Source organism: Streptomyces sp. NPDC050535 (assembly GCF_044457665.1).
Classification (GTDB): Bacteria; Actinomycetota; Actinomycetes; order Streptomycetales; family Streptomycetaceae; genus Streptomyces.
In genome coordinates, this window is the sequence record NZ_JBITHE010000006.1 from 1 (window position 1) to 56,847 (window position 56,847).

Here is a 56,847-nt window from a genome sequence, read left to right on the forward strand (position 1 = left end):
GGTTGATAGGCCAGATGTGGAAGCCTAGTAATGGGTGAAGCTGACTGGTACTAATAGGCCGAGGGCTTGTCCTCAGTTGCTCGCGTCCACTGTGTAGTTCCCAGACAACGAACGGTTGTGCTGGCTGAACAGTTTCACTAATCAATTGAATAGTGTGCTTGTTCGCTGCCCGTTCGATACCCCACTTTATTGTGGGGAGTCTGACAGGGTTTCGGTGGTCATAGCATGAGGGAAACGCCCGGTTACATTCCGAACCCGGAAGCTAAGCCTTATAGCGCCGATGGTACTGCAGGGGGGACCCTGTGGGAGAGTAGGACGCCGCCGAACAAATCTTGAGGACCTCTGGTCCCAGCGACTCGCTGGGACCAGAGGTCCTTTTTTGTTTTTCCGAAGCGCGCCGGGTACCTGGCTGCGCGAGAATGACTTGCGGTACCGAAGACAGGAGTCACCATGTCCACCAACTCTCCCGATGAGCGACCGGAGCGCGACCAGCGAAGCCGGGACAGTGGTGACCGCGGCGGCTACCGCGGGGGCCCTCGCCGCGACAACGATCGCCGTGACGGCGATCGCGGAGGCCAGAGCCGGCCCGACGCCAGGAGCGGCGGTGACCGTGGCGGTTTCCGGCGCGACGACAACCGCCGTGATGACACCCGGCGTGACGACAACCGTGGTACCGGTGGCTTCCGTGGCCGCGACGACCGGGGTGCGGGTGACCGCGGTGGTCGTCCGCCGTTCCGGCGTGACGATCGTCCCAGCGGGCCACGTCGCGACGACCGGGACCGGGGAACCGGTCGAGAGGGCGACCGTCCGGCCTTCCGTCGAGATGACCGGCCCACCAGTGGTCCGCGTCGTGACGACAACCGTGCCGGCAGCGGTCCGCGCCGTGATGGCGATCGCGGAGGCCAGGGGCGGCCCGATGCCAGGAGCGGCGGTGACCGTGGCGGCTTCCGGCGTGATGACAACCGCCGTGACGACAACCGAGGTACCGGTGGCTTCCGTCGTGACGACCGGCCCACCAGTGGTCCGCGCCGTGATGATCGGCGTGATGGTGGAGACCGCGGCGGCTTCCGTCGTGACGACCGTGGCGACGCCCGCCGTGACGACCGCCGCGATGACCGTCCGGCGTTCCGACGCGACGACAGCCGTGGGTTCCGCCGCGAGGGGGATCGCCCGCCATTCCGTCGTGACGACCGGCCCAGCGGTGGTCCGCGTCGTGACGACAATCGAGCCGGCGGTGGTCCGCGTCGTGATGACGACCGTGGTGGCAGCGGTTTCCGTCGTGACGACCGCCGTGACAGCGGTGGTGACCGTGGGGGCTTCCGCCGCGATGACCGTGGTGATGCTCGCCGTGACGACCGTCGTGATGACCGTCCGGCGTTCCGGCGCGACGAGAGCCGTGGCGACAACCGTGGTACCGGTGGCTTCCGTCGTGACGACCGGCCCACCAGTGGTCCGCGTCGTGACGACAACCGTGCCGGCAGTGGTCCGCGTCGTGACGATGACCGTGGTGGCAGTGGTTTCCGTCGTGACGACCGCCGTGACAGTGGTGATCGGCGTGACAGTGGTGGTGACCGTGGCGGTTTCCGTCGCGATGACCGTGGTGATGCTCGCCGTGACGACCGTCCGGCGTTCCGACGCGACGACAACCGCCGTGACGACAACCGAGGCGGTGGGTTCCGTGGTCGTGACGATCGGGGAGCCGGCCCGCGGCGTGACGACAGGGGCGGCGGTCGCCCCGGTGGCTTCCAGGGCCGTGACGACAGGCGCGGCGACGACCGCCGTGGTGGTGGCGGTTTCCGGGACGACCGTGACCGGGACCGTGAGCCGATCAAGCGGCTGCCGATCCCCGAGGACGTCACCGGCGACGAGATCGACAAGGACGTACGGCAGGAACTGATGAGTCTCCCCAAGGGGCTTGCCGAGGATGTCGCCAAGAACCTGGTGATGGTCGCCCGGCTCATCGACGAGGACCCCGAGGGGGCGTACGGCTACTCGAAGGTCGCCCTGCGGCTGGCCTCGCGCGTTGCCGCCGTACGGGAGGCGGCCGGCTTCGCCGCGTACGCGAGCCAGAAGTACAGCGAGGCGCTCGCCGAGTTCCGGGCCGCGCGCCGTATGACCGGCGGTGTGGACCTCTGGCCGGTCATGGCGGACTGCGAGCGCGGTCTGGGCCGGCCCGAGAAGGCGCTGGACATGGCCGGTGCGCCCGAGGTCCAGAAGCTGGACAAGCCCGGGCAGGTCGAGATGCGTCTCGTGGCCGCCGGCGCGCGACGGGACATGGGCCAGATCGAGGCCTCCATCGTGACCCTCCAGGGTCCCGAGCTTGCCTCGAACTCCATGCAGCCCTGGACCGCGCGACTGCGCTACGCCTACGCCGACGCGCTGCTCGCGGCCGGTCGGGAGGGTGAGGCGCGCGAGTGGTTCGCGAAGGCCATCGAGTCCGACAAGGACGGCAGCACCGACGCCTCCGACCGGCTCGCCGAACTGGACGGCGTCGCGTTCGTCGACGCGTTCGTCGAGGACGACGATGAGGACGAGACGGCGTCGGTGACGACGGTGACGGTGACGGACGTGCCGGCTCCGATCGAGTCCGAGAGCGACACCGTGGCCGAGTTCGACGATGAGGATGACGACGAGGACGAGGACGAGGCTCTGGAGAACGGGCCGACGCCGGACGACGCCGACGCCGACGGCGATGACGCACCCAAGGGCGCGTCGCAGGGCTGACGCCGCGCAGGACACGTAGAAGCGGACGGGCGGGACTCCGGAAGGGGTTCCGCCCGTCCGCTTCTGTCAGCCCGCGAGTGCCCGGAGTACCAGGCCCGAGGCCGGTTTCGGGCCGAACGACGTCGACTTGCGCGGCATGGTGACACCCTGGCGGGCCAGTTCGCGTACGACCTCCTCGCGGACCGGATGCATCAGGACGGCCGTGCCGCCGTCGCGCTCCGCCTTGTCGACCGTCGCCTCGGTGTCGTGGATGTACGCGACGTGCTCGGGCGAGTCCTCCGGGATGCCCCAGACGTGTTCGAGGAGCGTGGCGTGCAGGACGGTCGCGTCCAGGGTCCGCCAGGCCTGCGGGTGGTCACCCGGGATCGTACGGGCGAGGAGAGCCGGGGACGGACGGTCGACCAGGTGGAAGGCGCCGTCGCCGGCCAGGAGGAAGGCGTTTCCCTGCGCGGCCGACGCGGCCAGGGCTTCCATGGCCTCGGCGAGGGGGACGTCGAGGCGGCGTACGCGGAAGGTGTCCGTGAGGGCGGCCAAGGCGTCGGCGACCGGCAGGCGGTGCAGGAGGCGGTGGATCGCGCGGACGCGGAGCGGATAGCGAGTGGTGTCGACCAGGAGGACCAGGCCGTAGTCCCAGGGGCTGGGGGAGGGATGCTCCGCGCGTAGACGCAGATACGTTGCCCAGCGGTGGTGGCCGTCGGCGATGAGGGCCTGGTGGTGACCGAGATCTGTCCGGATCTCGGTCAGATCGGCCGGGTCGGTGACCGCCCACAGACGGTGGCTGAAGCCGTCCTCCGTGGTGGTGGAGAGGAGCGGCGGGTGCTTGGCCGTGCGTTCGATCACGGCGGCGGTGCCTGCCCGGGAACCGTTGCCGCGGTACGTCAGCAGCAGGGGTTCGAGGTTCGCGGAGGTGGCGCGCATCAGGGCGGCGCGGTCCGCGATGACGTGCGGCATCACGTCCTCGTGGGGGAGGACGACGCCGTCCGACGGCTCCGACAGACGCAGGGCACCGATGATGCCGCGTTGCAGCATGCCGCCGTCGCGCTGTTCGTAGACGTACAGACCCGGCTCGGTGTCGGTGGTGAGGACGCCCTCGGACAGCCAGAGGTGCAGGGTTTCGGCAGCCTGCTGGTTGCGCGCGGTGGGGGTCGGGTCCTGCGGGAGGATCAGCCTGACGATGTTGTGCGGGTCGGCGGATTCCAGGTGGAGCAGACCGTCCGGCCGTACGACGACGTCGTACGGCGGTGAGGTCACGGCGGCCAGGCTGCCGACCCGGTCGGGGTCGTAGCGCAGGCCCCTGAAGGGGTTCAGATCAAGGCCCATGCGTGCGGGTACGTGCGCGGGACCTGCATAGTTCATTCAGGCATCGTAAGTGTGTCAGTGACATGCGCGATGATCGGGGCAAAGGGATCGAATGAGGAGCGATGCGGAATGAGCCAGAGCGTCAGGACGCGGCCCGAGGGCAGTGCGCGGGCCCTGAGCGAGGCGTACGACACGGCTCTGCTCGACCTGGACGGAGTGGTGTACGCGGGCGGTAACGCCATCGCGCACGCCGTTGAGTCCCTGGGCACGGCCGGCTCCGGAGGGATGCACCTCGCCTACGTCACGAACAACGCGCTGCGGACGCCGGACGCGGTGGCCGAGCACCTCACGGAGCTGGGGATACCGACCGGGGCCTCCGACGTCATCACCTCGGCGCAGGCCGCGGCCCGGCTCATCAGCGAGCAGGTGCCCGCCGGCGCGCGCGTGCTGGTCATCGGCGGGGAGGGGCTGCGGGTCGCGCTGCGCGAGCGAGGGCTCGAACCGGTCGAGTCGGCGGACGACGATCCGGCGGCTGTGGTCCAGGGATTCGGCGGTCCGGATCTGCCCTGGGGGCGTTTCGCGGAGGCGTCCTACGCCATCGCGCGCGGGGTGCCGTGGTTCGCGTCCAACACCGATCTGACGATCCCGAGCGCACGCGGGATCGCCCCCGGGAACGGCGCGGCGGTCGAGGTCGTACGCATCGCCACGGGCGCCGAGCCGCAGGTGGCGGGCAAGCCGCTGCCCCCGATGCACCGCGAGACGATTCTGCGGACCGGGGCCGAGCGGCCGCTGGTCGTCGGTGACCGGCTCGACACGGACATCGAGGGCGCGTTCAACGGCGAGGTGGACTCGCTGCTCGTACTGACCGGCGTCACGGACGGCCCGCAACTGCTCGCCGCTCCGCCGCAGCACCGGCCGACGTACGTCGACGCCGATCTGCGCGGTCTGCTCACGGGGCAGCCCGAGGTCACCGAGTCGGCGGACGGGTTCCGCTGCGGCGGCTGGACGGCGACGGCCGGGACCGAGCGGCTGGAGTTGCAGGGGGACGGCGAGGCCCTGGACGGGCTGCGGGCGCTGTGCGCGGCGGCCTGGACGGCGGCCGGCGACGGGACGTGCGAGCTGGACGGGGGCAAGGCGCTGGCGCGGCTGGGGCTCTGAGCGCGGAGGGGATGCGGACACCCCCGGCCGCGGTGACCTGGGATCCAGCTGGAATGCGAGGGTAGGCTAACCTAACCGGGTGTTGGTAGACAGTCCCCCCGAAGCGCGTGCGGAGACCGCCCCCGCGCCCCCAACCCGCCGGGCGATTCGCACCTTTGGGCTCCTGGCTTCCCTGGGCCTGCTGGTGCTCGTCGCGCTGGCGAGTATCGCGATCGGTGCGAAGGCGCTGCCGCTGGATCAGGTCTGGCACGGCCTGTTCCACGACTCGGGGACGTACGCGGATGTCGTGGTCGGTGACCGGCTCTCCCGTACCGTCCTCGGGTTGCTGGTCGGCGCCGCGCTGGGGCTCGCGGGGGCCGTCCTCCAGGCGCTGACCCGTAACCCGCTGGCCGACCCCGGACTGCTCGGGATCAACGCGGGCGCGTCCGCCGCGGTCGTCACCGCCATCACGTACTTCGGTGTCACGAGTCTGAGCGGCTACGTCTGGTTCGCCTTCTTCGGGGCGGCCGCGGTGGGTGCGCTGGTCTGGTTCCTCGGCGGCAGCCGGGGGGCGACCCCGGTGCGGCTCGCGCTCGCGGGCACGGCGATCAGCGCCGCGCTCTACGGCTATCTGCAGGCCGTGATGATCACGGACGACGCGGCGCTGGGCAGGATGCGGTTCTGGACCGTCGGCTCGCTGGCGTCGGCCACCGACACCACCATCAAGCAGGTGCTGCCGTTCCTGGCGGTCGGCACCGTCCTCGCGCTGGCCCTCGCCCGCCCGCTGAACGCCGTGACCATGGGCGACGACACCGCCCGCGCGCTGGGCGCCAACCTGAACCGCACCCGCGCGCTGTCCATGGCCGCCGCGACCGTGCTGTGCGGCGCCGCGACCGCCGCCTGCGGGCCGATCGTGTTCGTCGGCCTGATGGTCCCGCACGTCGTCCGGTCCTTCACCGGGCCCGACCTGCGCTGGATCCTGCCGTACGCGACCGTGCTGTCGCCCGTGCTGCTGCTCGGCGCCGACGTCGTCGGCCGGATGGTCGCGCGGCCCGCGGAGTTGCAGGTCGGCATCGTCACCGCGGTCCTGGGCGGCCCGGTCTTCATCTATCTCGTACGACGGCGGAGGACGGCGCAGCTGTGACGACCACACGCAACCGGGAGAGGGGCCATCCGGCTCTTCGCGTCCGGGGTACCCGGGCCGTTCGGACACCCGGGGGGCTGTCGGTCCGGCTCGACGTCCGGGCGTTCGCCGTCGTCGTGCTCCTGCTGGCCGCCGCGCTCACCGCGAGCGTCGCGCTGATCGGCACCGGCGACTTCCCGATCTCGGCACCGGACGTCCTCAGGACACTGTCCGGCGACGGCACCGCGATCCAGGAGTACATCGTCAACGACCTGCGGCTGCCGCGGGTCGTCGTCGGCCTGCTGGTGGGGGCCTCACTCGGGCTGGCCGGCGCGGTCTTCCAGTCCGTCTCCCGCAATCCGCTGGGCAGTCCGGACGTGCTCGGCCTCGGGCAGGGCGCGACGGCCGGTGCGCTCATCGTGATCGTGCTGTTCTCGGGGAGCGCGAACCAGGTCGCCCTCGGGGCGCTCGTCGGCGGCCTCGTGACCGGACTAGCCATCTATCTGCTCGCGTGGAAGCGGGGCGTGCACGGTTATCGACTGGTTCTGGTCGGCATCGGTGTCTCCGCGATCGTCACGGCGGTCAACGGCTATCTGCTCACCAAGGCCGACATCGTCGACGCTGCCCGCGCGGTGGTCTGGATGACCGGCTCCCTCAACGGCCGTGACTGGACCCAGGTATGGCCGCTGCTCATCATGTGCGCCGTCCTCGTCCCGCTGGTCCTCGCCAACGCGCGCGGGCTGCGCATGACGGAGATGGGCGACGACGTCTCGTACGCGCTCGGAGTGCGGGTCGAGCGGACGCGGCTGCTGCTGATGCTGGCCGCCGTGCTGCTCACCGCGGGCGCCACCGCCGCCGCGGGCCCGGTCGGTTTCGTGGCGCTCACCTCGCCGCAGCTCGCCCGGCGACTGACCCGCTCGCCGGGGCCGAACCTGGTGCCCTCCATGTGCATGGGCGCGACCCTGCTGATCGTCGCGGACTGGGCCTCGCAGCGGGCCTTCGGCGCCGACCAGCTTCCCGTGGGTGTGGTGACCGGAGTCCTCGGCGGTGTCTATCTGCTCTGGCTCCTGGTCACCGAGCGGAAGGCGGGCCGGATATGAGCGCCGCGCGGAAGGCGGGCCGGTCGCGAACGGGCGCCGCAGCGAACGAGAAGACCAAGAGGAGCACCACCACCGTGAACCGCCTGTCCGCCGAGAACGTCACCCTCGCCTACGACCAGCGCGTCATCACGGAGAAGCTGTCGGTGGAGATACCCGACAACTCCTTCACCGTGATCGTCGGCCCGAACGCCTGCGGCAAGTCGACACTGCTGCGTGCCCTCTCGCGGATGCTCAAGCCCGCTCAGGGGCGGGTGCTGCTCGACGGGCAGGTCATCCAGTCGATGCCCGCGAAGAAGGTGGCCAGGACGCTGGGGCTGCTGCCGCAGTCCTCGATCGCGCCCGACGGGATCACCGTCGGCGACCTGGTGGGCCGGGGCCGCTATCCGCACCAGGGGCTGCTGCGTCAGTGGTCCACGGAGGACGAGCGGGTCGTCCAGGAGTCGATGGCCTCGACCGGCGTCGCCGAGCTCGCCGATCGCTATGTCGACGAACTCTCCGGCGGCCAGCGCCAGCGGGTGTGGATCGCGATGGCGCTCGCCCAGCAGACACCGCTGCTGCTCCTCGACGAGCCCACGACGTACCTCGACATCCAGCACCAGATCGACGTCCTGGACCTGTGCGCCGAGCTGCACGAGGAACAGGGCCGCACCCTCGTCGCCGTGCTCCACGACCTCAACCACGCGGCCCGGTACGCCACCCACCTGATCGCCCTGCGCGAGGGCGAGGTCATCGCCGAGGGCCCGCCGAGCGACATCGTCACGGCCGGTCTGGTCGAGGAGGTCTTCGGGCTGCGCTGCCAGGTCATCGACGACCCGGAGACGGGCACCCCGCTGGTGGTGCCCGCGGCGCGCAAGGCACGCGCGCGGGTGGCCGCTACAGAAGCTTCCTGAGGCGGAACAGATCGAGGACACTCGCCTCCAGCTTCACCCGGCCCGAACCCCAGGCCTTCGCGAAGTGCAGCTCGCCGTCGACCATGGCGACCAGATCGTCGCCGGACATGGTGAGCCTGATCTGGGCCTTCTCGCGGGGCGGCCCCTGGAGGGTGTCCAGCACCCTGATCCGGCCGTCCTCGAGACGGCCGACGAAGGTGACGTCCAGGTCGGTGACACGGCAGCTCAGCGAGCGGTTCAGGGCCGCCGCCTCGCGTACGTCCCCGTCGGCGCCCGCCATGTTGTCCGCAAGCTTCTCGAGCGCACTGCGGCACTCCTCGATCGTCGCCATCGTGATCGACGGTACCGCAGCGCTTCGGGGTAGCGTCGGGGCATGAGCGACTCAGTGCCCCGGACCCCGTCCGCGCAGGGCGAGGTCCCGGAGCCGGAGGTTCCGGCCGAGGCCGACCCCGCGTACGACCTCGCCGCCCCGGCCCCGCTGAACGTGCCGCGCACCCCCACCGGCAACGCGGACATCGACGCCCAGCTCGACCGGCTGGCCGACGCCGACCACCTCGCGACGGACGGACACGTCGAGGTGTACGAGGATGTACACCGGGGGCTGCGCGACGCGCTCACCGCGCTCGACGCCCGCCCGGAATCCCCGGCGCCCCCATCGCCGTACAACCGCAGGAGCTGAACCGAACGTGGCAGGAGTGGCACGCCGCCGCCTGGACGCCGAGCTGGTCCGCCGGAAACTCGCCCGCTCGCGCGAGCACGCCGGACAGCTGATCGCCGCGGGGAGGGTCACCGTCGGCAAGACCCTCGCGGTCAAGCCCGCCACTCAGGTGGAGACGGCGGCCGCGATCGTGGTGACCCAGGACGACAGCGACCCCGACTACGTCTCGCGCGGCGGACACAAGCTCGCCGGCGCGCTGGAGGCCTTCGTCCCGCAGGGGCTCGAGGTCGCGGGACGGCGGGCGCTGGACGCCGGAGCGTCCACCGGCGGCTTCACCGATGTACTGCTGCGCGCGGGAGCCGCCCATGTGCTCGCCGTCGATGTCGGCTACGGTCAACTTGCCTGGTCTCTGCAGAGCGATGAACGCGTCACAGTCAAGGACCGTACGAACGTACGCGAGTTGACGTTGGAGGCGATCGATGGGGAGCCCGTGGATCTTGTTGTCGGGGATCTGTCCTTCATCCCGCTCGGCCTGGTGCTGCCCGCCCTCGCGCGGTGCGCGGCGCCCGACGCCGATCTGGTGATGATGGTCAAGCCACAGTTCGAGGTGGGGAAGGAACGGCTGGGGAGCGGCGGTGTCGTGCGCAGCCCGGAGCTGCGGGCGGAGGCCGTGCGCGGGGTGGCCGCGCGTGCCTGGAAGCTGGGACTCGGGGTGCGGGGGGTCACGGCCAGTCCACTGCCGGGGCCTTCGGGCAATGTCGAGTATTTTCTGTGGCTACGTGCCGGGGCACCCGAACTCGACCCGGCCGACGTTGACCGTGCAGTGGCGGAGGGGCCGCGTTGACACAGACCGGAGCTCGTACAGTTTTCCTGCTCGCCCACACCGGGCGGCCCGCTGCGATCCGCAGCGCCGAACTCGTCGTCCAGGGGCTGCTGCGCTCCGGGATCGGCGTACGGGTGCTGGAGGCGGAGGCGGCCGACCTGCCGCTGCCACCGACCGTGGAGCTGGTGAAGGAGGCCACACCGCAGTGCCTCGACGGCTGCGAGCTGCTGATCGTGCTTGGCGGTGACGGGACGCTGCTGCGCGGCGCCGAGTTCGCCCGCGCGTCCGGGGTGCCGATGCTCGGCGTCAACCTCGGCCGGGTCGGGTTCCTCGCGGAGGCCGAGCGCGACGACCTCGACAAGGTCGTCGACCGGGTGGTGACCAAGGCGTACGAGGTCGAGGAGCGGATGACCGTCGACGTCGTCGTGCACCAGAACGGCGACATCGTGCACACCGACTGGGCTCTCAACGAAGCGGCCGTGCAGAAGGTGTCCGCCGAGAAGCTCCTCGAAGTGGTGCTGGAGATCGACGGGCGGCCGGTGACCGGGTTCGGCTGCGACGGGATCGTCTGCGCGACGCCGACCGGTTCCACGGCGTACGCGTTCTCCGCGGGCGGGCCCGTGGTCTGGCCGGAGGTCGAGGCGCTGCTGATGGTGCCGATCAGCGCGCACGCGCTGTTCGCGAAGCCGCTGGTGACCTCGCCGGACTCGGTGCTCGCGGTGGAGGTGCTGCCGCACATTCCGCCGGGGGTGCTGTGGTGCGACGGGCGACGGATGCTGGAGCTGCCGCCGGGGGCGCGGGTGGAGGTCCGGCGGGGGGCGGTGCCGGTGCGGCTGGCCCGGCTGCACCACGCGTCGTTCACCGATCGGCTGGTGGCGAAGTTCGCGCTGCCGGTTTCCGGGTGGCGTGGGGCGCCGCACTAGTCGTACGAGGTCTGCCGCATCGGTCGTAGGAGGTCCGGAGCGGTGGTGCGGCCGGTGTACGGCGTTTGTACGGTGTCCCACTCCCGCGGGTGACAACGGACCCTTTGTGGGTCCTTGTCACCTGCGCCTTCGCACCAGCGGGGTGGGGGCCGTCGCACATCCGGTCCCTGACCTCGTAAGGTCGTGTCCGTGTTGGAGGAGATGCGGATACGGTCGCTCGGAGTCATCGACGACGCGGTGGTCGAGCTGTCGCCCGGCTTCACCGCGGTGACCGGTGAGACCGGTGCGGGCAAGACGATGGTGGTCACCAGCCTCGGGCTGCTGCTGGGCGGACGTGCCGACCCCGCCCTGGTGCGGATCGGCGCCAAGAGCGCGGTCGTGGAGGGGCGGATCACCCTGCCCGTCGGCGGCACGGCGGTGGTACGGGCCGAGGAGGCCGGGGCCGAACTCGACGACGGGGCGCTGCTGATCAGCCGTACCGTTTCCGCCGAGGGGCGCTCGCGGGCCCATCTGGGCGGGCGCTCGGTGCCGGTGGGGGTGCTCGCCGAGCTCGCCGACGAACTCGTCGCCGTGCACGGCCAGACCGACCAGCAGGGGCTGCTCAAGCTGTCCCGGCAGCGGCAGGCGCTCGACCGGTACGCGGGGGACGCGGTCGCCGTGCCGCTCGCCAAGTACGCGGGTGCCTACCGCCGGCTGCGCGCCATCTCGGCCGAGCTGGACGAGATCACCACCCGCGCGCGTGAACGGGCCCAGGAAGCCGACCTGCTGCGCTTCGGACTCGACGAGATCGCCGGCGTCGAGCCGCGCGAGGGCGAGGACGTGGAGCTGGCCGCCGAGGCCGAGCGGCTCGGCCACGCGGAGGCGCTGGCCTCGGCCGCCACGGTCGCGCACGCGGCGCTCGCCGGCAATCCCGAGGATCCCGAGGGCATCGACGCGGCGACGCTCGTCGCGGGAGCGCACCGGGCGCTCGAGGCCGTACGTTCGCACGACTCCTCGCTCGGTGCGCTGTCCGGGCGGATCGGCGAGATCAACATCCTGCTGCGGGATGTGGCTGGGGAGCTGGCCGGGTACGCCGACGATCTCGACGCCGATCCGCTGCGGCTCGCGGCGGTCGAGGAGCGCAGGGCAGCGCTGACCCAACTCACACGGAAGTACGGCGAGGACATCGACGCCGTGCTCGCCTGGGCCCAGCAGGGGGCCGCCAGGCTGCTCGAACTAGACGGCGACGACGAGCGGCTCGACGAACTGACCGCCGAGCGGGACGCCCTGCGCGCCGAACTGGGCGGCCTCGCCCAGGGGTTGACGGAGGCCCGTACGGAGGCGGCCGAGCGGTTCGCCGCCGCGGTGACCGCCGAGCTGGCCTCGCTCGCCATGCCGCACGCACGCGTGTCGTTCGAGATCCGGCAGACCGACGACCCGGAGGGCGTGCGGCTCGACGGCCGAACGGTCGCGTACGGTCCCGCGGGTGTCGACGAGGTCGAGCTGCTGCTCGCCCCGCACCCGGGCGCGCCGCCGCGGCCCATCGCCAAGGGCGCCTCCGGCGGTGAGCTCTCACGCGTGATGCTCGCGGTGGAGGTCGTCTTCGCGGGTACGGACCCGGTGCCGACGTATCTGTTCGACGAGGTCGACGCCGGTGTCGGCGGCAAGGCCGCGGTCGAGATCGGCCGGCGGCTCGCCCGCCTCGCCAAGACCGCGCAGGTCGTCGTCGTCACCCACCTCCCGCAGGTCGCCGCCTTCGCCGACCGGCAGTTGCTGGTCGAGAAGACCAACGACGGGTCCGTGACCCGGTCCGGCGTCAAGGTCCTGGAGGGCGAGGACCGCATCCGCGAGCTCTCCCGGATGCTGGCCGGCCAGGAGGACTCGGAGACGGCCCGGGCACACGCGGAGGAACTGCTGGCCACGGCTCGGGCGGACGGGTAGTTGTTCGGTGGCGGGTGACCCGCCGGCGGCGTGGTGGGGCGTGGCGTGACGGTGGCTGAGCCTGCGTACGCCGGTGCCGTGCTCGCTCCCGCGTCGCCCGCGTCGGTCGTCCGGCGGTTCGGCTGGGCGGAATCGCGTGACGGGGGCGGGGGCCTGTCACTCGTGTGAGTGACTGCGGCTGTCGAGTTGGGCGGGGAGTCGTGTCCGCGTTCGGGTGGTGGTGCCGGAACGGGTGTGCGGCCTGGCATCCTTGGCGTTGGACGCGGAGCGCGATGTGCGGTACACCCCCTCTGTACGTTTCTCCGCACGATCCTTCTGTACGTTCTTCGTGACCGTCCGACGCCGAACCAGGAGCCCCGGCCACGTGACCCACGTGAGCAGCCACTCACCGCATGGCCAGTCGCCGTTGCGCACCGTGCAGGTGCTCGGCGGTGGAAGCGCGCGCAGCGGTGCGCATGTGCGGTCGCTGACCTCGGGGCTCGTCGCCCGGGGCGTGCGGGTCACCGTGTGCGCCCCCAGTGATGCCGATCGCGCCTACGGGTTCACCGGTGTGGGCGCGCGGCATGTCCCCGTGCCGCGCAGCAACGACCCCGCCTCGGTGGCCGCGCTGCGGATGGCCTGCGCGGACGCCGACCTGGTGCACGCGCACGGACTGCACGCCGCGCTGCGGGCCACGTTGGCGCTGAGCGGGTGGCACACCCCGCTCGTCGTCACCTGGCACACGCGTCCGCCCGCCGAGGGTACGCGGGCGCATCTGCTGCGACTGCTGGAGCGGCGGGTCGCCAGGGCCGCCGCCGTCGTTCTCGGCACGTCCTCCGACCTGGTGGACCGGGCCCGCAGCAGGGGCGCTCGCGACGCGCGGCTCTCCGCCGTCGCCTCCCCGGTGCCGCGCGGTGTTGTCGAGCACGGGGACCCCGACCTGCTGCGGCACAAGGCGCGGGCCGAACTCGGCACCACCGGAAGGCCGTTACTGATGGCCGTCGGCTCCCTCGACCCGCACCGCGGGTACGAGACGCTGTTGGACGCCGCGCGGGTGTGGCGCGACCTCGACCCCATGCCGCTGCTCGTGATCGCGGGGGAGGGGCCGCTCAGGGCGGTCCTTCAGCGCCGTATCGAGGACGAGGGATTGCCCGTCCGTCTGATGGGGCGGCGCGACGACATCACGGAGCTCCTCGCCGCGGCCGATCTCGCGCTGCTGCCCAGCAGTTGGGAGTCCAGGTCCGTGCTCGCGCAGGAGGCCCTCCACGCGCGCGTGCCGCTCGTCGCGACCGCCGTCGGCGGAATCCACGAGCTCGTCGGCGACGCGGCCGAACTCGTCCCGTACGGAGACGCGAAGGCGCTCGCCGAAGCCGTCACAGGCCTTCTCGGCGACCCCGCGCGCCGGGAACTCCTCAGGGACAGGGGAGTCCGGCAAGCCGCCACCTGGCCGACCGAGGACGAGACGGTGGCCCAAGTACTGAGTGTCTACGACGAGTTGACCGAGGCGCGACCGCTGCCCTGAGCGAGCCACCTACGACACATGTCTCCGGGCCCGCAGCGCCAGGCTCAACGCCAGTACGGTCTGGGGGTCGTCCAGGTCCGTGCCCAGCAACTCCCCGATCCGGGCGAGGCGGTTGTAGAGCGTCTGACGGTTGAGGTGCAGTTCACGGGCCGTCTCCGCCTTGCGGCCCGCGTGCGCCAAGTACGTCTCCAGGGTGGGGAGAAGCGGCGGTTTGGAGCGGTTGTCGTGCGCGCGGAGGGGGCCGATCGCGCGGTCCACGAAGGCCGCAAGGTCCGGATGGTCGCGCAGCCGCCACAGCAGCAGGTCGATGTCCAGGCGCCGGGCGTCGTACCAGGGGCGGTCGGTCAGCCCCTGCGCGGCCGTCGCCGTCTCCGCCGCGTGCCGCAGACCCGCCGAGGCCGCCGCCCAGCCGCCCGCGACGCCGACCACCACCACCGGGGGCAGCGCGCCGGGCCGTTGCATGCCCGCCCGCTCCACGCCCGCCCGCAGCGCCGCCGCGACCCGGTCCGCGACCGCCGAGCGCTCCGACTCCGACCGCAATCCCAGCAGCAGCGGGACCCTGCCCTCGACCGGACGTACGCCGAGCAGGACGGGCACTCCGACCGAGGCGAGCTCCTCGGCGACCGCGCGGGCCAGGACCGCCCAGCCGCCGCCGGGGGAGAGGCCGTCGGCGAGCCGCATCACGACGGGCAGGAGCGGGCTGCCGCCGGGCTTGAAGCCGAGCACCCGGGCCTGCGCCGGAGCGTCCTCGGCCTCGATACGGCCCTCGGCGAGGTCGGTGAGGAAGTCGCCGCGTCCGCGCGCCGCGAGCTCCTCCTCCTGGCGGGCCTGCATCAGGACGACGGCCAGGATTCCGGCGGTCCGCTCCGCCGCGAGCCGGTGCACCGGGGCGACCGGGGCGCTGACGGGCAGCAGGACCAGCCGTGCCCGTACCGAACCGGTGCCGGGGCCGCCCCCGGGCACGTCCACGAGAGTCGTTCCCGCGGGCGGCTCCTCCTTGTGCTGGCCGCGCATGCCCTCCCACACCTGGAGCGGATCGGCGCCCGAGCCGCCCGACCCTGCGGCGTACAGGAGCTGCCCCTCCGCCGTCTCCAGGAAGACCGGATTGCCGCTGAACTCCGCGAGGATCCCGAGGACCTGGGGGACGCCGCCCCCGCCGAGCAGTGCCTCGGTACAGCGCCTGTGCACCTCCTCGGCCCGCTGGAGGAGGGCGTAGTGGCCGTTGACGATCTCGGTGTGGATCTCCTCCGTGACGGCCACGAAGGGCACCTCGCGGTGCAGCTGGACGAGCGGGAGACCGGCCGACCTGGCCGTCTCCACGAGGGCCGCGGGCAGCCGGGTGAACCGCGGGCCGAGCTCCACCACGAGGGCCGCGATGCCGCGCTCGGCGAGCGTGCGGACGAAGGCGCGCTGGTCTGCGGGGCGGGTGCCGAGGCCGTACCCCGTGGTCAGGAGCAGTTCGCCGCCCTTCAGGAGCGAGGCGATGTTCGGGACCTCGCCCGCGTGCACCCAGCGCACGGTGCGCTGCAGCCGGTCGGCCCCCGCGAGGATCTCCGGCAGCCCGCCGCGCAGGCCGGGCAGCTCAAGCGCCCGCCGCACGGTGATTCCGGCGCCCTGGGTGTCGTAACGGCTGTCCATGGTTCCGGACGCTACCCGCCGGCACGTTTCGGAACATCTCCGGCCCGTTACGGGAGCGGAAGTGACCGGCCGCTCAGCCGGGCACGGGAGCGATGTTGTGGTTGGAGCGCGGCGAAAGCCGCGCCCGCCCTGGAGAGGGGAACCCTGGCAGCCGCCCCTTTCGGCGGGGGACAGGACTGCCTTCCAGCCCAGGCGGGCACGGCGGATCGGGCGCGTTCAGGACGTTCGGGAGCCGTTCAGGAGCGGGCGTCGATCGTGTTCAGCCGCCGTACGCCCCCGAAGCGGTCAGCCTCAGGGCCGTGTCGATCAGCGGAACGTGACTGAACGCCTGCGGGAAGTTGCCGACCTGGCGCTGGAGCCGGGAGTCCCACTCCTCGGCGAGCAGGCCCAGGTCGTTGCGGAGGGCGAGCAGCTTCTCGAAGAGCTTGCGGGCCTCGTCGACCCGCCCGATCATCGCGAGGTCGTCCGCCATCCAGAACGAGCAGGCGAGGAAGGCACCTTCGTCGCCCTCCAGGCCGTCCACGCCCGCGTTCTCGCCGCTGGTCGGGTAGCGCAGGATGAAACCGTCCGAGGTCGACAGCTCGCGCTGGATGGCCTCGATGGTCCCGATCACGCGCTTGTCGTCCGGCGGCAGGAAGCCCATCTGGGGGATGAGGAGCAGCGAGGCGTCCAGCTCCTTGGAGCCGTACGACTGCGTGAACGTGTTGCGCTCCTTGTCGTAACCCTTCTCACACACGTCCCGGTGGATGTCGTCGCGCAGCTCGCGCCACTTCTCCAGCGGACCGTCCGCGTCACCGGACTCGATGAGCTTGATCGTGCGGTCGACGGCGACCCAGGCCATCACCTTGGAGTGCACGAAGTGCCGGCGAGGGCCGCGGACTTCCCAGATGCCCTCGTCGGGCTGGTCCCAGTGGTCCTCCAGGTAGCGGATCAGCTTGAGCTGGAGGAGCGAGGCGTAGTCGTTGCGGGACAGGCCCGTCATGTGGGCGAGGTGCAGGGCCTCGGTGACCTCGCCGTACACGTCGAGCTGGAGTTGCCCCGCGGCGCCGTTGCCGACTCGTACGGGCCCCGAGTTCTCGTACCCGGGAAGCCAGTGGAGCTCTGCCTCGCCCAGCTCCCGTTCCCCGGCGATGCCGTACATGATCTGCAGGTTCTCCGGGTCGCCGGCGACCGCGCGCAGCAGCCACTCGCGCCAGGCGCGGGCTTCTTCGCGATAGCCGGTGCGCAGCAGCGACGACAGCGTGATCGCCGCGTCACGCAGCCAGGTGTAGCGGTAGTCCCAGTTCCGTACGCCGCCGATCTCCTCCGGGAGCGAGGTCGTGGGCGCGGCGACGATGCCGCCCGTGGGTCCGTACGTCAGGGCCTTGAGGGTGATCAGGGAGCGTACGACGGCCTCGCGGTAGGGGCCGTGGTAGGTGCACTGGTCGACCCAGTCGCGCCAGAACTCCGCGGTGGCCTCCAGCGACTCCTCCGGCTCCGGCAGGGCGGGCGGTGCCTTGTGCGAGGGCTCCCACGAGATGGTGAACGCGATCCGGTCGCCCGGTGCCACCGTGAAGTCGGCGTAGGTGGTCAGCGCCTTGCCGTAGGTCTCGCAGGCGGTGTCGAACCACACCGAGTCGGGGCCGGCGACGGCGACCGTCCGCCCCTCGTGCTTGTGCACCCAGGGCACGACACGGCCGTAGCTGAAACGCATCCGCAGCGCGGAGCGCATCGGGACCCGGCCCGTGACGCCCTCCACGATCCGGATCAGCTGCGGCGCGCCGTCACGCGGGGGCATGAAATCGGTCACGCGGACCGTGCCGCGTGGGGTGTCCCACTCGGATTCCAGGATCAGCGAGTCGCCGCGATAGGTGCGGCGCGCCGCCGTCGGCGGTTTGGCGTCGGCCGCGTGCGCCGGCCCCAGCCGCCAGAATCCGTGTTCCTCCGTGCCGAGCAGTCCTGCGAAGACGGCGTGGGAGTCGAAGCGGGGCAGGCACAGCCAGTCGACCGTGCCGTCCCGGCAGACCAGCGCCGCTGTCTGCATGTCTCCGATGAGTGCGTAGTCCTCGATGCGCCCGGCCACGTGCAACTCCAGTCGAACGGCTACCTCGCCCCCTGCGGGGCGGTCGCTCTTGCGGTCAAGGGAACGTTGGTAATGCGTCGCTACGAAACGTCAATAGTCGGTGCGATTGTCGTTGCGAAACGAACTGACGAGCTTTCGTGTTCCGGGATACGGACGGGGTAGGTGCCGTGTTTCAGCCGGGCTCGGCAGCGAGTGTCCGAGCAGGATACGACGCACGTGGAAGATCCGCGTGCCGCTCCCGGTAACCCGGGTGGGCCGATCGAGTGAGACTCCAGTGCGTGGCGTGTGGGGTACGTGTCGACGTGTGTGCGGAGCGTGGCCGGAAGCAGCCTCTCCGCGGCGCTGATACCCTGGTAGCCCGTGGACCGGTGGGAGAAAAACCCCCGAACCGCAGCGACGGCACCTCCGGAGATCTTCGGACACCACGCCGGTACGCACCCCAGACCGCGACCACGGGAGCCCCCTCTTGGCCATGACGCCCGCTGCTTTTCGAAACAGCACAGCCACGACGACCAAGCACATCTTCGTCACCGGGGGTGTCGCTTCCTCCCTCGGCAAGGGACTCACGGCCTCGAGTCTGGGTATGTTGCTCAAGGCGCGGGGCCTGCGGGTCACGATGCAGAAGCTCGACCCGTATCTGAACGTCGACCCGGGCACCATGAACCCGTTCCAGCACGGTGAGGTGTTCGTCACCAACGACGGCGCCGAGACCGACCTGGACATCGGCCACTACGAGCGTTTCCTCGACGTCGATCTGGACGGCTCGGCCAACGTCACCACCGGCCAGGTGTACTCGACGGTCATCGCCAAGGAGCGGCGCGGCGAGTACCTGGGCGACACCGTGCAGGTCATCCCGCACATCACCAACGAGATCAAGCACCGCATCCGCCGGATGGCCACCGACGACGTCGACGTGGTCATCACGGAGGTCGGCGGCACGGTCGGCGACATCGAGTCGCTGCCCTTCCTGGAAACGGTCCGTCAGGTCCGTCACGAGGTCGGCCGCGACAACGTGTTCGTGGTCCACATCTCGCTCCTCCCGTACATCGGCCCCTCCGGGGAGCTGAAGACGAAGCCGACCCAGCATTCGGTTGCCGCGCTGCGCAACATCGGCATCCAGCCGGACGCGATCGTGCTGCGGGCGGACCGCGAGGTGCCCACCGCCATCAAGCGCAAGATCTCCCTGATGTGCGACGTCGACGAGGCGGCCGTGGTCGCCTGCATCGACGCCAAGTCGATCTACGACATCCCGAAGGTGCTGCACACCGAGGGCCTGGACGCGTACGTCGTCCGCAAGCTGGACCTGGCCTTCCGCGACGTGGACTGGACGGCCTGGGACGACCTGCTCGACCGCGTCCACAGCCCGCTGCACGAGATCAACCTGGCGCTGGTCGGCAAGTACATCGACCTGCCCGACGCCTACCTCTCCGTCACCGAGGCGCTGCGCGCCGGCGGTTTCGCGAACAAGGCCCGCGTGAAGGTGAAATGGGTCACCTCGGACGACTGCAAGACCCCGGCGGGCGCGGCCAGGCAGCTCGGCGACGTCGACGCGATCTGCATCCCCGGCGGCTTCGGCGACCGCGGCGTGTCCGGCAAGGTCGGCGCCATCCAGTACGCCCGTGAGAACAGGATCCCGCTGCTCGGCCTCTGCCTGGGCCTCCAGTGCATCGTGATCGAGGCCGCGCGCAACCTGGCCGGCATCGCCGACGCCAACTCCACCGAGTTCGACCCCGGCACCGCCCACCCGGTCATCTCCACCATGGCCGAGCAGCTCGACATCGTGGCGGGCGAGGGCGACATGGGCGGCACCATGCGGCTGGGCATGTACCCGGCCAAGCTCGCCGAGGGCTCCATCGCGCGCGAGGTGTACGACGGCAAGGAGTACGTCGAGGAGCGGCACCGGCACCGCTACGAGGTGAACAACGCCTACCGCGCGGAGCTGGAGAAGAAGGCCGGTCTCCAGTTCTCCGGGACCTCGCCGGACGGCAAGCTCGTCGAGTACGTCGAGTACCCGCGCGACGTCCACCCGTACCTGGTGGCGACCCAGGCCCATCCCGAGCTCCGCTCCCGCCCGACCCGCCCGCACCCGCTCTTCGCGGGCCTGGTCAAGGCCGCGGTGGAACGCAAGACAGGCAAGACAGCCAAGTAACACGAGGGTTGTACGGTGTCCGGGGTGTGTGCCTTTCGAGGTGTGCACCCCGTTTTCCGTCACGGGTACCGGTAACGGTTCCTGTGCGGGGCCAGTTTCTTTTGCACGTGTGGGAGGACAGGGCATGACCATCAAGGACACCGCCGAGGAGTGGGAGATCAGGGCGAGCGAGACCCCGTTCGTCGGCAACAAGACCTCGGTCCGTACGGACGACGTGGTCATGCCCGACGGATCGGTCGCCCGCCGCGACTACCAGGTCCATCCCGGCTCCGTCGCCATCCTCGCCCTCGACGACGAGGACCGCGTCCTGGTGCTGCGCCAGTATCGCCACCCCGTGCGCCACAAGCTCTGGGAGATCCCGGCCGGGCTCCTCGACATCCCCGGCGAGAACCCCCTGACCGCCGCGCAGCGCGAGCTTTACGAAGAGGCGCACATCAAGGCCGAGACCTGGCGGGTCCTCACCGACGTCTACACCACGCCCGGCGGCTGCACCGAGGCCGTCCGCGTCTTCCTCGCCCGCGACCTCTCGGAGGCAGAGGGACAGCGCTTCGAGGTCGAGGACGAGGAGGCCGACATGGAGCTGGCCCGGGTCCCCGTCGACGAGCTCGTACGACGGGTACTCGCCGGAGACCTCCACAACACCTGCCTCGCAGTCGGCGTGCTCTCGCTGGTCGCCGCGCGGAACGGCGACGGTCTCGACGCGCTGCGCCCGGCGGAAGCCCCGTGGCCGGCCCGGCCCTTCGAGGTCTGACCCCCGCCCGGCCTCCGCCCGACACCCGTCCGACGCAATCAGTCCTACGATCGCCTGATCCGATCGGGGGACCTGTCCGCCGCGCTCCGCACGGATCGTCGCAGAGCGTGAACTAGGCTCTGAAAACGCCCCGTCCGGAGTCCCGGCGGGTTTGCGCGCGCAGTGGGACGGGAGTGTGGCCCGTGACGGATCAGGCGGTGGACAACGGCGGCACGAAGGTGTCGGCAGAAGGGCAGCGCCCGGCTGCCGAGTCCGCTCCTACGGAGAGTCAGTTCCTGGGTCGCACAAGAGAGTTGAAGGAACTCCGGGCCGACATCGAGCGAGCGGGCCTGGACACCATCTCGGGCCGGAAGGCGCCCCGCGCGCGCGTCCTGCTCATCGCGGGCAAGCCCGGTTCGGGCCGCACCGCGCTCGCCGAGGAGCTCGCGCGGCAGGTCGCCGAGAGTTACCCCGACGGCGTGCTGCGCGCCCGGCTCACCGAAGCCGACGGCACCCCGGTACCCACCGAGCGCACCGCACGGGAGCTCCTCACCGCTCTGGAGCGCCCCACCCCGCCCGGCGCGGACGCCGACGACCTCGGCGAGGCGCTGCGCGAGGCCCTCGCCGTCCGCCGCGTCCTGCTCGTGCTCGACGACGCGGCCGACGCCGAGCAGGTCGACGCCCTGCTGCCGGACACCCCGGACTGCCTGGTCGTCGCCGTCTCCGGCGGCCCGCTGACCGGCATCGCGGACGTCCGCCCCTGCACCCTGGGCGGCCTGGACACCAAGTCGGCGCTCGAACTCCTCGGCCGTTTCACCGGCCAGGTGCGCATTACCGTCGACCCGCTCTCCGCCGAGAACCTGGTCGAGCTGTGCGCCGGCCAGCCCGCCGCCCTGGTGCTCGCCGGCGGCTGGCTCGCGTCCCGCCCCCAGTCGGCGGTCGCCGACCTCGCCAAGCACCTGCGCACCGAGGGCGACGAAGGCACGGCGCCGGCCCGCATGCTCCGGCTCACGTACGCCTCGCTGCCCAGCGCCGCCGCGCGGATACTGCGACTGCTCTCGCTCGCCCCGGCCGGTCTCGTCGACCCGCACACCGCCTCCGCGCTCGCCGGCTGCTCGGTGAGCGCCGCCCGCACCACCCTGGACGACTTCGCCGCGCTCGGCCTGCTGCGGCCCGTCCCGTCGCCGCTGCCGCAGTACGAGGTGCCCGGCTGCCTGCTGCCGCTGCTGACCGCGCTCACCGAGGCCCACGACCGCCCCGCCGAGCTCCAGCTCGCCCGCGCCCGGATGCTGGAGCGGACCGTACGGCTGCTGGTGTCCTGCCGCGCCATCACCGAGACCGACAGCTCGCCCGCCCGCGAGAAGCTCGCCGGAATGCCCCGGGCCCTGCGCTTCCCGAACCCCCGGGCCGCCGCCGACTGGCTGCGCATCCGGCAGCCCGCGCTGCTCGCCTCGGCCCGGCTCGCGGTCGCCGACGGCGAGCTGGACACGCTGGCCCGCCGCCTGATGGCCGCGCTGGTACGGGCGATGGTCGCGCACATCGGTACGCGGGCCGCCGCACCCGAGCTGTACGGGATCCACCGGCTCGTCCTGGACGTCGCCGAGCGCCGCGAACTGCCCCGGGAGAAGGCCGCGGCCCTGCTGAACCTAGCGGACCTGGACGCGCAGACCGGCCGTACGCCCGAGGCGCTGGTCCGCTACCGGGCCGCGCTGGACGCCGGACGCGAGGCGAACGACCTGTATGCGACCGGCCGCGCGATGGAATCCGTAGGCGGCGCCCACCAGGAGCTCGGGGACTACGACCGGGCCGCCGACTGGTACGGGCGGGCGCTCGCCGAACGGCTCGCGCGCGACGAGCGCGTGGACGCCGCCCGGCTGTACGGCCGTATCGCCACCGCGCACACCTACGCGGGCCGCTACGGCGAGGCGCTGCGCAACTGGCGGGCCGCCGTCACCGGGCACCGCAAGAACGGCGATGTGGCCGCTCAGGCACGGGCGTTGAGCGAGCTGGCCCGTGTCCAGGAGTACGCCGGGCGGCCCGAGGAGTCGCTGCGCACCTGCCAGGAGGCGGCCGAGTGGGCGCGCCGCGCGGACGACGTACGACTCCAGGCCGCGCTTCAGCTCAGGCTGGCCGACACCCTGGACCGGCTCGGCGACCCGGCGGCGGCCCGGCTGCACCGGAGTGCGGCCGAGCGAATGCTGGGTGACGAGCTCCCGGAAAGCGCATCAGCCAGGGAACAAGACGCTAACGCCTGCGAAATCCGTAGTACACCCGAAAAAGATTGATGCATTGGAAGGCTAGACAGAGAGAATCCCTTCATTAGACTGGCTCCGCCGCGTTCTTTCGTGGTGTCTCCCGGTGTGCTCCCTCGCGTCGGGTATGACCTGCAATGCCCTGGCTTGTGTCGCCCCGGCATGCGCAGCCCCAGAACCCTCTGAGCCAAGGACCGTGATCGACGTGAAGGTCGGTATCCCCCGCGAGGTCAAGAACAACGAGTTCCGGGTGGCCATCACCCCCGCCGGTGTGCACGAGCTGGTGCGCCACGGCCACCAGGTCCTCATCGAGCAGCACGCCGGTCTCGGCTCCTCGATCACGGACGACGAGTTCGTCGCCGCCGGTGCGCGGATCCTCGCCACCGCCGACGAGGTCTGGGCCACCGCCGACCTGCTGCTCAAGGTCAAGGAGCCCATCGCGGAGGAGTACCACCGCCTGCGCAAGGACCAGACGCTCTTCACCTACCTGCACCTGGCGGCGTCCAAGGAGTGCACGGACGCGCTCGTCGGGTCCGGCACCACGGCGATCGCCTACGAGACCGTTGAGCTGCCCGGTCGCGCCCTGCCCCTGCTCGCCCCGATGTCGGAGGTCGCGGGCCGGCTGGCTCCGCAGGTCGGCGCGTACCATCTGATGCGCTCGGTCGGCGGCCGCGGTGTGCTCCCCGGTGGCGTCCCCGGCACGCAGCCCGCGCGGGCCGTCGTCATCGGCGGCGGTGTCTCCGGCTGGAACGCCACGCAGATCGCCGTCGGCATGGGATTCCACGTCACGCTGCTCGACCGCGACATCAACAAGCTGCGCGAGGCCGACAAGGTCTTCGGCACCAAGGTCCGGGCGATCATGTCCAACTCCTTCGAGCTGGAGAAGGCCGTGCTGGACGCCGACCTCGTCATCGGTGCCGTTCTCATCCCGGGAGCCAAGGCGCCGAAGCTCGTCACCAACGAACTTGTTTCGCGAATGAAGCCGGGAAGTGTTCTTGTCGACATCGCGATCGACCAGGGTGGGTGCTTCGAGGACTCGCGTCCCACCACACACGCCGAGCCGACCTTCCCGGTCCACGGCTCGGTCTTCTACTGCGTCGCCAACATGCCCGGCGCGGTGCCCAACACGTCGACGTACGCGCTCACCAACGCGACACTTCCGTACATCGTGGAGCTCGCGAACCGCGGCTGGGTCGAGGCGCTGCGCCGTGACGCGGCGCTCGCCAGGGGTCTCAACACGCATGACGGCAAGGTGGTTTACCGCGAGGTCGCCGAGGCTCACGGCCTTGAGCACGTGGAGCTGGAGACCTTGCTCGGTTAAGTCATCAACGGGTAAAAAGGCGATACGTCAACACGGCTCGTCAACACCGCACACCCGGCCGGACCTTGCCCGACGAGGTCCGGCCGGGTGTGTGTCGGGTCACTTTGTGACACTCGTTCAACTCGCCGCGAACGTAACCCTTTAACCGATTCGTACACCGGTGAAACCTGCTGTGCGACGGCCTTACGCCCTTGACAGAGGGGTGTTCGGTTGCCGACACATCGGGTCGGGTCCGGCGGATTGTGTTGCTGCGGAGCGGTGACACGCCATAGAGTCGCCAACCGTCGGCATGGTGCCACGCTGACCTATCGAGAAGTTTCCTGGTCACCAAGGAGGTAAGACGACTTGTGAATGAGTCGACATTTACTCCCGGGGGTGGTCAACCAGGAATGCCGACGCGGGGCCAGGCCCCCACGGGGCTCGAGGCTGTCGGCTCCGTCGCTGTCCGCACCTTCGCAGCCCAGAAGAGTCCCCGTATGACTCAGACAGCACACCCGAGCATGGATGGCCATCACGTGAACGCCATGGCCGGCAACGGAAGTGGCGAGAACCGCACCCACTTCGCCGACTTCGACGAACTGCCCGAGGGGCACTTCTACGACCCCGACGCCGAGTACGAGCCCGATCCCGAGTACGCGGCCACGCTCGCGCCGGACGCGGCCCGTCAGCGCCGTGAGCGCGTCGGCCCGACGGGACGCCCGCTCCCGTACTTCCCGATCCCCGGGCCGCTGACCGACCACGGCCCCGCGACGATCGTGGCGATGTGCAACCAGAAGGGCGGCGTCGGCAAGACCACGTCGACCATCAACCTGGGTGCCGCGCTCGCGGAGTACGGACGCCGGGTCCTGCTCGTCGACTTCGACCCGCAGGGCGCGCTCTCGGTCGGTCTCGGCGTCAACCCGATGGAGCTCGACCTCACCGTCTACAACCTGCTCATGGAGCGGGGAATGACGGCGGACGACGTGCTCCTGAAGACGGCGGTCCCGAACATGGACCTGCTGCCCAGCAACATCGACCTGTCCGCCGCCGAGGTGCAGCTGGTGAGCGAGGTGGCGCGTGAGTCCACGCTCCAGCGCGCCCTGAAGCCGCTGATGGCCGACTACGACTACATCGTGATCGACTGCCAGCCCTCGCTCGGCCTGCTCACCGTGAACGCCCTGACGGCGGCCCACAAGGTGATCGTGCCGCTCGAGTGCGAGTTCTTCGCCCTGCGCGGTGTCGCACTGCTCACCGAGACCATCGAGAAGGTCCAGGAGCGGCTCAACCCCGAGCTGGAGCTCGACGGCATCCTCGCGACGATGTACGACTCGCGCACGGTGCACAGCCGTGAGGTGCTCGCGCGCGTGGTCGAGGCGTTCGACGATCACGTCTACCACACGGTCATCGGGCGCACGGTGCGCTTCCCGGAGACCACCGTCGCCGGTGAGCCGATCACCACGTACGCCTCCAACTCCGTCGGTGCCGCCGCCTATCGCCAGCTCGCCAGGGAGGTGCTCGCCCGGTGTCACGCCGAGTGAGTCTGCCGGGGGCCGACGAACTGTTCCGTACCACCGGGGGAATGGCGCTCCAGTCGTCCTCGCCCTCTCGCCGGACCAACGGCGAGGCCCGGGTACCGGCTCCCGCGGGCGAGAGCGACGCGGTGGCCGCCGGGGACGACGCACCGCAGTCGGTGCCCGTCCGGGGCGGTGACGGCGAGGGCGACGAACACGTCGCGGCCGACTCCGACCCCGACGCGGGATCCCGCAGCCGGGGTGCCACCGCCGAGCGCTCCGGGCGAGGTCAGGCAGTGCAGGAAGGTTCTGCCGCCGGACAGTCCTCGCGCAAGCGCGGACGGGGCCAGGGGCGTCGGCCCAGCGGGCGGGAACGGCACGACGAGAAGATCACGGTGTACGTGTCCGCCGAGGAACTCATCGACCTCGAGCACGCCCGGCTGGTGCTCCGGGGTGAGCACGGGCTGGCCGTCGACCGCGGGCGGATCGTCCGGGAGGCGGTGGCCGTCGTGCTCGCCGATCTCGAATCCCGGGGGGACGCGAGCATTCTCGTACGACGGCTTCGTGGGCGGTAGGAGGTAGCCTGCGAGCGCTATGCCCTCGTATGACGCTTCCGTCCCGCCCTCCGGCCCCGGTGCCGGCCGTCGGCGTGTTCTGGGGCGGGGGCCCGGGGAGGCGCCCCCGGCCCCTGTCGAGGAGCCGGTGCCGGCGCCGCCCGTCGGTTCCGGGGCGCCGGCGGAGCCCGTGGAGTCCGGGCCCGAGGTTCTTGCCGGGCCCGAGCCTCCCGTCGAGCCCGAGCCAGAGGTCCCCATCGGGCCCGAGCCCGAGCTTTTCGCCGAGTTCGAAGCCGCATCCGAACCCGAGCCGGAGCCCGACGACGAGGACGGCGACGGTGTCTTCAAGGTGCGCCTCGCGAACTTCGAGGGCCCCTTCGACCTGCTGCTTCAGCTGATCTCGAAGCACAAGATGGACGTCACGGAAGTGGCGCTGTCGCGCGTCACCGACGATTTCATGGCCCACATCAGGGCCATGGGCCCGGACTGGGACCTCGACCAGACGACCGAGTTCCTCGTGGTCGCGGCCACCCTGCTCGACCTCAAGGCGGCGCGCCTGCTGCCGTCCGCCGAGGTCGAGGACGAGGCGGACCTGGCGCTGCTCGAGGCCCGGGACCTGCTCTTCGCGCGGCTCCTCCAGTACCGCGCGTACAAGCACATCGCGGACATCTTCCAGGCCCGCCTCGACCAGGAGGCCCGCCGCTACCCCCGTACCGTCGGACTGGAGGACCACCACGCGGAGCTGCTTCCCGAGGTGGTCATCAGCATCGGGGCCGAGGGGTTCGCGAAGCTGGCCGTGAAGGCGATGCAGCCCAGGCCCAGGCCGCAGGTGTACGTCGACCACATCCACGCGCCGCTGGTCAGCGTGCAGGAGCAGGCGGGGATCATGGTGGCCCGGCTGAAGGAGCTGGGGGCGGCCAGTTTCCGCGACCTCATCGAGGACACCGCCGACACCCTGACCGTCGTCGCCCGGTTCCTCGCCCTGCTGGAGCTGTACCGCGAGAAGGCCGTGGCGCTGGACCAGGAAGACGCCCTCGGGGAACTGGTCGTGCGCTGGACCGGCGGGGACAGCGACGAGCAGCCGAAGGTGACGGACGAGTTCGACCGGCCGCCCGAGGTGCCCAAGGAGGAGAAGAAGGCGTGAGCGAGGACACCACCGAGATCCCGGCCGGGCCGCGCACCGTCGCCGACCTCGATCTCAAACCCGCCCTGGAGGCCGTCCTCATGGTCGTGGACGAACCCGCGACCGTGGAGCACCTCTCGAAGATCCTGGAGCGGCCGAAGCGGCGGATCGCGGCCGCGCTGCGCGAGCTGGCCGACGAGTACACCGTGCAGGGACGCGGCTTCGAGCTGCGGCTCATCGCCGGGGGCTGGCGGTTCTACAGCCGGCCCGAGTACGCCATGGCCGTCGAGCGCTTCGTCCTGGACGGGCAGCAGGCCCGGCTCACCCAGGCGGCCCTGGAGACGCTGGCCGTCGTCGCGTACCGTCAGCCGGTCAGCCGATCCAGGGTCTCGGCGGTCCGCGGAGTCAACTGTGACGGCGTGATGCGCACCCTCCTCCAGCGCGGTCTGGTCGAGGAGGCGGGCACGGAACCCGAAACAGGTGCGATCCTGTACAGGACGACGAACTACTTCCTGGAGCGAATGGGCCTGCGCGGCCTGGACGAGCTCCCGGAGCTCGCGCCCTTCCTCCCCGAGGCGGACGCGATCGAAGCAGAGACGCTGGAAGGGGTCCCGTCGTTCGATCCGGACGCACCGGACTCAGATGCAGACGACACGACGACGACGGAACTTTGATGCGAAGCAGTGGCAGTGGCAGTGGCGGTAACAGCGGGCGCGGCAACCCCCGCGGCTCCAGTGGGGGCGGCAGCTCCCGCGGATCCGGCGGAGGCGGCAGCTCCCGTGGGTCCGGCGGAGGCGGCAACCCTCGCGGGTCCGGTGGGGGCGCCGGCTCCCGTGGGTCCGGCGGGAGCGGAGACTCCCGCGGGGCCGGCGGGCGCGGAGCCCCCCGGGGAACCGGTGCGGGCGGCTCCCAGCCGAGGAGCGGGGGAGGGCGTGACGAGCAGCCCAAGCGCCCCGGCAAGCCGCGTCCCGAGGAGCGCCGCTACGACGTAGGCCCCGCCGCCTCCCACGAGGGCCCCAAGTCCGGGCGCGGCAACGCGGCCCGCGGCGGCGCCAAGGGCGGCCCCAAGCAGGGTCAGCAGCGCGGCGGCCGTACGGAGCCGGCGCGTTCGCGTGAGTACGAGACGCGGGCCGAGGAGCGCAACCGGGACCGGTACGCCGGCAAGCCGGAGATCAAGACGCCCAGGACCCACCCCGGGGCCGAGGAGGAGGGCGAGCGCCTGCAGAAGGTGCTCGCGCGCGCGGGCTACGGTTCGCGGCGCGCCTGCGAGGAACTGGTCGAGCAGGCCAGGGTCGAGGTCAACGGCGAGATCGTGCTGGAACAGGGCATGCGCGTCGACCCGGAGAAGGATGAGATCAAGGTCGACGGGCTGACCGTCGCCACGCAGTCGTACCAGTTCTTCTCGCTGAACAAGCCCGCCGGTGTCGTCTCGACCATGGAGGACACCGAGGGCCGTCAGTGCCTCGGCGACTACGTGACGAACCGCGAGACGCGGCTCTTCCACGTCGGGCGGCTGGACACCGAGACCGAGGGCGTCATCCTGCTCACCAACCACGGTGAACTGGCGCACCGCCTGACCCACCCCAAGTACGGCGTGAAGAAGGTCTACCTCGCGCACATCGTGGGCCCCATCCCGCGCGACCTGGGCAAGCAGCTCAAGAACGGCATCCAGCTGGAGGACGGGTACGCGAAGGCGGACCACTTCCGGGTCGTCGAGCAGACCGGCAAGAACTACATGGTCGAGGTGACCCTGCACGAGGGCCGCAAGCACATCGTGCGCCGCATGCTCGCGGAGGCCGGCTTCCCGGTCGACAAGCTGGTGCGCGTCTCCTTCGGCCCGATCACCCTGGGCGACCAGAAGTCGGGCTGGCTGCGCCGCCTGTCGAACACCGAGGTCGGAATGCTCATGCAGGAGGTCGACCTCTAGGAGCGCCTGTCGCTCAGGAGTGCCCGTCGTTTTCGGCCGGTTCCGGGATTGTTCCGGAACCGGCCGATGCTTTTTCCGCTTCCCGGCCGTCTGTACGGGTGAGGGAAGGGAGCCCGCGATGGGTGGGACGAGAGAACGCGAGGGCCGGTCGTCCTCGCGGAGCGGGACGGACCGGATCGTCACGAGCAGACGTCTGACGGCTCCGGAGGGCGGTGTGCGCCGTTTGTCGCCCACGGGGGCCGGCGGGCCGGGAGGCGTGCCTGGAGGGCTCCTGAGGGCCGCTGGGGCGGACGGCGTGTGTGAGGCGCGTTTCGGGACGGGCGGGGTGTGCCCGTGAACTCCGGGGAGCTGCTGGAACGTTCGCTCGCGTACGCGCTGGGGAGTGTCGCCGTCGTGGTGCCGGGGAGTCTGGGGCGCGCCACGCCCTGCGCCCGGTGGGATCTGGGGGAGCTGCTCGGGCATCTCGACGACTCGGTGGACGCGCTCTACGAAGGGGTCTCCGAGGGACGGGTGGGCCTGTGTCCCTCGCCGCGGGCGGCCGATCCCGTGTGCGCGTTCCGGGAACGGGCCTGCGCGCTGCTCGGCGCCTGGGCCGTGGTGTCGGGCGCGGTGCCGTCGGCCGAGCCGTCCGTGCGGGTGGGGGACCGGTCGCTCGAAGTCGGGCCGCTGGCGGCCGTCGGCGCAGTCGAGATCGCCGTACACGGATGGGACGTTGCCCAGGCGTGCGGGCGGTCGCGGCCGATTCCGCCGGCGCTCGCGGGCGAACTGCTCTCAGTGGCAGGGGAGTTCGTCGCGGACGCGGACCGGGGTGTGCGCTTCGCCGAGCCGGTCGGCGCGCTGTCGTCCTGGTCCCGGCCCGAGGACCGGCTGCTGGCCTTCCTGGGGCGGCGTCCGAGCCCCCCGCGCCTCCTTCCGGGGCCGGGCCCGGTCTGCCTCCCGTGACTGAGCCCGGGGTGACTGTTTCCGGGCCGCGGCGGGCTGATCAAGGTGTGCGTGTCGACGGGTGGGGTCGCTGCGGCGGGAGCGGCGGTGGCGGCGTTCGGCCGTCTTGATCTGCCAAGAAGCCCTCGAATCAGCTCACTTGGAGGCTTGTGTGAGCCTACTCACCTCACTTATAGTCGTGATGACTATTAGTCGTTCTGACTATTAAGTGGGGAGTGAGTGGGCGTGCTCGCACGCGAAGGTCGGGCGTCTGGCGGCAACGCGCCAGAGGGCTACGACAAGTACGCGTTCGAGCCCTTCGCCGTCACCGTCGACTTGGCCGTCCTGACGGTCCGTGCGGGCGTGCTCCAGGTGCTGCTCGTCGAGCGCGGACAGGAGCCGTATCTGGGCCGCTGGGCGCTGCCCGGCGGCTTCGTGCTGCCGCACGAGTCCGCGGAGACGGCGGCCCGGCGCGAACTCGCCGAGGAAACCGGCCTGTCGGACATCTCCGGGCTCCACCTCGAACAGTTGCGGACGTACAGCGAACCCCGCCGCGACCCCAGGATGCGCGTCGTCTCCGTCGCCTTCGCCGCGCTGCTCGCGGACCCTCCCGAGCCGCACGGCGGCGGTGACGCGGCGCAGGCCCAGTGGCTGCGGTACGACGCGCTCGGTCCCCTCGCCTTCGACCACGACCGGATCCTCGCCGACGCCCACGAACGCGTCGGTGCCAAGCTCGAGTACAGCTGTCTCGCCACGTCCTTCTGCCCGCCCGAGTTCACCCTCGGAGAGTTGCAGCAGGTGTACGAGACCGTGTGGGGAACCGCCCTCGACCGGCCCAACTTCCGGCGCAAGGTGCTCGCCACGCCGGGCTTCGTCGACCAGGTCCCGGGTGCCGCGCGTCTGACCGGAGGCCGCGGAAAACCCGCCGCGGTCTACCGCGCGGGCGGCGCCACCACCCTGCACCCGCCCCTGATGCGTCCCACTCAGGAAGGACGACCCACATGACCACCACGACGCTCGCGAAACGTGCCGCCACCGGATCCCTGCTCGGCCTCGCCCTCGGCGACGCGATGGGGTTCCCTACCGAGTTCAACTCCGTGCCGGCGATTCTCGCCAAGTGCGGGCCCTGGCGCGAGATGGACCTGCCCAGGCCCGCCATCGTCACGGACGACACCCAGATGACGCTGGCGCTGGCCCGCGGGCTGCGTACCGCCATGGACCGTGGACTGCTGGACCCGCTGCGGATGGAGCGGCCGGTGCGCCAGGAGTTCGTGAACTGGTACCAGTCGCCCGACAACAACCGCGCGCCCGGCCGCACCTGTCTCGTCGCCTGCAACCTCCTGAAGAACGAGAAGCGCCCCTGGCAGGAGGCCAGCCAGATCGGCTCCAAGGGCTGCGGCGCCAACATGCGCGTGGCGCCCGTCGGGCTGGTGCGCGGGCTGAGTGAGGAACAGCGCGCGGGAGCCGCCCAGTTGCAGGCCGCCCTCACCCACGGACACCCCACGGCACTCGCCGCCGCCGACCTCACCGCACACGCGATCTGGCTCCTCGCCGAGGGGACCGAGCCGATGGGCCTGGTCGGCCGGCTGCGCTCGTACGCCTACGAGAACCGCCACAACTACCACTCCCGCTGGCTCGGCGACCTGTGGACCCGCGGCCAGGACCCCACGCCGGAGCACTTCATCGGGCGCGGCTGGGACGAGTGCCTGGAGACCCTGGACCACCTCAGGCACGCCGTGCGCACGGTCTCGCCCGAGGCCGATCCGTGCCTCGCCACCGGCGGGGGCTGGGTCGCCGAAGAGGCGCTCGCCACCGGCCTGTTGTGCTTCCTGATGCTCGTCGACGAACCCCTCACCGCCGTACGCCGGGCCGCCTGCACCTCCGGCGACTCCGACTCCATCGCCTGCCTGACCGGCGCCTTCGCCGGGGCCTACCACGGCTCGGACGCGTGGCCGACGTCGTGGGCCGACCGCATCGAGTACCAGGGTGACCTCATGTCGCTGGGGGCGCTCTGGGACGCCTGAGCGGCGGACTCAAGCCCCCGCACGGAGAGCTGACGCCTGGCGGACGCGCACGAGGAAGTCCTCGACGCGTGCCCGGTCCGGCTCGGCGGGGAGCGGGCTGCCGCCGGCCGACTCGTCCGCCTCCGTCACCAACTCGGTCATCCAGGTCTCGACGCGCGACCAGGAGACCTCGCCCCGCTTCACCGCGAGCAGCGGCTCACGCTGATCGCCGACGTCGATCGTGAGCCTGCCCGTGCGCAGCAGATCACGGGAGCTCGCCAGCAGGCGGAGGAGGTGCATGGCGTGCTTCCAGCGAGGGGCGCCGTGCTGACGTACGTCGGCCTCCAGCTTCCTGTGCTGGCCCATGGCATAGCGGATGAACGTCTCGTGTGCCCGCCGCGACAGGAACGCCTCGCGCAGGGCGAGGAGTTCGCGGCCCGTGTCGTCGACGTACTCCACGACGGGGGAGTGCAGGCACTCCAGGATGTTCGGGTTGGCGCGCAGGGCCAGCTCGCAGAAGCGCTCCAGTTCCCAGCTGAACTGCTCCTCCGCCGGGCCCTCGACGTGGGTCGGCGGCTTCTCGAAGCGCCAGAAGAGCGGGGTCGGGGCGAGGAACACGCCCCGCCGGTCCGTGTCGCTGGTGTCCGTGGCCAGGCCGAAGGCGCGCGAACCCATCACGCAGGAGTAGATCGTGTGGTCGCGCACCAGGGCCTCGGAATCCATGTCCCGGAGCGTATGCGCCAACTCACGCCAGGCTGATCGAATTTCCTGTCACGGTGATCTGCTTCTCGGGCAGCGGCTGCGTGGCCGGCGGGTTGGCCACCGAGCCGTCCTTGATGCTGAACTTGCTGCCGTGGCAGGTGCAGTTGATGGTGCCGTCCGCGACGTTGGCCACCGGGCACCGCTGGTGGGTGCAGATGTTGGAGAAGGCCTTGAACTGGTCCTTCTCCGGCTGGGTCACCACGACCTGCTCGTCCTTGAAGATCTTCCCCCCGCCGACCGGGATGTCGCTCGTCCTGGCCAGTTCCTGTCCGGGGGAGGCGGCGGCGGACGAGGAGTCACCGCTGTCGCCGTACTCACTGCAACCCGCGACGAGAGCCGCCGCGCCGCTCGCGAGAAGAATCGTGCGCCGCGTCGGGCGATGGGTCATGTCGTCACTCCGAAGGTGCGGAAGAACCAGAGGGCGGACGTCAGCCAGATGACGGTGAGGATGGTGAACACGAGCCCGCCGACGATCGGGAGCAGCCAGCCCGGCAGTCGCTCCGAGCGGAGCAGCAGCATCTTGGCACTGAAGGCACCGAAGAAGAAGCAACCCAGGAGAGAGTGCCACAAAACGCGTGTTTCGTACGTCTGATAGCCCAGCGCGTACAGGCAGTGCACCGCGACCGGCACCGACACCAGGAACGCGATCCGCCCCGACCAGCGGTGCAGCGCCGACGACCAGCTCGGCCCCGGCAGCCTCCCGTACACCATGAGGGCCGAGACGACCTGGACGAGCGCGAAGGCGAAGGCCGCCGTCGCCAGCCAGGACTTCACGGCGCCCGTGCTGCTGAAGCCGGCCAGGTTGAAGGCGGTCCCCGCCGGGTCGTGCACCTTGCCGTACACGCCGAGGCCGACCGCCACCGCCGCGGCGACCAGGGCCGGGACGAGATAGCGGGCCGGGTTCGGACGGCTGCGTCCGGGCGGCCCGGTCGGGAAGCCCCGGGTTGCGGCGTTCGGATCCACGGTCATGAACGGCTCCCTGCGCGAGAGGGGGTCGGATGATGGGGACGAGCGGGAGGTCAGGGCGTGACGGGCCGGGCGGTGAGCTGTTCGCCGTCGATCGTCACGGCGCCGGTCTCCGGGTCGATCTCGGGCGCCGGTGCGGGCCTGTCGTCGCGTTTGAGGATGCCGACCTGATCACCGCCGGGCAGCACGATCCAGCCGCCGTCGACCTTGGCGCCGCGCACGGTGGCAGTCGCCCGGTACAGTCCGGACGGCTTGACCGCCTGGTCCGCGGTGAACCCGTAGCGCTGCCCGCCCAGGTCGACGGTGCCCCGGATCCGCCTGCCGTCCTGGAGCCTGCCGTTCAGCTCGTCGCCCTTCTTGCCCGTGAGCTTCATGGTGCCGTCGTCCTTGACGTCGCCCTTCAGCCAGGACTCCTTGTCGTGGCCGTCGCAGAAGTACGCGATCGCCCTGCCGCCCCGCACGGTGACCGCGATCGCCGAGGAGTCGTCGTCGGTACGGCCCGCGTAGTCGGCGTTGGACGGCGCTTTCTTCGACGGGGTCGGCGACGGAGACGGTGGCGCGGTGGTCTTCGTGGGCGCCGGGCTTGGTTCGGCGCTCGGCGACGTGGACGCGGCCGGCGCCGCCTCCTGGGTGGACGACGCGGGCTTCGTCCCCGTCGTCGCGTTGAGCGACAGCAGGAACAGGCCGAGCACCAGTCCCGCGAGAAGGGTGACAACGGGTCCTGGACGCTTCATACGGGCCATGCGGGCCTCCCCCGAGGCGAGTCTCCTGCTATGAGAGCGGACCCTCGCCCCGGCGTCCAGAGGCGCACGGATGCGTTCTCGCTACATGTGGGACGAGTGGCGGAACGGAATGGTTCGAGTGACATTGGCAGGGTCTGAGGCCGGGCGGTGACCTGCCCCCGGCCCCGCTCTCGAAAGGCGTGACCAACCATGGCGGGTAACGATCTCGGCAGCCTGCTCGGCGGCCTCCTCGGTGGAGGCAAGGGCGGAACGGCCGGCGGTTCCGGCGCGGGCATCCTCGGGGCGCTCCTCCAGTCCCTGGCCGGCGGTTCGGGCAGCGGTCCGGCCGGTGGCGGCAGCGGCAACCCGCTGGGCGGCCTGCTGGAGATGCTCGCCAGGTCGGGGCTCACCGAGCAGAAGAACTCCTGGGTGGGCACCGGCGAGAACCAGCCCGTGACCGGCGCGCAGATCCAGCAGGCGGTACCCGACGAGACCCTCAAGCAGGTCGCCGAACAGGCCGGCGTCACTCCGGACCAGGCCGCGACCAAGATCGCCGAGACCCTGCCGCAGGCGGTCGACAAGCTGTCTCCGAACGGCCGGTTGCCGTCCGCGTCCCTGGAGGACCTCATCAAGGCGCAGCAGGTCTGACGCCCCGCGCCGGGTGCGCGGCCCCCGTCTCGTCAGGCGGGCGCCGCGCACCGGCGCGTTGCGGGCTGACTACGCTGGTGTGACAAGACGTATACGTACATCAGCGAGGAGCATCACCGTGGCGGTACGAGCGGTCCGGGGCGCCGTCCAACTGGAGCGGGACGAGGCCGGCCACATGGACGAGCAGGTCAGCGAGCTGCTCACCGCCGTCCTGGACCGGAACGGCCTCACCACCGACGACCTGATCAGCATCTGGTTCACCGCGACGCCCGACCTGCACAGCGACTTCCCGGCGGCCGCCGCGCGCAAGCTCGGCATCGTCGACGTGCCGCTGATCTGCGCCCAGGAACTGGCGATCGACGGCGCGATGCCCCGAGTCGTACGCGTCCTCGCGCACATCGAGTCCGACAAGCCCCGCGCCGACATCGCACACGTCTACCTGGGCGCGGCGGGCGCACTCCGCAAGGACATCGCCCAGTGAGGACAGCCCTCGTCATCGGCACCGGGCTGATCGGCACGTCGGCGGCCCTGGCCCTGACCGCACGCGGCGTCGTGGTCCACCTCACCGACCACGACCCGGAGCAGGCCCGTACGGCGGCCGCGCTCGGCGCCGGCACGGGCGAGGCGCCGGACGGTCCCGTCGACCTCGCGATCGTGGCCGCGCCGCCCGCGCACGTGGCCGCGACCCTCGCGGACGCCATGCGGCGCGGAGTGGCGCGCGGCTACCTCGACGTGGCGAGCGTCAAGGGCGGTCCGCGCCGGGAGCTGGAGGCGCTCGGCCTCGACCTGTCGTCGTACATCGGGTCGCACCCCATGTCGGGCCGGGAGAAGTCGGGGCCGCTGGCCGCCACCGCGGACCTCTTCGAGGGGCGCCCCTGGGTCCTGACGCCGACCCGGGACACCGACACCGAGGTGCTCAACCTCGCCCTCGAACTCGTCTCGCACTGCCGTGCCGTACCCGTCGTCATGGACGCGGACGCCCACGACCGGGCCGTCGCGCTCGTCTCCCACATGCCCCACCTGGTGTCCAGCATGGTCGCCGCGCGCCTGGAGCACGCCGAGGAGGCCGCCGTACGCCTCTGTGGCCAGGGCATCCGCGACGTGACCCGGATCGCCGCCTCCGACCCCCGGATGTGGATCGACATCCTGTCCGCGAACCCGGGACCGGTCGCCGACCTCCTCGCCGACGTCTCCGCCGACCTCGACGAGACGGTCCAGGCCCTGCGCGCCCTCCAGTCCTCCGACGAGGCCAAGCGGCGTACGGGTGCCACCGGTATCGAGGAGGTCCTGCGCCGCGGGAACGCCGGCCAGGTCCGGGTGCCCGGCAAGCACGGCTCCGCGCCGCGCGCCTACGAGGTCGTGGCCGTACTCATCGACGACCAGCCCGGCCAGCTCGCCCGCATCTTCGCCGACGCGGGGATGGCGGGGGTCAACATCGAGGACGTACGCATCGAGCACGCGACCGGGCAGCAGGCCGGTCTGGTGCAGCTGATGGTGGAGCCGAAGGCGGCGCCGGTGCTGAGCGCGGCGCTGCGGGAGCGGGGCTGGGCGCTGCGGCAGTAGTGACGGCGGCGGCCCTCCGCGGGTGGTTCCGGTCACCGCCCGCGTGGGCCGGTGACAGGGCCAGTAATACGGGGTCCGTGAAGCCAGTAACCTTGTGCGGGGCGCGATCGTGTCCTGTACAAGCCTCCGCCCCGCACCAGGAAGGTGTTCCCACCGTGGAAAACGGCGCCGCCCGGACCGTACCGGCTGTGATTGTCGCGATTGACGGCCCCTCCGGCACGGGCAAGTCGAGCACCTCGAAGGCGGTGGCCTCGCAGCTCGGGCTGAGCTACCTGGACACGGGCGCCCAGTACCGGGCGATCACCTGGTGGATGCTGAGCAACGGGATCGACGTCACGGACCCGAGCGCGATCGCCGCCGCCGCGGGCAAGCCGGAGATCCTCTCCGGCACCGACCCGCTCGCGCCGGCCATCACCGTCGACGGGACCGATGTCGCGGGCCCGATCCGCACCGACGAGGTCACCTCCAAGGTGAGCGCGGTCAGCGCGGTGCCCGAGGTGCGTGCGCGGATCACCGACCTCCAGCGTTCGATCGCCGCCGACGCCACGGGCGGGATCGTCGTCGAGGGGCGTGACATCGGGACGACCGTGCTGCCCGGCGCCGACCTGAAGATCTTCCTCACCGCGTCCGCGGAGGCGCGGGCCGCCCGGCGCAGCGGTGAGACCAAGGGCGCCGACGTCAACGCCACCCGCGAGGCACTGGTCAAGCGGGACGCGGCCGACTCCAGCCGCAAGACGTCCCCGCTCGCCAAGGCCGACGACGCGGTCGAGGTGGACACCTCCGACCTCACACTCCAGCAGGTCATCGAGTGCGTCGTCACCCTCGTCGAGGAGAAGCGGGACGCGAAGTGACCGAAGCACCATCGGTACGGGGTGCCGAGGTCGGGCGCCGTATCGGCGTAGGACTGATGTACGGCCTGTGGAGGCCGCGCGTCCTCGGCGCCTGGAAGGTCCCCGCGAGCGGCCCGGTGATCCTGGCCGTCAACCACTCCCACAACATCGACGGACCGATGGTCATCGGGGTGGCGCCCAGGGCGTCGCACTTCCTGGTCAAGAAGGAGGCGTTCGTCGGCCCGCTCGGTCCCTGCATGCGAGCCCTCGGCCAGCTGGAGGTCGACCGCTCGACCGCCGACCGTGCGGCCGTCACCCGGGCGCTGGGGGTGCTGTCGGACGGTGGTGTCCTCGGCATCTTCCCCGAGGGCTCCCGCGGTGAGGGCGACTTCGCGTCGCTGCGGGGCGGACTCTCGTACTTCGCCGTACGCAGCGGGGCGCCCGTCGTCCCGGTGGCGGTACTGGGAAGTTCCGAGAAGAGCAGCCGGTTGATAAAAGGGCTGCCCCCGCTGCGCAGCAGGGTGGACGTCGTCTTCGGCGACCCCTTCGAAGCGGGCGACGGCAGCGGACGGCGTACGCGCAAGGCCCTCGACGAGGCGACCGTACGCATCCAGAAGCAGCTCACCACGCACCTGGAGCACGCCAGGCGCCTCACCGGGCGCCGGGAAAACGCCGGGCGCCCCACCGGGCACTAGGCGACACTTGAGTAGTGGATCTCCCGATATGCGGAGGGTCCACCGATCACGACGATGAACTACGAGGTACGGACTTCATGAACGACCACATCCAGCCCGACGGCTCGGCAGAGCACGAGCACGGGGCGCTTGGCGATGCCGAGTACGCGGAGTTCATGGAGCTCGCCGCGGAAGAGGGCTTCGACGTCGAGGACGTCGAGGGCGCGCTCGGGGAGGCGGGCCACGGTCCGCTGCCCGTGCTCGCCGTCGTCGGCCGCCCCAACGTCGGCAAGTCGACCCTGGTGAACCGGATCATCGGCCGCCGCGAGGCGGTCGTCGAGGACAAGCCGGGCGTCACCCGCGACCGCGTCACCTACGAGGCCGAGTGGGCGGGCCGCCGCTTCAAGCTCGTCGACACCGGCGGCTGGGAGCAGGACGTCCTCGGCATCGACGCCTCGGTGGCCGCACAGGCCGAGTACGCGATCGACGCGGCCGACGCGGTCGTCTTCGTCGTCGACGCCAAGGTCGGCGCCACCGACACCGACGAGGCGGTCGTACGACTGCTGCGCAAGGCCGGCAAGCCCGTGGTCCTGTGCGCCAACAAGGTCGACGGCCTGAGCGGCGAGGCAGACGCCTCCTACCTCTGGGCCCTGGGCCTCGGCGAGCCGCACCCCGTCTCCGCGCTGCACGGCCGTGGCACCGGCGACATGCTGGACGCCGTCCTGGAGGCGCTGCCCGACGCCCCGGCGCAGACCTTCGGCACCGCGGTCGGCGGCCCCCGGCGGATCGCCCTCATCGGCCGCCCGAACGTCGGCAAGTCCTCGCTGCTGAACAAGGTGGCCAACGAGGACCGGGTCGTCGTCAACGAGGTGGCGGGCACCACCCGTGACCCGGTCGACGAGCTCATCGAACTCGGCGGTATCACCTGGAAGTTCGTCGACACGGCGGGCATCCGCAAGCGTGTGCACCTCCAGCAGGGCGCCGACTACTACGCCTCGCTGCGGACGGCCGCCGCCGTCGAGAAGGCCGAGGTCGCCGTCATCCTGATCGACGCGTCCGAGACCATCTCGGTCCAGGACCAGCGCATCGTGACGATGGCCGTCGAGGCCGGGCGCGCGATCGTCCTCGCCTTCAACAAGTGGGACACCCTCGACGAGGAGCGCCGCTACTACCTGGAGCGCGAGATCGAGACCGAGCTCCTCCAGGTCGCCTGGGCGCCGCGGGTGAACGTCTCCGCGCGCACCGGACGGCACATGGAGAAGCTCGTCCCGGCGATCGAGGCCGCCCTGGCCGGCTGGGAGACCCGCGTCCCGACCGGCCGTCTCAACGCCTTCCTCGGCGAGCTGGTCGCCGCCCACCCGCACCCGGTCCGCGGCGGCAAGCAGCCGCGCATCCTCTTCGGCACGCAGGCGGGCACCAAGCCCCCGCGGTTCGTGCTCTTCGCCTCCGGCTTCATCGAGCACGGTTACCGGCGCTTCATCGAGCGCCGGCTGCGCGAGGAGTTCAGCTTCGACGGGACGCCGATCCACATCTCGGTACGGGTGCGCGAGAAGCGCGGCGCCAAGAAGAAGTAGCGGCGACGGGAAAGGGGCGGCTCCTTGAGGAGCCGCCCCTTTCCCGTGGTTCCGCTCCCCCCAGAGCCTTCGGAGCAGAGCTCTCGGAGCCCTCAGAGCCCTCTGCGCGGCGCGGGCGGCAGTGCGGCCGGGACGTGGTGCATTCCGGTGCCCTGCTGCTGTCGCCCATTCGTCTGCCGGCGCGCGGAGTAGGCACCCGCGCTGTACGAGCTGTAGGAGTTCTGGGGGCTGTACGAGCCGTAGGAACTGAACGAGTTCGTGCCCTGCGGGAGGTTTCCGAAGGCCTCGAAGTCCAGCTCCTCCTCGCCCTGGCGGTCGCCGGGCAGGGCCCTGTAGGACCTGACCCACTCGGCGTAGAGCGCGTCGTAGATCGGCGTGGTCGAGGGGCCGCCCGGGGGGTCCTGGGCCGGTCGGGTGACGGGGACCGGCTGGAAGGGCCGGCGGCGGGGGGAGTCGTAGGTGTGCACGTACGTGCCAACGAATCTGGCCCCGCCGCGGATGCGGCCAACGCGTCGCTTTCGCAGGTCACCGGGAGCGTGCGGCGCGTTTCGACGCGGGCGTGGGGAACCGCGCGACCCGCTGACGGTCCGCAGCGCGCCGCGGTTCCCCGGCCCGGCCGGCGGAGCGCTCAGATCCCGGCGAGCGGCAGTGCGCTGGCGACGAGCTTGCCGTTGGCGGCGGCCTTGTCCAGGGCGTCACGCAGCAGGTCCTCGCGGGGCTGGCGGCCGATGGAGCCGACGGGGGCCGCGAACAGGAGCACCTGCTGGTGCTTGTTGGCGGCCGCACGCCAGCTGTCGGCGACCTGGAGCGCCTGGTGCGCCTGCCACCAGGCGACCGGCGAGCCGCCGCCGGTGCCCGGCTGGAGCACGGCGTGCAGCTGGCCCGCGGCGAGCAGTACGGACCAGCCGTGCAGCACGGGGGGCACCGAGTTCAGCTCGGTCAACGGCATGAAGCCCTGCTCGATGAGGAGGGGCAGGAAGTCGTCGCCGATGTCGGTCGAGCCGGGGCGGACGATGGGCCCGGTCGGTTCGACGACGAGCGCGGGGTGCAACTCGCCTTTGATCAGGACGAGTCCGCTGGTGACTCCGAGAACGGCCTGCTCGGGACCGGCGCCCGCCGGGCCGCCCTCGGCGGTGATCGAGCGGACGGCGCCCTGGAGCTGCTCCTCGGTGACCTGCACGACCTGCGAGGGCAGGCAGGAGGCGTGGGCGAAGGCCAGGACGGCCGTCTCGTCACCGATGAACAGGACGGTGCTGGTGCGCTCCTGTTCCGAGTCGCCCTGGGTGCGGCAGGACGTGCAGTCGTAACTGCCCGGGGCGTTCTCTCCGGCCAGCAGCCGGTCGGCTTCTTCGTCGCCGATCTCGGCGCGTACGTCGTCGCCGACGTCGAGCATGCGCGGCACGGTGGCTCCTCGGGATGCGGTGCGTGGTGATGCCGGGTGGCCCCCGGCATCTGAATCCGGGGGTCCCCGGCTCATGAAGATGACAACGGGCGATCTGTGGCCGGAGTCACGCCCGGAAGCGAACGGAATCGAACCAACCGAAGCGGAGCGTGAGATCACCGACGGAATCCGTCACTCCGAGCCAACTTCAGGGCCTCACAAGGAAGTTGACTCGGTGAAGTGGGTCACAGGTCGGTGGAGCGGCAGGTCGACATATCAGGAAATCAGCCTATGAAGTGGGTGGCCGGATTTCGCCGATACCCTCGGTAACGGTGAACTGGCCTCGTATGACAAGGAGTTGGTTGATATCGGTCCGCACGCTCCATAGATTCCTGCGCCGTGTGCACAGAGCACCGCTCGGGTACGTCCGCCGGCCGATCGAACCGGTTCACAGCACAGCCTTCGGCGGACGGGGCGGAGCGCGATCACCGGCGTCATACACGCGGGGGGACGCGCCCTGCCTGGGGGAGCCCGGGTACGTGGAGAGGGAACTACATGTCCGCATGTGCCGAGAACAGCACTCCCAAGGGTCGTACGACGCGTACGACCGCGGTCCTCGCCGGGGCGGCTCTGCTCGCCCCGCTCGGACTGCTCGCCGCGAGCGGTGACGCCGCCGCGGCCGACAGTGGGGTGTGGGACCGCATCGCCCAGTGCGAGAGCGGCGGAAACTGGCACATCAACACCGGCAACGGCTACTACGGAGGACTCCAGTTCTCCGCCAGTACGTGGAGCGCCTACGGCGGTGGCGCGTACGCGTCGACCGCCGACAGGGCGTCCAGGGACGCCCAGATAGCCGTCGCCACCAAGGTCCAGCGTGCACAGGGGTGGGGCGCGTGGCCGACGTGTTCGGCGCGGGCCGGAGCGTACGGAGGCGCGCCGGCGTCCTCGGGCGCCGGGTCGGCCGGAGGATCGGGCACGACGAAGTCCGCACCCAAGGCGGCGCCCAAGTCCGCACCAAAGGCGGCGCCCGAGGCGGCCCCGTCGAAGGCGCCCGCGCGTCCGTCGGGCGACCGCACGAACCGGAGTTCGTCCCGCGGCGACTACACCGTCCGTGCCGGCGACACGCTGAGCGCCGTCGCGGCGTCGCACGGGACCACCTGGCGGGAGATCTACGCCGCCAACCAGGCCGTCATCGGCGGCGATCCCGACCTGATCGTGCCTGGACAGCGGCTCGACCTCTGAGTCCCTCCGAGCCCCACTCCCCGTCGTTCTCTCCTGAACGCGGGATGCCGGGACTCCGGGCGGGGCCCTGTCCGGTCGGTCCGCCGACCGGGTGGGGCCCCGGCCCGGTCGGGCGCGGCTGGGCGGGCGGGCGTCCCGGGCTGCTTAGCGTGGGCCGATGCATCTCATGTGGCTCCCGTCGACCATGTCGAGCAAGTGCGTCCGGTACGCGGCCGTGGCCGCCGCCGCGCTGGCCGTACTGGCCCCTTCCAGGGCGGACGCCGCGCCACCGCCTCCGCTGCCGGGCTCTCGTACGACACGGGTGCCGTACGACTGTGCCAAGGATCAGTGGCCCTGGGGCTGTCTCGCCGAGTGCGAGAGCAGCGGCCGCTGGGACGCGAACACCGGGAACGGCTTCTACGGCGGGCTGCAGTTCTGGCAGCCGACCTGGAAGGAGTTCGGCGGTCTGAAGTACGCCTCGCGCGCCGATCTGGCCACGCGCGCGGAGCAGATCAAGGTCGCCGAGGCGGTGTTGGCCACCCAGGGGTGGGAGGCCTGGCCCGTCTGCTCCAGGAAATACGGACTCCAGGGCCGTATGCATGTGGTGAAGCGCGGCGACACGCTGTCGTCGATCGCCCGCAGGTACCAGGTCAAGGGCGGCTGGCGGGCGCTCTACCAGGCCAACAAGCAGATGATCGGGGCGTCTCCGGACCGCTTGAACGTGGGCACGCTGCTGGTCATCCCGAAGGGCTCGGGGGGCGGTGCCCGGATCTCGGCCCGACCCCGTTTCGGCCGACCCCTGGGGACTCATTCCGCGTCGACCCCGCCGGTTCCTGTCCCCACTCGGCCGCCTCTCCGCTGAACACGAGCGCGCCGCGGCGCAGTTCATGGACGTACGTCGTCCGGCCCGGCCTCCCGCGCAGGCCGGGCGGCAGCCGCTGTTCCGCGACCACCACGCTCGCGTCGAGGCCGTCGAGGAGTTCGTACGTCCGGGCCGCGACCGTCGGTGACATGCCCTGCGCGGGCTCGTCGACGAGCACCACGCGCGCGCGGGTCAGCAGGGCTCGGGAGAGGGCGAGCATGCGCTGTTCGCCGCCGGAGAGGGTGCCGGCACGGCGGGAGAGGAGGGGGAGGAGCTGGGGGTAGGCGTCGAGGGCGGGGCCGAAGTCCTGCCTGGGGGCGGCCAGTTCGAGGTTCTCGCGGACGGTCAGTGAACCGAAGACGGCCCGGCGCTCGGGGACGAAGCACAGGCCGCGGCGGGCGCGTTCGTAGGCGTGCAGCCGGGTGACGTCCGCGCCGTCCCAGACGACGGCACCGCCGGACAGGGGGACGGCACCCGCGAGGGCGCGCAGCGCGGTCGTACGGCCGGAGCCGTTGCGGCCGAGCAGCACGGTGAGGCCGGGGCCGGGCGCTACGAGGGTCACGCCGTGCAGGGCCTCCAGGGGTCCGTAGCTCACGCGCGCGTGGCGCAGGGCGATGGTCATCCGGCGGTCCCCGTCTCCAGGACGTGGTCGGCGGGACCGGAGGCGACGATCCGCCCCGCCGCCATGACATGGACCGTGTGGGCCAGGTCGGCGACGAGGTCGAGGTCGTGCTCCACGACGAGCAGGGCCATGCCGTCGGCGGCGAGGGCCCGCAACACGCGGGCGAGGAAGGTCACTTCGCCGCTGTCGAGGCCCGCGGCGGGCTCATCGAGCAACAGCACCCGCGGACTCCCCGCGAGCGCCCGCGCCAGCTCGACCCGCCTCAGCGTCCCTGTCGGTAGCCCCGCCGCGGGCAGCGTCCGCACCGGCCCGTCGAGCCCGAACAGCCGCAACGCCCGCTCCACGGCCCGCGGATCGGGGATCCGTCCCTGCTCGGCGCCCACCCGAACATTTCCCGCCACCGTCAACGAGGGGAAAACCGCCAGCTGCTGAAAGGTCCGCGCTATCCCGAGCCGTGTACGGGCGTGTGCCGCCCGCCGGGTGATGTCACGCTCCCCGAGCAACACCCGCCCGCCCGTGGGCCGCAGAGTCCCGGCGAGACAGTGGAAGAGGGTGCTCTTCCCCGCCCCGTTGGGACCCACCACGGCGGTGACCCGGCCGGGCCGGACATCGAGGTCCACCCCGTCGAGAGCGGCGAAACCCCCGTAGGCGACGCGTAATTGACGGGCACGGAGGGTGGGGGGCTCCGCCGGGGGGCGTGGACGTCGGGGTGTGCCGGGTCCCACGGGACCGGTCGGGGGGTGGGTGGACGCGTCGCGACGGGGGGTGCCCGGGTCCCTGGTGGGAGGGTTCCCAGCAGGCTCGGCCGCGCTTCCCGGCGTTCGGTTGTCGGAGTCGGGCCAACTGGCGGGGGCGGAATTTCCGGGAGCCGTGTCGCCCCGCTGGGCGGGCGTGGCAGGGCGTCGGCGCCCGGTGTCTCCGCGGTCCGGGGGGAGGAGGGCGCCGGGGTCGGTCGGGCCGTGTCGGTGGTCGGGTGCTGCCGGGCGTTGTCGGCCCGGCCCGTCCGGTGCGAGCCGTCGCGTGGCTGTCAGGGCGGTGGCTCCGGCCGATGTCAGTCGGCCGGGTCCTCGCGGCGTCGCCGGCCGGAGTTGCCGGCGTACACGGGCTCCCCGGGGAGTGAGTGTCGCGCGGAGGTGCGGACGCAACCGGGAAGCGCCGGTGCGAAGGGCCTCGTACGGGCCGCCGGGGAAGCGGCCGACGAGGACGGCGAGTACGCCGATGAGGGCCGCCGCGACCCCGCCGCGCGCCCCGGCGTCGAGGCCCACGAGCAGGGCCGCGGCGGCGAGGGCGCCGAGCACGCTGTCGGCGCCGAGGACGACGACCGCCGCGAACCAGAGAAGGCCGCGGATGGGGTCGTACGCCGTCGCGTCGAAGGCGCGCAGGCCCATGCCGAGCATGCCGCCGCCCAGGGCGGCCAGCGCGGCGCCCGCCACGAAGGCGGTCAGTTTCAGCGCGGGGACGCGGACTCCCGCCGCCGACGCGCCCGGCTCGTGGTCGCGCATCGCCGCGAGGGCGCGGCCCGTGCGACCGCGGCGCAGCGCGCCGGCCGCCAGCAACGCGCAGGCCAGCAGAGCCAGTTCGAGCAGGTAGTACGCACGGTCGCCGTCAAATCCCGCCGGGCGGTCGAGGGACAGGCCGGAGACGGCGTACGGCTGGGCGAAGACGAAGCGGCTGACGCCGACGCCCACCGCGAAGGTCGCCAGGGCGAGAGCCAGCCCGTGCCGGCTGATGGCGGGCCAGCCGGTCAGCAGACCGAGGGGGGCGACGAGGAGTACCGCCACCGCCAGCGCGGCCAGTTCGGGCAGTCGGGGCAGGCCGGGGAAGCGGCCCGCCGCGAGCAGGGCGGTGAAGAGGGCGCCCAGACCGGCGTACGCCGCCTGACCGAGCGAGATCTGGCCGCCCCGGCCCGTCACCACGACCAGGGAGAGCAGCACCACGCCCAGCGCGGGGACCTGCACCGACGTGTGGAGGTCCGAACCCGCGAAGCCCAGGGGCAGGAGGAAGAGGACGACCGCCACGATCCACGCGCCCGGCGGCGTCGCCACTCGGGCCGTCGCCGTGCGCGGGAGCGCGTCGCGGGCGCCGATGCCGGGGAGGACGAGAGCCGCGACCAGGAGCGCGACCACGAACAGGTTCGCGCCGACGGCCTGGAGCAGCGGTTCCCCCCGGCCGGACGGGTGCAGGCGGGTCAACTGGCTCTGGGCGACGCCGATACCCAGCGCCACCACGACCGCCACCGGCAGGCTCCGCATCCGGGCGACCACGGCGACCGCGAGCACCTCCATGACGAGCAGGGGCATGCCGTACGGATCGAGGCGCACGTTAGGGGCGAGGAGTACGCCGGTCAGGCCGGACGTGAAGGAGCCGAACGCCCAGCCCGCCGCGGCCACCCGGTCCGCGTCGATGCCGCCGAGCACGGCCAGCGGACGGTCGTCGACGACGGCACGCGACTCCTTGCCGACACGCGTCCACCGTGTCACGGCTCCGACGCCCACGGCCAGCGCGACGGCCGCCGCCAACTGCCCCCACGGATCCGCCGACACCAGCGTCGGCGCGTCCGCGCGCGCACCCGTGCCCCACACCAGGGTGGCCCCGCCGACGAGCAGCACGAAGACGCCGATGGACGCGACCAGCGTCTGTGCCGGGTCGCCGCCGAGGACGGAAAGCGGGCGGAAGACGAAGCGCTCCAGGGTCACGCCGATCGCCGGGGCCACCAGCAGCAGCGTCACCGCGGCGCCGAGCCAGAGCGGCAGGCCCCACTCGACCGTCAACTGGCGCAGCAGATACGCGCACACCATCGCGATCGCCCCGTGTGCGAAGTTGAGGACACCGGTCGCCCGGTGGGTGACGATCAGCCCGATGCCCGTCAGGGCGGCGGCACCGCCGACCGAGAGACCGGCGAGGGTGAGGTCGTACGTCAGTGACGCCATCAGTCGTCCGGGTCGGCGGCGGACGGTTCGCAGATCGGGCACGGCCCCAGTTCCCCGCTCGCCAGCAGCAGCGCGTCCACCGGGACGGCCTCCGCCTTCCCGGCGACCAGCGGGCAGTCGGCGCGGTGCCACAGCGTGCCGCCCGGCACCGTCAGCAGCTCGCCGCTGATGGCGACCGGCGCGTCGGCCGCCTGCCCGGACCCGTCCAGGTCGGCGGGCTCGGCGGCGACCAGCAGCCGGTACAGCTCCTCGACACGGGCCGCCGCCAGCGCGTTCCCGCCGTGGGTGAGCAGCACCGCGGCCGCGATGATCAGCGCGGCGCCCGGCACCGTGCACGACGCCAGAAACGGCAGCTGCCGCTCCGCGTACCGCTCACCCGAGATGCCGTACCAGCCGATCACGCACAACACCGCTCCGGCGGCGAGCGCGGCCCACCCGGCCCACAGGACGGGGTGCGCGGTCCGCAGTCGAGCTGTCCGCATCCGGGGCTCCAACACGTCGTGTGTTTTGGTCCGTTGACTGTCCATGTCAGCCGATGGCTTGCACTATGCCTTCTGCAAGCTGACCCTGAAAGCACCGGGCGCACCTGGTCCGGTCCGACACCCGGTGGTGAGCCAGATGGTTCTCGGGAGCGACCTCAGGCGGGGGAACGGCCGGGGGGTGGCGGCAGCGGCGGTCCTGTTCCTGGCCGCGGCCCTCACGGCGTGCAGCGACGAGAGGGGGGGCGGTGACACGGACCCGCCCACCCCCTCCGTGGAACAGTCCGTACAACCCACGAGCGCGGAGCCCAGCCCCACGGGCCCCTCCGAAGCCGCGGCGGCCGAGGCGGAGGTCAAGGAGAACTGGGAGAAGTTCTTCGACCCGGCCGTCGCCCAGAAGGACAAGACAGCCGTGCTGGAGAACGGCGACGAGATGACGCCGGTGCTGGAGGGCTTCAGTGGTGACCAGCGCGGGCAGCAGGTGCGGGCCGAGGTCCAGAAGGTCGAGTTCACCTCGCCGACCGACGCGAACGTGACGTACTCGCTGATCCTCGAGGGCGCGACCGCGCTGCCGGGCGCCTCCGGAACGGCGGTCGAGCAGGACGGCACCTGGAAGGTGTCCGTGAAGACGCTCTGCGCGCTGGTGCAACTGAGCGGCAATGCCTCGCCGGGCCCGGGCTGTTGAGGCACTCGCCGCGGGTCTGCTGCTCCTGCTGAGCGCGGCCTGCGGCAGCCGCCTTCCCGAGAGCGACTTCGGGAACCGGTCCACCCCCTCCCCGCGGGGAGGCACCGCCCCGATCCGCGTCGGGATCATCACCAGTGTCACCAGCCCCGTCGGCGGCGCCGCCTTCACCGGTCCGCGCGACGGGGCGAAGGCCTACTTCGAGCGTCTCAACGCGCGCGGGGGCATCGACGGGCGGCCGGTCGAGGTGCGGCTGTGCGACGACGGCGGCAGCGGGGTCGGCAACAACGAGTGCGTGCACCGACTCGTCGACGAGGACGAGGTCGTCGCCCTCGTCGCCACCACAGCCCTCGACTACGCGGGAGCCCCACGCGTGTCCCACGCGCGCGTGCCCGACATCGGCGGGCAGCCCATCGGGCCGGCCTACGACACGTATCGGTACCTCTACGGGATCTACGGGAGCCTCGCGCCCCGTGACGGCTCGCCCGGATGGGACGGTCAGTTGTACGGCGGTACCGAGGTCTACCGCTACTTCAAGCGTGAACAGGGTGCCCGTACGGCCGCGGTGGTCTCCTACAACCAGTCCGCGTCGGCCGCCTACGCCCGGCTCGTCGCCCAGGGGCTGAAGGCCGAGGGCTACCGGGTCGTCACCGAGCAGGTCGACTTCGCGCTCCCCAACTTCCGTGCCGTCGCGGCCGATCTGAAGGAGCGGGGCGCCGATCTCGTCTTCGACGCTCTCGACACGCACGGCAACGCGCGGCTCTGCGAGGCGATGGACGACGTCGGGGCCGAGGTCATCGCCAAGGTGACCAACGTGCAGAACTGGACGTCCGCCGTCGCGTCCGACTACAAGGATTCCCCGCGTTGCCGCAACGCCCTGTGGGCCACGGGGGCCAGCCGGAGCTACGAGGACACCGGGGATGCGGCCGTACGGGAGTTCCGGGATGCCACGGAGGGGCTGGAGACCCACTCGCAGTGGCAGTTGGAGGGATGGGCCGCCGCGATGTGGTTCTCGGACGCGGCGGAGTCCTGTGGGTCCGCGGGAGTCACGCGTACGTGTGTCGACCGGTTCATGAACCGGGGGGAGCCGTACAGCGCCGACGGGTTGCTGGTTCCGGTCGTCCACCAGCGGCTGGCCGAGCCGCCTCGGACGCGCAGGACGTGTGTGTCGGTGGCGCGTTGGGAGGACGACCGGGGGTGGGTCTCCCAGGGGGACATGGACAGCAACTGCTTCGAGGTGCCGCAGCTGGGCTATCGGCCTTGACGGTGGCGGGCCGTGGGTTCTCGCCCCCTCCGCCCCTACCCGTCCCTTGTTCCTGGGGCTCCGCCCCAGACCCCGCTCCTCAAACGCCGGAGGGGCTGATTTCCAGCCCGTCCGGCGTTTGAGGACGAGGCCGTTCAGGCCGAAGGCGGGGGTCTGGGGGCGGCAGCCCCCAGGAACGGGACGGGCAGGGGCGGAGGGGGCGAGTAACCCTTGAGGACAGCTACTGTCCGCAAGGGGTGCCAGACTCGTGCTCATGTTGGAGACCTCGGCACGGCTGCTGCGTCTGCTCTCGCTGCTTCAGGCCCACCGCGAGTGGTCGGGGGCGGATCTGGCGGGCCGGCTCGGTGTCACGCCCCGTACGGTGCGCCGTGATGTGGACCGGCTGCGGGAGCTGGGCTATCCCGTCAACGCCAGCCCCGGCACGGGCGGCGGATACCAGCTCGGCGCGGGGGCCGAGCTGCCGCCGCTGCTGCTGGACGACGACGAGGCGGTGGCCGTGGCGGTGGGGCTGCGGACGGCCGCGGGGCAGGGTATCGAGGGCATCGGCGAGACCTCCGTACGCGCGCTCGCCAAGCTCGAACAGGTACTACCGCACCGGCTGCGCCGCCGGGTGAGCGCCCTGAACGCGTTCACCGTGCCGATGCTGCGCGGCCCGCAGCCGTCCGCCGTCGACCCGGCGGTGCTCACCGAACTGGCCAACCTCTGCCGGGACGCCGAGCGGCTCCGCTTCGAGTACCGCGACCACGGAGGCGCGGTCACCCGCCGTACCGTCGAACCGCACCGCCTGGTGTGCACGGAGCGCCGCTGGTACCTGGTTGCCTGGGACGTCGACCGTGACGACTGGCGTACGTTCCGGGTGGACCGCGTCGCCCCCACACCGCCGCACGGACCACGCTTCACCCCTCGTACGCCACCGGCCGAGGATCTGGCGGCGTACGTCTCCCAAGGCGTCTCCACGCGCGTGTACGCCTCGCACGCCGTCGTCAGGCTGCTGGTGCCCATGGAGGAGGCCGCCGAGCGGATCTCTCCCTCCGCCGGGACGCTGGAGGCGGAAGGGCCGGACAGCTGCGTTCTGCGTACCGGGGCCGCGAACCTCGATGTGATGGTGATCCACGTGATGATGACGGGCCTGGAGTTCGAGGTGCTCGAACCCGCGGAGCTCACCGAGGCGATCAGGACGGCGCGGGGCCGGCTGTCCCGGGCTCTGGAGCGGGCCGAGGTGCTGGGGAGACCGCCGCGTGCTCAGGATGGTGCGGGTGATCGGACCGCCGGAGAGGAACAGCCGGTACGGCCGACCAGGAAGGACGCGAACGACGTGATCAGGTAGAGGTACTCGATCTTCTTGTGACCGGTGGTGGCCGGCCATCGATCACCTTCCGGGCCTGCTGAAGCTCACGTCATGATGCTCGCGGCACCCCCCCGGATCCGACAGAGGTCATGCGGGGGTTGTGTGCCGGAACCGTGTATTTCCCATGCGGTGTCAGCTCTTGGGCGCCCACCGGAATCGGAATGAAAAGGTGCCGGCACACCGGCGCTGCCGCGCATTCCATTGGGCTATCCAGGACGGCGTCACCCCGGTCCCGAATTGCGTTCGAAGGTGTGCGAAACGCGGACCCAACCCCTCCTGGGTGTGACGGAGTTCGACCGAAACGCTTATCGCGATTCTGTGACAGAAGTGTGACCGGGGAGGGATAAGCGGTACATGGTGAGGGGTCGGGCTTCCCCGGTGGCGAGGGGCCGCCTAACGTGGCGTCCATGGCACCCATTCCCACTCCTCCCGCGGAGCCGCAGGACAGCACGGAACCCTATGTCGGGCTGGAGGCGAGCAGCGCGGAGCGCCGGGCCCGGGAGCACGGCTGGTCCACGGTGCGCTCGCTGCCGCCCGGCACGATCATCACCATGGAGTACCGCGCGGGGCGGCTGAATTTCGAGGTCAGCGACGGCAGGGTGACCCGCTGCTGGAAGGGCTGACGGCACCGCCGACGGTATGTGCGAAGGCCCCCGGCTCGTCAGGAGCCGGGGGCCTTCGCGGTGCGGGGAGAGGCTGTGCGTACCGATCCCGCGGATTCCGTGCGCTTCCTCAGGGCCCCGTCACGGGGCGGGCCGGGGTGTTCGTGGTCGTGCGCGGCGCCCGGTCCGGCTGCGGCGGTCGACGGCTGCCGACCGGGGTGACCGGGGTGCGCTCGGAGCGTGCCGTGTGCGGGCCGGGAGCCAGCGTGCCCGGCGCCCGTTGCGCGCGGGGGGCGGCCGTCTCGCGGGCGGACGTGTCCCCTTCCGCGCCGGTGGGCTGCGTGACCATGACGGGTGCGCCCACCGGGGCGGGGGCGGGAGAGCCCGCCGGCACCGGCGTGGTACGGGCGCGACGGGCACGCCAGTTGTCGCGCAGGGCGAAGATCCAGACCTCCGCGCGGGCGATCAGCGGCTCGAACCAGGGCAGCGCCAGCAGGATCAGGAGACCCGCCGCCCAGCCCAGGACCACGTCGCTCAGCCAGTGCGTGCCCAGGTAGACGGTGGTCAGACCGACGCCCAGGGAGACCACGGCGGAGACCGCGGACAGCCACCGTCTCGCCTGCGGGGTCGAGGCCAGATAGGCGAGGATTCCCCAGGTCACAACGGCGTTCGCGGTGTGACCCGACGGGAATATATCGCCGCCGAGACCCATCTCGTTCGAGCCGATGGTCGTCGCGTAGTGCGGACCGAGGCGGCCCATGCCGATCTTGGCGGCGCCGACCGTGATGTTCAGCAGGAGCAGGGAGGCAGCCAGCGTGAGCAGAGGGCGCAGGGTGTGCTGCCGCCAGGAACGCCAGCCCAGCCAGGCGGTGACCATCACGGCGGTGGGGCCGCGCTGGCCGAGCACCACGTAGTAGTCGAGGAACGCGTGGATCTGCTGCCATTGCTGATAGGGGCGGAAGAACATGACCTGCCAGTCGAGCCGGACCAGCCATGAGGTGATCAGTACGGCCCACACGATGGCCACGTAGAAGGCCAGGGTCGCGGTGAAGAGCACGACCCTGTGCCGGTTCATGACCGGCACATCGATGTGGGCCGGTCGTTCCGGCTCACGATCCAGCCGGGCGAAGACCCGGTCAAGACGAGTCAGCAATCGTTTGGTACGCACTCAATCGACGTTACAGCGAGTGAGCTGTGTTCCAGGTCGAATCACTCGATTTGTGATGACGATGTGATGTGGGATTCCTCTCAGGATGATGTCAATTTCCAATGAATCGCTAATCAGCCATGGCCGGACCCTTCAATTCCATTGATCAGGTGTGAGTTCGATTTGTAGCTCTTATATTTCCGTTCACCTGAAGATTGGGTGAAATTATCCATCCGCTCACCCGGCGTCACGGAGTTGATCATGGGGGGGCGGGGCGTTCGGTCGCCCGGAGGGGCGCTTTGCAACGGAATGTCGCAAGCGTGGCGGCGGGCTCGAGCGGCGGCTCGCCGAGGGTTCTATTGGGTGGACATGTCATATATGGGCCGGGAAGTATGGATGTCGGCCAGGCTTCGGATGGGAAACGTACGGGGGCAAGATGATCAAGACGGTGTTAGGTGGCGACCTGCCGTTATCGGCGCTGGACCTGGGGTCGATGGACGTCACGGAGCTGACCTGCTCGCCGTCCGAGGTGCGGCGCACTCCGAAGCCGATCCGGCACGGGCACCCGAAGCTGTGCTCGGTGGTGTTCGCTCAGTGCGGGGGACTGAGGGTGACCCAGGTCGGCCGTGAGGCGGTGCTGGGCGCACGGGACTTCGTGCTGTGCGACAGCTCGCGGCCGTTCGGCGTGCGGACCGCCGGCCACGGGAGAGCCACCGTGGTGCGGGCCCACGTGCCGCGGGCGATGCTCCCGCTCTCGGCCCGGCAGATCGACCGGCTGCTGGTGACGCGCTTGTCGGGGCAGGAAGGGACGGGGGCGCTGTTCACCCGGTTCCTCAGCGCCGTGACCGCCGACTGTGATTCCTACCGGCCCGCCGATGTCGCCCGGCTGAGTGCGGTGGGCCTGGACCTGCTGGCCGCGGCGCTCGCCCATCACGTCGACGCCCAGGCCCGGGTACCGGACGAGTCGCGTCAGCACGCCCTGCTTCTGAGCGTCGAGGCCTACGTGTGCGAGCGCCTGCACGACCAGAACCTCTCCGCGCGGGCCGTCGCCGCCGCCCACCACATCTCCGTGAGCTATCTGCACCGCCTCTTCCGGGCCCGCGGCATCACGGTCGCGGCGCTGATCAGGCGGCAGCGCCTGGAGGGTGCCCGCCGTGACCTGAGCGATCCAGGGCTGCGGGACGTGCCGGTCCACCAGATCGCCGTCCGCTGGGGCTTCAAGGGGCACGCCGCTTTCACGCGCACCTTCCGCACCGCCTACGAGATCGTGCCCAGCGACTACCGCCGCCGTGTCCTCGGCCTGCCCCTGTAGCGGAGTGCCGGAGTGCCGGAGTGCCGGAGTGCCGGGCTGTCCGTGGGCGGACGCGCGGAAGTACCGGCGGCGCTCGCGCGTCCGCCGGTACCGCGTCAGGTCAGACGCTCAGGGCCGCTGTCAGCCGGCCCACACCGCGCTGTCGCAGTAGGAGTCGCCGCTGGTCTTGTGCAGACAGATCTTGAACGTGTACGCGGTGCCCTCGGCGAGGTTGTAGACACCGCCGTTGCCGGCGCTCACGGTCTTGCTGGTGCCCGCGGTGCCGGCCTGGACCGTGTACCGCGTCGTCCCGTTGGGGTTGTAGACGAAGAGCTTGGCGGCATACCCGTCCGCCTCCAGGTCGTCGACCCTGACGATGTCGCCGCCCGCGGTGAACTGGACCCGGCCGCCGGGATCGCCGTCGTCGGTGTGCATCTCGTGGTCCACGGCGAGTGCCGGGCTTCCCGCGGTGAGCAGCAGGCCCACGGCCGCGACCGGTGTTCCGACCAGGGTAAGGATTCGCTTTGCTCGCATGCGTACTCCTCTTGAGGACGATTCCAAGGTCATGACGCCAGAACCACCTGGCGTCCGTTGCTTCGCCAGCCTTTCGTGATCGCCCCGGATGAGTCGTTAGCGGCAAGTCGACGGTCCTGTGCACGGAGTCGACAGTGGTGACGGGTGCGCCGCCAGGTGCGTGTGCTCACGGACTGTCACCAGGAACCGGGCGGCTCGGCGGGGCGTACCTGGATGCGAGGGTGTGTGGCGTACGCCACACCCCGGTGGAAGCAACGTGAGAGGTCCGCCACGCGCCAACGGCTGGAACTCGCGTACGCTGACGGCTCACTCGCCTTTGTTGCGTGGGCCGGGACTCCGCTCTCCCAGGCCGCAACCGCAGGGAGTCCCCACCCCGCGGTCCCGCCGAACGCGAGGGAACATCTGGGAGGTAGTGCATGTCCGGGACGACTACGGCCGCTGCGCGATGCCGTCGGGAGACCGGGGCCGGTGCCAACCGCTGGGTCGTCCTTGTCGTCCTCTGCGTCAGCCTGCTCCTGGTCGCCCTCGACGCCACCGTGCTGCATGTCGCGGTGCCCGCCGTCACCGAGGACCTCAAGCCCGGCGGGATAGAGCTCCTCTGGATCGTCGACGTCTACCCGCTCGTCTGCGCCTCGCTCCTCATCCTCTTCGGCACGCTGGGTGACCGTGTCGGACGCCGCCGGATCCTCCTCCTCGGGTACACGCTCTTCGGCGTCGCCTCCGGACTCGCGGCCTTCGCCGACAGCGCGCAGACGCTCATCGCCGCGCGCGCCCTGCTCGGCGTCGGCGGCGCGATGATCATGCCCGCGACGCTCTCCATCCTGCGGCAGGTCTTCCCCGACCGGCGGGAGCGGGCGCTCGCGATCGGTATCTGGAGTGCCGTCGCCGCCGTGGGCGCCGCGATCGGGCCACTGCTCGGCGGATTTCTGCTGGAGCACTTCTGGTGGGGTTCCGTCTTCCTCGTCAACATCCCGCTGATGCTGGTCAGCCTGCCCATCGGGCGACTGTTGCTGCCCGAGTCGAAGGGCGACGGCAAGGGACCCTGGGACGTCGTCGGCGCGCTGATGGGCGCCGCCGCGCTTTTCGGGCTCGTCCTCGGCGTGAAGCGGCTCGGCGGTGGCGAGGCGCCCTTCAGCCCGTTCACCCTGGTGCCGCTGCTGGCCGGCGCGGCACTGATGGTCGCCTTCGTGCGACGACAGCGGCGGCGCGAGCATCCGCTGGTCGATCTGCGGATGTTCTCCCGGCCCGCGTTCAGCACGTCCGTCTGCTGCATCGTGCTCGCCATGCTCGCCCTGGTCGGACTGGAGCTGATCGCCGCCCAGTACCTCCAGCTCGTGCTCGGACTCTCGCCGCTGGAGACCGGGCTGCGGCTGCTGCCGCTCACCGTCGCCGCGATGGCGGCGGGGCTGGCGGGCGCGAAGATGCTGCGGCGGTTCGGACCGCGCACGATGGTCTGCTCCGGGTTCTGCGTCACCGCCGCCGCGGTGGTGACGCTCTTGCCGATGGGCGGACGCGACAACACGGGACTGCTGCTCATCGGGTTCGTGCTTCTCGGCTTCGGGCTGGAGATGACGCTCTTCGGCGCGTACGAGTCGATGCTGAGCGAGGCGCCTCCGGCCCAGGCGGGAGGGGCCGCCGCGATCGGGGAGACCTCGTACCAACTCGGTGCCGGCATCGGCATCGCGCTCCTGGGGAGTGTGATGAACGCGGCGTACACACCCCGGCTGTCGTCGGTTCCGGGGGTTCCGGCCTCCGATTCCAAGGCGGCGGGGCACTCCCTGGGAGAGGCTTACGAGGTCGCCGCGCGGCTCGGCGGGCATCCCGGTGCTGTCCTGCGGCAGGCGGCCCGGGACTCCTTTGTGCATGGGCTGCATGTGACGCTGCTGGTCAGCGCGGGGTTGCTGCTCCTCGGGGCCGTCATGGCGCTGCGGCTGCCGCGGGTCATGGAGTGCGAGGCGCCTGCGGCAGGCCAGGCGGGGATTCCCTCACCCCGGGAAGTCGAGTCGTCCCGCGTGTCCGTGTAGTTCTCCCGCCCGCGCACCGCTTGTGCGGCCTCGACAAGGAGTGAGGGTCTCCCGTGAGAGTCGCCCGCCGTCGGCGGCTGCCCGTTCGCGAGCCCCTGGACGTGCGGGACACTGCGTCGTAACGTCGGCGTCGTATCCGTAACTAGCGCTGCTAGTTTTAGAGTTCCGGAGGCTGTGCCATGTCCGCGTCCTCGAAGCTGCCCCCCTTCGACCCCGCCGACCCGCTGGGTGTCGACGACCTCCTGGACGCCGAGGACCTGGCGGTCCGCGACACCGTGCGGGCATGGGCCGCGGACCGGGTGCTGCCGTATGTAGCCGAGTGGTACGAGAAGGGGGAGCTGCCCGGCATCCGGGAGCTGGCACGGGAGTTGGGCGGGCTCGGGGCGCTCGGAATGTCGCTCCGGGGGTACGGGTGCGCGGGGGCGTCCGCCGTGCAGTACGGGCTCGCCTGTC

Annotated in this window: 51 protein-coding genes, 1 rRNA gene and 2 pseudogenes (1 of these 54 only partly in view); 39 read left to right on the forward strand and 15 right to left on the reverse strand. The window is 71.3% G+C overall.

Annotated elements, in window-relative coordinates:
* Positions 1–210 precede the first annotated feature (210 nt).
* From rrf to ACIBLC_RS15470, 3 genes and pseudogenes are all read left to right on the forward strand, one after another.
* A 5S ribosomal RNA gene (gene rrf, locus ACIBLC_RS15460) occupies positions 211–327 on the forward strand.
* 123 nt (positions 328–450) lie between these two features.
* Positions 451–1,641, forward strand: a pseudogene (locus ACIBLC_RS15465) (hypothetical protein); the annotation flags it as partial.
* Between the two features lie 255 nt (positions 1,642–1,896).
* Complete coding sequence (locus ACIBLC_RS15470) at positions 1,897–2,724, forward strand: hypothetical protein (RefSeq protein WP_399211800.1); 828 nt, start codon at positions 1,897–1,899, stop codon at positions 2,722–2,724.
* Positions 2,725–2,790: 66 nt separating this feature from the next.
* Here the strand turns inward: ACIBLC_RS15470 and ACIBLC_RS15475 are convergent, their stop codons facing one another.
* Positions 2,791–4,080, reverse strand: a complete 1,290-nt coding sequence (locus tag ACIBLC_RS15475) for a DUF1015 domain-containing protein (RefSeq protein WP_399211437.1) — start codon at positions 4,078–4,080, stop codon at positions 2,791–2,793.
* A gap of 72 nt (positions 4,081–4,152) precedes the next feature.
* Here ACIBLC_RS15475 and ACIBLC_RS15480 point away from each other — a divergent pair, with 72 nt between their 5' ends.
* The 4 genes from ACIBLC_RS15480 to ACIBLC_RS15495 all read left to right on the forward strand — a co-directional run bounded on the left by ACIBLC_RS15480 (position 4,153) and on the right by ACIBLC_RS15495 (position 8,273).
* Positions 4,153–5,181, forward strand: a complete 1,029-nt coding sequence (locus ACIBLC_RS15480) for an HAD hydrolase-like protein (protein WP_399211438.1) — start codon at positions 4,153–4,155, stop codon at positions 5,179–5,181.
* A gap of 79 nt (positions 5,182–5,260) precedes the next feature.
* Positions 5,261–6,304 (forward strand): FecCD family ABC transporter permease, encoded by a 1,044-nt coding sequence (locus tag ACIBLC_RS15485; RefSeq protein ID WP_399211439.1) that lies wholly within the window; start codon positions 5,261–5,263, stop codon positions 6,302–6,304.
* On the forward strand, positions 6,301–7,383 hold the full coding sequence (locus ACIBLC_RS15490) for a FecCD family ABC transporter permease (protein WP_399211440.1): 1,083 nt from the start codon (positions 6,301–6,303) through the stop codon (positions 7,381–7,383). The genes ACIBLC_RS15485 and ACIBLC_RS15490 overlap by 4 nt, the downstream gene beginning before the upstream one ends.
* A complete protein-coding gene (locus tag ACIBLC_RS15495; protein ID WP_399211441.1) occupies positions 7,380–8,273 on the forward strand; it encodes an ABC transporter ATP-binding protein in 894 nt (297 codons plus the stop codon). Before ACIBLC_RS15490 ends, ACIBLC_RS15495 begins: the two co-directional genes overlap by 4 nt.
* Here the strand turns inward: ACIBLC_RS15495 and ACIBLC_RS15500 are convergent.
* A complete protein-coding gene (locus tag ACIBLC_RS15500) occupies positions 8,257–8,604 on the reverse strand; it encodes an SCP2 sterol-binding domain-containing protein (RefSeq protein ID WP_399211443.1) in 348 nt (115 codons plus the stop codon). The two genes, ACIBLC_RS15495 and ACIBLC_RS15500, sit on opposite strands and share 17 nt — an antisense overlap.
* Before the next feature lie 42 nt (positions 8,605–8,646).
* Here ACIBLC_RS15500 and ACIBLC_RS15505 point away from each other — a divergent pair, with 42 nt between their 5' ends.
* The 5 genes from ACIBLC_RS15505 (at position 8,647) to ACIBLC_RS15525 (ending at position 14,098) form a co-directional block, all read left to right on the forward strand.
* Positions 8,647–8,952: a hypothetical protein gene (locus ACIBLC_RS15505; RefSeq protein ID WP_399211444.1), complete on the forward strand. Its 306-nt coding sequence runs from the start codon at positions 8,647–8,649 to the stop codon at positions 8,950–8,952.
* A gap of 7 nt (positions 8,953–8,959) precedes the next feature.
* Positions 8,960–9,775: a TlyA family RNA methyltransferase gene (locus ACIBLC_RS15510; protein ID WP_399211445.1), complete on the forward strand. Its 816-nt coding sequence runs from the start codon at positions 8,960–8,962 to the stop codon at positions 9,773–9,775.
* Positions 9,772–10,677, forward strand: a complete 906-nt coding sequence (locus ACIBLC_RS15515) for an NAD kinase (protein ID WP_399211446.1) — start codon at positions 9,772–9,774, stop codon at positions 10,675–10,677. The genes ACIBLC_RS15510 and ACIBLC_RS15515 overlap by 4 nt, the downstream gene beginning before the upstream one ends.
* A gap of 189 nt (positions 10,678–10,866) precedes the next feature.
* On the forward strand, positions 10,867–12,597 hold the full coding sequence (recN, locus tag ACIBLC_RS15520) for a DNA repair protein RecN (protein ID WP_399211447.1): 1,731 nt from the start codon (positions 10,867–10,869) through the stop codon (positions 12,595–12,597).
* A 364-nt stretch (positions 12,598–12,961) separates the two neighbouring features.
* Positions 12,962–14,098: a glycosyltransferase family 4 protein gene (locus ACIBLC_RS15525; protein WP_399211448.1), complete on the forward strand. Its 1,137-nt coding sequence runs from the start codon at positions 12,962–12,964 to the stop codon at positions 14,096–14,098.
* Positions 14,099–14,107: 9 nt separating this feature from the next.
* On the opposite strand, the gene ACIBLC_RS15530 is transcribed toward ACIBLC_RS15525, so the two are convergent.
* Together ACIBLC_RS15530 and ACIBLC_RS15535 are read right to left on the reverse strand one after the other, a co-directional pair.
* Entirely contained in the window at positions 14,108–15,736 is a 1,629-nt protein-coding gene (locus ACIBLC_RS15530; RefSeq protein WP_399211449.1) for a PucR family transcriptional regulator, read from the reverse strand.
* 259 nt (positions 15,737–15,995) lie between these two features.
* On the reverse strand, positions 15,996–17,798 hold the full coding sequence (locus ACIBLC_RS15535; protein ID WP_399211450.1) for a glycoside hydrolase family 15 protein: 1,803 nt from the start codon (positions 17,796–17,798) through the stop codon (positions 15,996–15,998).
* A 472-nt stretch (positions 17,799–18,270) separates the two neighbouring features.
* Here ACIBLC_RS15535 and ACIBLC_RS15540 point away from each other — a divergent pair, with 472 nt between their 5' ends.
* The 12 genes from ACIBLC_RS15540 (at position 18,271) to ACIBLC_RS15595 (ending at position 32,289) form a co-directional block, all read left to right on the forward strand.
* A complete protein-coding gene (locus tag ACIBLC_RS15540) occupies positions 18,271–19,947 on the forward strand; it encodes a CTP synthase (protein ID WP_399211801.1) in 1,677 nt (558 codons plus the stop codon).
* A gap of 124 nt (positions 19,948–20,071) precedes the next feature.
* Positions 20,072–20,698 carry an NUDIX domain-containing protein gene (locus ACIBLC_RS15545; RefSeq protein ID WP_399211451.1) on the forward strand — a complete coding sequence of 209 codons (627 nt, stop codon included), beginning with the start codon at positions 20,072–20,074 and terminating at the stop codon, positions 20,696–20,698.
* A gap of 182 nt (positions 20,699–20,880) precedes the next feature.
* Positions 20,881–22,962 carry a tetratricopeptide repeat protein gene (locus ACIBLC_RS15550; RefSeq protein ID WP_399211452.1) on the forward strand — a complete coding sequence of 694 codons (2,082 nt, stop codon included), beginning with the start codon at positions 20,881–20,883 and terminating at the stop codon, positions 22,960–22,962.
* Positions 22,963–23,134: 172 nt separating this feature from the next.
* Positions 23,135–24,250: an alanine dehydrogenase gene (gene ald / locus ACIBLC_RS15555; RefSeq protein WP_399211802.1), complete on the forward strand. Its 1,116-nt coding sequence runs from the start codon at positions 23,135–23,137 to the stop codon at positions 24,248–24,250.
* A 389-nt stretch (positions 24,251–24,639) separates the two neighbouring features.
* A complete protein-coding gene (locus ACIBLC_RS15560) occupies positions 24,640–25,767 on the forward strand; it encodes a ParA family protein (protein WP_399211453.1) in 1,128 nt (375 codons plus the stop codon).
* On the forward strand, positions 25,752–26,315 hold the full coding sequence (locus ACIBLC_RS15565) for a hypothetical protein (RefSeq protein ID WP_399211454.1): 564 nt from the start codon (positions 25,752–25,754) through the stop codon (positions 26,313–26,315). Before ACIBLC_RS15560 ends, ACIBLC_RS15565 begins: the two co-directional genes overlap by 16 nt.
* A 19-nt stretch (positions 26,316–26,334) precedes the next feature.
* Positions 26,335–27,438 (forward strand): segregation and condensation protein A, encoded by a 1,104-nt coding sequence (locus ACIBLC_RS15570; RefSeq protein ID WP_399211455.1) that lies wholly within the window; start codon positions 26,335–26,337, stop codon positions 27,436–27,438.
* Positions 27,435–28,091 carry an SMC-Scp complex subunit ScpB gene (gene scpB, locus ACIBLC_RS15575; RefSeq protein WP_399211456.1) on the forward strand — a complete coding sequence of 219 codons (657 nt, stop codon included), beginning with the start codon at positions 27,435–27,437 and terminating at the stop codon, positions 28,089–28,091. Before ACIBLC_RS15570 ends, scpB begins: the two co-directional genes overlap by 4 nt.
* Positions 28,091–29,344 (forward strand): pseudouridine synthase, encoded by a 1,254-nt coding sequence (locus ACIBLC_RS15580; protein ID WP_399211457.1) that lies wholly within the window; start codon positions 28,091–28,093, stop codon positions 29,342–29,344. The genes scpB and ACIBLC_RS15580 overlap by 1 nt, the downstream gene beginning before the upstream one ends.
* Positions 29,345–29,677: 333 nt before the next feature.
* Positions 29,678–30,286: a maleylpyruvate isomerase family mycothiol-dependent enzyme gene (locus ACIBLC_RS15585; RefSeq protein ID WP_399211458.1), complete on the forward strand. Its 609-nt coding sequence runs from the start codon at positions 29,678–29,680 to the stop codon at positions 30,284–30,286.
* A gap of 225 nt (positions 30,287–30,511) precedes the next feature.
* Positions 30,512–31,270, forward strand: a complete 759-nt coding sequence (locus ACIBLC_RS15590) for an NUDIX hydrolase (protein ID WP_399211459.1) — start codon at positions 30,512–30,514, stop codon at positions 31,268–31,270.
* The gene (locus ACIBLC_RS15595) at positions 31,267–32,289 is read left to right on the forward strand and encodes an ADP-ribosylglycohydrolase family protein (protein WP_399211460.1); all 1,023 of its coding nucleotides are present in this window, start codon (positions 31,267–31,269) and stop codon (positions 32,287–32,289) included. The genes ACIBLC_RS15590 and ACIBLC_RS15595 overlap by 4 nt, the downstream gene beginning before the upstream one ends.
* Positions 32,290–32,298: 9 nt before the next feature.
* Here the strand turns inward: ACIBLC_RS15595 and ACIBLC_RS15600 are convergent, their stop codons facing one another.
* Genes ACIBLC_RS15600 through ACIBLC_RS15615 form a run of 4 tightly spaced genes read right to left on the reverse strand, consistent with a single transcriptional unit; the run spans position 32,299 to position 34,730 of the window.
* Positions 32,299–32,991 carry a DNA polymerase beta superfamily protein gene (locus ACIBLC_RS15600; protein WP_399211461.1) on the reverse strand — a complete coding sequence of 231 codons (693 nt, stop codon included), beginning with the start codon at positions 32,989–32,991 and terminating at the stop codon, positions 32,299–32,301.
* 22 nt (positions 32,992–33,013) lie between these two features.
* Positions 33,014–33,418 carry a Rieske (2Fe-2S) protein gene (locus ACIBLC_RS15605; RefSeq protein ID WP_399211462.1) on the reverse strand — a complete coding sequence of 135 codons (405 nt, stop codon included), beginning with the start codon at positions 33,416–33,418 and terminating at the stop codon, positions 33,014–33,016.
* Positions 33,415–33,999: a DUF6529 family protein gene (locus ACIBLC_RS15610; RefSeq protein ID WP_399211464.1), complete on the reverse strand. Its 585-nt coding sequence runs from the start codon at positions 33,997–33,999 to the stop codon at positions 33,415–33,417. Before ACIBLC_RS15610 ends, ACIBLC_RS15605 begins: the two co-directional genes overlap by 4 nt.
* A 50-nt stretch (positions 34,000–34,049) precedes the next feature.
* Positions 34,050–34,730, reverse strand: a complete 681-nt coding sequence (locus tag ACIBLC_RS15615; RefSeq protein WP_399211803.1) for a hypothetical protein — start codon at positions 34,728–34,730, stop codon at positions 34,050–34,052.
* A gap of 198 nt (positions 34,731–34,928) precedes the next feature.
* Between ACIBLC_RS15615 and ACIBLC_RS15620 the strand changes: the two genes are divergently transcribed.
* The 6 genes from ACIBLC_RS15620 to der all read left to right on the forward strand — a co-directional run bounded on the left by ACIBLC_RS15620 (position 34,929) and on the right by der (position 40,007).
* Positions 34,929–35,366, forward strand: a complete 438-nt coding sequence (locus ACIBLC_RS15620) for a YidB family protein (RefSeq protein ID WP_399211465.1) — start codon at positions 34,929–34,931, stop codon at positions 35,364–35,366.
* 118 nt (positions 35,367–35,484) lie between these two features.
* Entirely contained in the window at positions 35,485–35,847 is a 363-nt protein-coding gene (aroH, locus tag ACIBLC_RS15625; RefSeq protein ID WP_383689019.1) for a chorismate mutase, read from the forward strand.
* On the forward strand, positions 35,844–36,929 hold the full coding sequence (locus ACIBLC_RS15630) for a prephenate dehydrogenase (RefSeq protein ID WP_399211466.1): 1,086 nt from the start codon (positions 35,844–35,846) through the stop codon (positions 36,927–36,929). Before aroH ends, ACIBLC_RS15630 begins: the two co-directional genes overlap by 4 nt.
* Positions 36,930–37,084: 155 nt before the next feature.
* Positions 37,085–37,780, forward strand: a complete 696-nt coding sequence (cmk, locus tag ACIBLC_RS15635) for a (d)CMP kinase (RefSeq protein WP_399211468.1) — start codon at positions 37,085–37,087, stop codon at positions 37,778–37,780.
* A gap of 56 nt (positions 37,781–37,836) precedes the next feature.
* Positions 37,837–38,454, forward strand: coding sequence for a lysophospholipid acyltransferase family protein (locus tag ACIBLC_RS15640; RefSeq protein WP_399211804.1), 618 nt, complete (start codon positions 37,837–37,839; stop codon positions 38,452–38,454).
* A gap of 77 nt (positions 38,455–38,531) precedes the next feature.
* Complete coding sequence (der, locus tag ACIBLC_RS15645) at positions 38,532–40,007, forward strand: ribosome biogenesis GTPase Der (RefSeq protein WP_399211469.1); 1,476 nt, start codon at positions 38,532–38,534, stop codon at positions 40,005–40,007.
* 92 nt (positions 40,008–40,099) lie between these two features.
* On the opposite strand, the gene ACIBLC_RS15650 is transcribed toward der, so the two are convergent.
* Together ACIBLC_RS15650 and ACIBLC_RS15655 are read right to left on the reverse strand one after the other, a co-directional pair.
* Positions 40,100–40,474, reverse strand: a complete 375-nt coding sequence (locus ACIBLC_RS15650) for a hypothetical protein (RefSeq protein ID WP_399211471.1) — start codon at positions 40,472–40,474, stop codon at positions 40,100–40,102.
* A 161-nt stretch (positions 40,475–40,635) separates the two neighbouring features.
* Positions 40,636–41,409, reverse strand: coding sequence for a hypothetical protein (locus tag ACIBLC_RS15655; protein WP_399211473.1), 774 nt, complete (start codon positions 41,407–41,409; stop codon positions 40,636–40,638).
* Positions 41,410–41,943: 534 nt separating this feature from the next.
* Between ACIBLC_RS15655 and ACIBLC_RS15660 the strand changes: the two genes are divergently transcribed.
* Entirely contained in the window at positions 41,944–42,630 is a 687-nt protein-coding gene (locus tag ACIBLC_RS15660; protein ID WP_399211474.1) for a transglycosylase family protein, read from the forward strand.
* Between the two features lie 184 nt (positions 42,631–42,814).
* A pseudogene (locus ACIBLC_RS15665) lies at positions 42,815–43,294 on the forward strand (transglycosylase family protein); the annotation flags it as partial.
* 52 nt (positions 43,295–43,346) lie between these two features.
* Here ACIBLC_RS15665 and ACIBLC_RS15670 read toward each other — a convergent pair.
* The 3 genes from ACIBLC_RS15670 to ACIBLC_RS15680 are packed head-to-tail and all read right to left on the reverse strand — an operon-like array spanning position 43,347 to position 47,505.
* Positions 43,347–44,093: an ABC transporter ATP-binding protein gene (locus tag ACIBLC_RS15670; RefSeq protein WP_399211475.1), complete on the reverse strand. Its 747-nt coding sequence runs from the start codon at positions 44,091–44,093 to the stop codon at positions 43,347–43,349.
* On the reverse strand, positions 44,090–47,023 hold the full coding sequence (locus ACIBLC_RS15675) for an ATP-binding cassette domain-containing protein (RefSeq protein WP_399211476.1): 2,934 nt from the start codon (positions 47,021–47,023) through the stop codon (positions 44,090–44,092). The genes ACIBLC_RS15670 and ACIBLC_RS15675 overlap by 4 nt, the downstream gene beginning before the upstream one ends.
* On the reverse strand, positions 47,023–47,505 hold the full coding sequence (locus ACIBLC_RS15680) for a hypothetical protein (RefSeq protein ID WP_399211477.1): 483 nt from the start codon (positions 47,503–47,505) through the stop codon (positions 47,023–47,025). The genes ACIBLC_RS15675 and ACIBLC_RS15680 overlap by 1 nt, the downstream gene beginning before the upstream one ends.
* A gap of 136 nt (positions 47,506–47,641) precedes the next feature.
* On the opposite strand from ACIBLC_RS15680, the gene ACIBLC_RS15685 reads away from it, so the two are divergent.
* From ACIBLC_RS15685 to ACIBLC_RS15700, 4 genes are all read left to right on the forward strand, one after another.
* A complete protein-coding gene (locus ACIBLC_RS15685) occupies positions 47,642–48,187 on the forward strand; it encodes a hypothetical protein (protein ID WP_399211479.1) in 546 nt (181 codons plus the stop codon).
* A complete protein-coding gene (locus tag ACIBLC_RS15690) occupies positions 48,162–49,448 on the forward strand; it encodes an ABC transporter substrate-binding protein (protein ID WP_399211480.1) in 1,287 nt (428 codons plus the stop codon). The genes ACIBLC_RS15685 and ACIBLC_RS15690 overlap by 26 nt, the downstream gene beginning before the upstream one ends.
* Positions 49,449–49,701: 253 nt before the next feature.
* Entirely contained in the window at positions 49,702–50,775 is a 1,074-nt protein-coding gene (locus ACIBLC_RS15695; protein WP_399211482.1) for a helix-turn-helix transcriptional regulator, read from the forward strand.
* Between the two features lie 428 nt (positions 50,776–51,203).
* Positions 51,204–51,419, forward strand: coding sequence for an I78 family peptidase inhibitor (locus ACIBLC_RS15700; protein WP_399211484.1), 216 nt, complete (start codon positions 51,204–51,206; stop codon positions 51,417–51,419).
* Positions 51,420–51,528: 109 nt separating this feature from the next.
* Here the strand turns inward: ACIBLC_RS15700 and ACIBLC_RS15705 are convergent, their stop codons facing one another.
* Positions 51,529–52,566: a phosphatase PAP2 family protein gene (locus tag ACIBLC_RS15705; RefSeq protein WP_399211485.1), complete on the reverse strand. Its 1,038-nt coding sequence runs from the start codon at positions 52,564–52,566 to the stop codon at positions 51,529–51,531.
* 415 nt (positions 52,567–52,981) lie between these two features.
* Here ACIBLC_RS15705 and ACIBLC_RS15710 point away from each other — a divergent pair, with 415 nt between their 5' ends.
* Positions 52,982–53,857, forward strand: a complete 876-nt coding sequence (locus ACIBLC_RS15710) for a helix-turn-helix domain-containing protein (RefSeq protein ID WP_399211487.1) — start codon at positions 52,982–52,984, stop codon at positions 53,855–53,857.
* Between the two features lie 120 nt (positions 53,858–53,977).
* On the opposite strand, the gene ACIBLC_RS15715 is transcribed toward ACIBLC_RS15710, so the two are convergent.
* Positions 53,978–54,370: a hypothetical protein gene (locus ACIBLC_RS15715; RefSeq protein WP_399211488.1), complete on the reverse strand. Its 393-nt coding sequence runs from the start codon at positions 54,368–54,370 to the stop codon at positions 53,978–53,980.
* A 416-nt stretch (positions 54,371–54,786) separates the two neighbouring features.
* On the opposite strand from ACIBLC_RS15715, the gene ACIBLC_RS15720 reads away from it, so the two are divergent.
* Together ACIBLC_RS15720 and ACIBLC_RS15725 are read left to right on the forward strand one after the other, a co-directional pair.
* Positions 54,787–56,394: an MFS transporter gene (locus ACIBLC_RS15720; protein ID WP_399211489.1), complete on the forward strand. Its 1,608-nt coding sequence runs from the start codon at positions 54,787–54,789 to the stop codon at positions 56,392–56,394.
* 179 nt (positions 56,395–56,573) lie between these two features.
* Positions 56,574–56,847, forward strand: the 5' portion of a protein-coding gene (locus ACIBLC_RS15725) for an acyl-CoA dehydrogenase family protein (RefSeq protein WP_399211491.1). It continues 917 nt past the right edge of the window; only the first 274 of its 1,191 coding nucleotides appear in the window; it begins with the start codon at positions 56,574–56,576; the stop codon falls past the right edge of the window.

Coding starts and splice junctions, on each gene's coding strand:
- ACIBLC_RS15470 (WP_399211800.1), top strand. CDS start 1,897: ATGAGTCTCCCCAAGGGGCTTGCCGAGGATGTCGCCAAGAACCTGGTG.
- ACIBLC_RS15475 (WP_399211437.1), bottom strand. CDS start 4,080: ATGAACTATGCAGGTCCCGCGCACGTACCCGCACGCATGGGCCTTGAT.
- ACIBLC_RS15480 (WP_399211438.1), top strand. CDS start 4,153: ATGAGCCAGAGCGTCAGGACGCGGCCCGAGGGCAGTGCGCGGGCCCTG.
- ACIBLC_RS15495 (WP_399211441.1), top strand. CDS start 7,380: ATGAGCGCCGCGCGGAAGGCGGGCCGGTCGCGAACGGGCGCCGCAGCG.
- ACIBLC_RS15500 (WP_399211443.1), bottom strand. CDS start 8,604: ATGGCGACGATCGAGGAGTGCCGCAGTGCGCTCGAGAAGCTTGCGGAC.
- ACIBLC_RS15505 (WP_399211444.1), top strand. CDS start 8,647: ATGAGCGACTCAGTGCCCCGGACCCCGTCCGCGCAGGGCGAGGTCCCG.
- ACIBLC_RS15530 (WP_399211449.1), bottom strand. CDS start 15,736: ATGGACAGCCGTTACGACACCCAGGGCGCCGGAATCACCGTGCGGCGG.
- ACIBLC_RS15540 (WP_399211801.1), top strand. CDS start 18,271: ATGACGCCCGCTGCTTTTCGAAACAGCACAGCCACGACGACCAAGCAC.
- ACIBLC_RS15545 (WP_399211451.1), top strand. CDS start 20,072: ATGACCATCAAGGACACCGCCGAGGAGTGGGAGATCAGGGCGAGCGAG.
- ACIBLC_RS15560 (WP_399211453.1), top strand. CDS start 24,640: ATGCCGACGCGGGGCCAGGCCCCCACGGGGCTCGAGGCTGTCGGCTCC.
- ACIBLC_RS15570 (WP_399211455.1), top strand. CDS start 26,335: ATGCCCTCGTATGACGCTTCCGTCCCGCCCTCCGGCCCCGGTGCCGGC.
- ACIBLC_RS15580 (WP_399211457.1), top strand. CDS start 28,091: ATGCGAAGCAGTGGCAGTGGCAGTGGCGGTAACAGCGGGCGCGGCAAC.
- ACIBLC_RS15595 (WP_399211460.1), top strand. CDS start 31,267: ATGACCACCACGACGCTCGCGAAACGTGCCGCCACCGGATCCCTGCTC.
- ACIBLC_RS15600 (WP_399211461.1), bottom strand. CDS start 32,991: ATGGATTCCGAGGCCCTGGTGCGCGACCACACGATCTACTCCTGCGTG.
- ACIBLC_RS15605 (WP_399211462.1), bottom strand. CDS start 33,418: ATGACCCATCGCCCGACGCGGCGCACGATTCTTCTCGCGAGCGGCGCG.
- ACIBLC_RS15610 (WP_399211464.1), bottom strand. CDS start 33,999: ATGACCGTGGATCCGAACGCCGCAACCCGGGGCTTCCCGACCGGGCCG.
- ACIBLC_RS15615 (WP_399211803.1), bottom strand. CDS start 34,730: ATGAAGCGTCCAGGACCCGTTGTCACCCTTCTCGCGGGACTGGTGCTC.
- ACIBLC_RS15620 (WP_399211465.1), top strand. CDS start 34,929: ATGGCGGGTAACGATCTCGGCAGCCTGCTCGGCGGCCTCCTCGGTGGA.
- ACIBLC_RS15640 (WP_399211804.1), top strand. CDS start 37,837: ATGTACGGCCTGTGGAGGCCGCGCGTCCTCGGCGCCTGGAAGGTCCCC.
- der (WP_399211469.1), top strand. CDS start 38,532: ATGAACGACCACATCCAGCCCGACGGCTCGGCAGAGCACGAGCACGGG.
- ACIBLC_RS15660 (WP_399211474.1), top strand. CDS start 41,944: ATGTCCGCATGTGCCGAGAACAGCACTCCCAAGGGTCGTACGACGCGT.
- ACIBLC_RS15670 (WP_399211475.1), bottom strand. CDS start 44,093: ATGACCATCGCCCTGCGCCACGCGCGCGTGAGCTACGGACCCCTGGAG.
- ACIBLC_RS15675 (WP_399211476.1), bottom strand. CDS start 47,023: ATGGCGTCACTGACGTACGACCTCACCCTCGCCGGTCTCTCGGTCGGC.
- ACIBLC_RS15680 (WP_399211477.1), bottom strand. CDS start 47,505: ATGCGGACAGCTCGACTGCGGACCGCGCACCCCGTCCTGTGGGCCGGG.
- ACIBLC_RS15685 (WP_399211479.1), top strand. CDS start 47,642: ATGGTTCTCGGGAGCGACCTCAGGCGGGGGAACGGCCGGGGGGTGGCG.
- ACIBLC_RS15690 (WP_399211480.1), top strand. CDS start 48,162: ATGCCTCGCCGGGCCCGGGCTGTTGAGGCACTCGCCGCGGGTCTGCTG.
- ACIBLC_RS15695 (WP_399211482.1), top strand. CDS start 49,702: ATGTTGGAGACCTCGGCACGGCTGCTGCGTCTGCTCTCGCTGCTTCAG.
- ACIBLC_RS15700 (WP_399211484.1), top strand. CDS start 51,204: ATGGCACCCATTCCCACTCCTCCCGCGGAGCCGCAGGACAGCACGGAA.
- ACIBLC_RS15710 (WP_399211487.1), top strand. CDS start 52,982: ATGATCAAGACGGTGTTAGGTGGCGACCTGCCGTTATCGGCGCTGGAC.
- ACIBLC_RS15715 (WP_399211488.1), bottom strand. CDS start 54,370: ATGCGAGCAAAGCGAATCCTTACCCTGGTCGGAACACCGGTCGCGGCC.
- ACIBLC_RS15720 (WP_399211489.1), top strand. CDS start 54,787: ATGTCCGGGACGACTACGGCCGCTGCGCGATGCCGTCGGGAGACCGGG.